General features: G+C 41.5%; 47 protein-coding genes, 2 tRNA genes and 1 other annotated feature. Of the genes, 37 read left to right on the plus strand and 12 right to left on the minus strand.

Going from position 1 to position 53,926, the window contains the following annotated elements:
- Positions 1-19 precede the first annotated feature (19 nt).
- Positions 20-95 (plus strand) — tRNA-Asn (locus B5F08_RS09605).
- A gap of 420 nt (positions 96-515) precedes the next feature.
- On the opposite strand, the gene B5F08_RS09610 is transcribed toward B5F08_RS09605, so the two are convergent.
- Positions 516-1,442, minus strand: a complete 927-nt coding sequence (locus B5F08_RS09610) for a radical SAM mobile pair protein B (protein WP_087378700.1) — start codon at positions 1,440-1,442, stop codon at positions 516-518.
- A 63-nt stretch (positions 1,443-1,505) separates the two neighbouring features.
- The gene (locus B5F08_RS09615; RefSeq protein ID WP_087378702.1) at positions 1,506-2,009 is read right to left on the minus strand and encodes a flavin reductase family protein; all 504 of its coding nucleotides are present in this window, start codon (positions 2,007-2,009) and stop codon (positions 1,506-1,508) included.
- Between the two features lie 146 nt (positions 2,010-2,155).
- Between B5F08_RS09615 and B5F08_RS09620 the strand changes: the two genes are divergently transcribed.
- The 21 genes from B5F08_RS09620 (at position 2,156) to leuA (ending at position 29,720) form a co-directional block, all read left to right on the plus strand.
- On the plus strand, positions 2,156-2,512 hold the full coding sequence (locus B5F08_RS09620) for a winged helix-turn-helix transcriptional regulator (RefSeq protein ID WP_242968407.1): 357 nt from the start codon (positions 2,156-2,158) through the stop codon (positions 2,510-2,512).
- A 324-nt stretch (positions 2,513-2,836) separates the two neighbouring features.
- Positions 2,837-7,165 (plus strand): alpha-N-acetylglucosaminidase TIM-barrel domain-containing protein, encoded by a 4,329-nt coding sequence (locus tag B5F08_RS09625; protein ID WP_087378706.1) that lies wholly within the window; start codon positions 2,837-2,839, stop codon positions 7,163-7,165.
- Between the two features lie 90 nt (positions 7,166-7,255).
- Positions 7,256-8,404, plus strand: coding sequence for a beta-N-acetylglucosaminidase domain-containing protein (locus B5F08_RS09630; protein WP_087378708.1), 1,149 nt, complete (start codon positions 7,256-7,258; stop codon positions 8,402-8,404).
- A 317-nt stretch (positions 8,405-8,721) separates the two neighbouring features.
- Positions 8,722-9,141: a division/cell wall cluster transcriptional repressor MraZ gene (mraZ, locus tag B5F08_RS09635; protein WP_158096276.1), complete on the plus strand. Its 420-nt coding sequence runs from the start codon at positions 8,722-8,724 to the stop codon at positions 9,139-9,141.
- Positions 9,142-9,155: 14 nt separating this feature from the next.
- Positions 9,156-10,082 (plus strand): 16S rRNA (cytosine(1402)-N(4))-methyltransferase RsmH, encoded by a 927-nt coding sequence (gene rsmH, locus B5F08_RS09640; protein WP_087378711.1) that lies wholly within the window; start codon positions 9,156-9,158, stop codon positions 10,080-10,082.
- 233 nt (positions 10,083-10,315) lie between these two features.
- Entirely contained in the window at positions 10,316-10,858 is a 543-nt protein-coding gene (locus B5F08_RS09645; protein WP_087378713.1) for a septum formation initiator family protein, read from the plus strand.
- Positions 10,859-10,950: 92 nt separating this feature from the next.
- Complete coding sequence (locus B5F08_RS09650) at positions 10,951-13,269, plus strand: penicillin-binding transpeptidase domain-containing protein (protein ID WP_242968412.1); 2,319 nt, start codon at positions 10,951-10,953, stop codon at positions 13,267-13,269.
- A 58-nt stretch (positions 13,270-13,327) separates the two neighbouring features.
- The gene (locus B5F08_RS09655; RefSeq protein ID WP_087378717.1) at positions 13,328-13,765 is read left to right on the plus strand and encodes a hypothetical protein; all 438 of its coding nucleotides are present in this window, start codon (positions 13,328-13,330) and stop codon (positions 13,763-13,765) included.
- Between the two features lie 172 nt (positions 13,766-13,937).
- Complete coding sequence (mraY, locus tag B5F08_RS09660; RefSeq protein WP_087378719.1) at positions 13,938-14,963, plus strand: phospho-N-acetylmuramoyl-pentapeptide-transferase; 1,026 nt, start codon at positions 13,938-13,940, stop codon at positions 14,961-14,963.
- 36 nt (positions 14,964-14,999) lie between these two features.
- Positions 15,000-16,349 (plus strand): FtsW/RodA/SpoVE family cell cycle protein, encoded by a 1,350-nt coding sequence (locus B5F08_RS09665; RefSeq protein ID WP_087378721.1) that lies wholly within the window; start codon positions 15,000-15,002, stop codon positions 16,347-16,349.
- Between the two features lie 10 nt (positions 16,350-16,359).
- Positions 16,360-17,481 carry an undecaprenyldiphospho-muramoylpentapeptide beta-N-acetylglucosaminyltransferase gene (gene murG / locus B5F08_RS09670; protein ID WP_087378723.1) on the plus strand — a complete coding sequence of 374 codons (1,122 nt, stop codon included), beginning with the start codon at positions 16,360-16,362 and terminating at the stop codon, positions 17,479-17,481.
- Positions 17,482-17,557: 76 nt separating this feature from the next.
- Complete coding sequence (murA, locus tag B5F08_RS09675) at positions 17,558-18,820, plus strand: UDP-N-acetylglucosamine 1-carboxyvinyltransferase (RefSeq protein ID WP_087378725.1); 1,263 nt, start codon at positions 17,558-17,560, stop codon at positions 18,818-18,820.
- Between the two features lie 37 nt (positions 18,821-18,857).
- Positions 18,858-20,297, plus strand: a complete 1,440-nt coding sequence (locus tag B5F08_RS09680; RefSeq protein WP_087378727.1) for a cell division protein FtsQ/DivIB — start codon at positions 18,858-18,860, stop codon at positions 20,295-20,297.
- A 291-nt stretch (positions 20,298-20,588) separates the two neighbouring features.
- Positions 20,589-21,701 carry a cell division protein FtsZ gene (gene ftsZ, locus B5F08_RS09685; protein ID WP_087378729.1) on the plus strand — a complete coding sequence of 371 codons (1,113 nt, stop codon included), beginning with the start codon at positions 20,589-20,591 and terminating at the stop codon, positions 21,699-21,701.
- Positions 21,702-22,426: 725 nt separating this feature from the next.
- The gene (rpsL, locus tag B5F08_RS09695) at positions 22,427-22,849 is read left to right on the plus strand and encodes a 30S ribosomal protein S12 (RefSeq protein WP_087378733.1); all 423 of its coding nucleotides are present in this window, start codon (positions 22,427-22,429) and stop codon (positions 22,847-22,849) included.
- Positions 22,850-22,996: 147 nt separating this feature from the next.
- Positions 22,997-23,467: a 30S ribosomal protein S7 gene (gene rpsG, locus B5F08_RS09700; RefSeq protein WP_087378735.1), complete on the plus strand. Its 471-nt coding sequence runs from the start codon at positions 22,997-22,999 to the stop codon at positions 23,465-23,467.
- Positions 23,468-23,505: 38 nt separating this feature from the next.
- A complete protein-coding gene (fusA, locus tag B5F08_RS09705) occupies positions 23,506-25,584 on the plus strand; it encodes an elongation factor G (protein ID WP_087378737.1) in 2,079 nt (692 codons plus the stop codon).
- A 167-nt stretch (positions 25,585-25,751) separates the two neighbouring features.
- Positions 25,752-26,954 (plus strand): elongation factor Tu, encoded by a 1,203-nt coding sequence (tuf, locus tag B5F08_RS09710; protein WP_087378739.1) that lies wholly within the window; start codon positions 25,752-25,754, stop codon positions 26,952-26,954.
- 83 nt (positions 26,955-27,037) lie between these two features.
- On the plus strand, positions 27,038-27,307 hold the full coding sequence (locus B5F08_RS09715) for a DUF1292 domain-containing protein (RefSeq protein ID WP_158096277.1): 270 nt from the start codon (positions 27,038-27,040) through the stop codon (positions 27,305-27,307).
- Positions 27,308-27,387: 80 nt separating this feature from the next.
- Positions 27,388-27,687 carry a DUF1292 domain-containing protein gene (locus B5F08_RS09720; RefSeq protein ID WP_087378743.1) on the plus strand — a complete coding sequence of 100 codons (300 nt, stop codon included), beginning with the start codon at positions 27,388-27,390 and terminating at the stop codon, positions 27,685-27,687.
- A gap of 71 nt (positions 27,688-27,758) precedes the next feature.
- Positions 27,759-28,000: a binding site (T-box leader), on the plus strand.
- Positions 28,001-28,046: 46 nt separating this feature from the next.
- Positions 28,047-29,720: a 2-isopropylmalate synthase gene (gene leuA / locus B5F08_RS09725; protein ID WP_087378745.1), complete on the plus strand. Its 1,674-nt coding sequence runs from the start codon at positions 28,047-28,049 to the stop codon at positions 29,718-29,720.
- Positions 29,721-30,047: 327 nt separating this feature from the next.
- Here the strand turns inward: leuA and B5F08_RS09730 are convergent, their stop codons facing one another.
- From B5F08_RS09730 to B5F08_RS09740, 3 genes are read right to left on the minus strand one after another with little or no spacing between them, the layout of a single operon-like run.
- Positions 30,048-31,898, minus strand: a complete 1,851-nt coding sequence (locus B5F08_RS09730) for a hypothetical protein (RefSeq protein ID WP_087378747.1) — start codon at positions 31,896-31,898, stop codon at positions 30,048-30,050.
- Positions 31,876-32,775, minus strand: coding sequence for an ABC transporter ATP-binding protein (locus B5F08_RS09735; protein WP_087378749.1), 900 nt, complete (start codon positions 32,773-32,775; stop codon positions 31,876-31,878). Before B5F08_RS09735 ends, B5F08_RS09730 begins: the two co-directional genes overlap by 23 nt.
- Positions 32,772-33,146 carry a GntR family transcriptional regulator gene (locus B5F08_RS09740; RefSeq protein WP_087378751.1) on the minus strand — a complete coding sequence of 125 codons (375 nt, stop codon included), beginning with the start codon at positions 33,144-33,146 and terminating at the stop codon, positions 32,772-32,774. Before B5F08_RS09740 ends, B5F08_RS09735 begins: the two co-directional genes overlap by 4 nt.
- Positions 33,147-33,314: 168 nt before the next feature.
- Here B5F08_RS09740 and B5F08_RS09745 point away from each other — a divergent pair, with 168 nt between their 5' ends.
- Positions 33,315-34,130, plus strand: coding sequence for a tetratricopeptide repeat protein (locus B5F08_RS09745; protein WP_087378753.1), 816 nt, complete (start codon positions 33,315-33,317; stop codon positions 34,128-34,130).
- Between the two features lie 120 nt (positions 34,131-34,250).
- Here the strand turns inward: B5F08_RS09745 and B5F08_RS09750 are convergent, their stop codons facing one another.
- Positions 34,251-34,553, minus strand: coding sequence for a hypothetical protein (locus tag B5F08_RS09750; protein WP_087378755.1), 303 nt, complete (start codon positions 34,551-34,553; stop codon positions 34,251-34,253).
- A 509-nt stretch (positions 34,554-35,062) separates the two neighbouring features.
- Between B5F08_RS09750 and B5F08_RS09755 the strand changes: the two genes are divergently transcribed.
- Positions 35,063-36,553 (plus strand): phosphomannomutase/phosphoglucomutase, encoded by a 1,491-nt coding sequence (locus tag B5F08_RS09755; RefSeq protein WP_087378757.1) that lies wholly within the window; start codon positions 35,063-35,065, stop codon positions 36,551-36,553.
- Positions 36,554-36,904: 351 nt separating this feature from the next.
- Here B5F08_RS09755 and B5F08_RS09760 read toward each other — a convergent pair whose 3' ends face one another.
- On the minus strand, positions 36,905-37,387 hold the full coding sequence (locus B5F08_RS09760) for a pyridoxamine 5'-phosphate oxidase family protein (RefSeq protein WP_087378759.1): 483 nt from the start codon (positions 37,385-37,387) through the stop codon (positions 36,905-36,907).
- 12 nt (positions 37,388-37,399) lie between these two features.
- Positions 37,400-38,506 (minus strand): Mbeg1-like protein, encoded by a 1,107-nt coding sequence (locus B5F08_RS09765; protein WP_087378761.1) that lies wholly within the window; start codon positions 38,504-38,506, stop codon positions 37,400-37,402.
- Positions 38,507-38,675: 169 nt separating this feature from the next.
- Between B5F08_RS09765 and B5F08_RS09770 the strand changes: the two genes are divergently transcribed.
- From B5F08_RS09770 to B5F08_RS09780, 3 genes are read left to right on the plus strand one after another with little or no spacing between them, the layout of a single operon-like run.
- On the plus strand, positions 38,676-39,224 hold the full coding sequence (locus B5F08_RS09770) for an RNA polymerase sigma factor (RefSeq protein WP_087378763.1): 549 nt from the start codon (positions 38,676-38,678) through the stop codon (positions 39,222-39,224).
- On the plus strand, positions 39,224-39,817 hold the full coding sequence (locus B5F08_RS09775) for a hypothetical protein (RefSeq protein WP_087378765.1): 594 nt from the start codon (positions 39,224-39,226) through the stop codon (positions 39,815-39,817). Before B5F08_RS09770 ends, B5F08_RS09775 begins: the two co-directional genes overlap by 1 nt.
- Positions 39,818-39,829: 12 nt before the next feature.
- Positions 39,830-41,062, plus strand: a complete 1,233-nt coding sequence (locus tag B5F08_RS09780) for a serpin family protein (RefSeq protein ID WP_087378767.1) — start codon at positions 39,830-39,832, stop codon at positions 41,060-41,062.
- Positions 41,063-41,108: 46 nt separating this feature from the next.
- Here the strand turns inward: B5F08_RS09780 and B5F08_RS09785 are convergent, their stop codons facing one another.
- Together B5F08_RS09785 and trxA are read right to left on the minus strand one after the other, a co-directional pair.
- Positions 41,109-41,975 carry an NAD(P)/FAD-dependent oxidoreductase gene (locus tag B5F08_RS09785; protein WP_087378769.1) on the minus strand — a complete coding sequence of 289 codons (867 nt, stop codon included), beginning with the start codon at positions 41,973-41,975 and terminating at the stop codon, positions 41,109-41,111.
- Between the two features lie 30 nt (positions 41,976-42,005).
- Positions 42,006-42,311 (minus strand): thioredoxin, encoded by a 306-nt coding sequence (gene trxA / locus B5F08_RS09790; protein WP_087378771.1) that lies wholly within the window; start codon positions 42,309-42,311, stop codon positions 42,006-42,008.
- Between the two features lie 456 nt (positions 42,312-42,767).
- Between trxA and B5F08_RS09795 the strand changes: the two genes are divergently transcribed.
- Positions 42,768-44,174 (plus strand): LPXTG cell wall anchor domain-containing protein, encoded by a 1,407-nt coding sequence (locus B5F08_RS09795; RefSeq protein WP_087378773.1) that lies wholly within the window; start codon positions 42,768-42,770, stop codon positions 44,172-44,174.
- A 214-nt stretch (positions 44,175-44,388) separates the two neighbouring features.
- Here B5F08_RS09795 and B5F08_RS09800 read toward each other — a convergent pair.
- Both B5F08_RS09800 and B5F08_RS09805 read right to left on the minus strand, forming a co-directional pair.
- Positions 44,389-44,465, minus strand: a tRNA-Ile gene (locus B5F08_RS09800).
- Between the two features lie 78 nt (positions 44,466-44,543).
- Entirely contained in the window at positions 44,544-45,323 is a 780-nt protein-coding gene (locus B5F08_RS09805) for an amidohydrolase family protein (RefSeq protein WP_087378775.1), read from the minus strand.
- A 139-nt stretch (positions 45,324-45,462) separates the two neighbouring features.
- Here B5F08_RS09805 and B5F08_RS09810 point away from each other — a divergent pair, with 139 nt between their 5' ends.
- The 9 genes from B5F08_RS09810 to scfB all read left to right on the plus strand — a co-directional run bounded on the left by B5F08_RS09810 (position 45,463) and on the right by scfB (position 53,792).
- Positions 45,463-46,740, plus strand: coding sequence for a DUF1015 domain-containing protein (locus tag B5F08_RS09810; protein ID WP_087378777.1), 1,278 nt, complete (start codon positions 45,463-45,465; stop codon positions 46,738-46,740).
- A 145-nt stretch (positions 46,741-46,885) separates the two neighbouring features.
- Entirely contained in the window at positions 46,886-47,080 is a 195-nt protein-coding gene (gene thiS, locus B5F08_RS09815; protein ID WP_087378779.1) for a sulfur carrier protein ThiS, read from the plus strand.
- Position 47,081: 1 nt separating this feature from the next.
- Complete coding sequence (gene thiF / locus B5F08_RS09820) at positions 47,082-47,711, plus strand: sulfur carrier protein ThiS adenylyltransferase ThiF (RefSeq protein WP_087378781.1); 630 nt, start codon at positions 47,082-47,084, stop codon at positions 47,709-47,711.
- A 180-nt stretch (positions 47,712-47,891) separates the two neighbouring features.
- Positions 47,892-48,659: a thiazole synthase gene (locus tag B5F08_RS09825; RefSeq protein WP_087378783.1), complete on the plus strand. Its 768-nt coding sequence runs from the start codon at positions 47,892-47,894 to the stop codon at positions 48,657-48,659.
- A gap of 22 nt (positions 48,660-48,681) precedes the next feature.
- Entirely contained in the window at positions 48,682-49,842 is a 1,161-nt protein-coding gene (gene thiH, locus B5F08_RS09830; protein WP_087378785.1) for a 2-iminoacetate synthase ThiH, read from the plus strand.
- Positions 49,832-50,455 (plus strand): thiamine phosphate synthase, encoded by a 624-nt coding sequence (locus tag B5F08_RS09835; protein WP_087378787.1) that lies wholly within the window; start codon positions 49,832-49,834, stop codon positions 50,453-50,455. The genes thiH and B5F08_RS09835 overlap by 11 nt, the downstream gene beginning before the upstream one ends.
- The gene (locus B5F08_RS09840; RefSeq protein ID WP_087378789.1) at positions 50,452-51,897 is read left to right on the plus strand and encodes an aminotransferase class I/II-fold pyridoxal phosphate-dependent enzyme; all 1,446 of its coding nucleotides are present in this window, start codon (positions 50,452-50,454) and stop codon (positions 51,895-51,897) included. The genes B5F08_RS09835 and B5F08_RS09840 overlap by 4 nt, the downstream gene beginning before the upstream one ends.
- A gap of 109 nt (positions 51,898-52,006) precedes the next feature.
- Positions 52,007-52,159 carry a six-cysteine ranthipeptide SCIFF gene (gene scfA / locus B5F08_RS09845; protein WP_087378791.1) on the plus strand — a complete coding sequence of 51 codons (153 nt, stop codon included), beginning with the start codon at positions 52,007-52,009 and terminating at the stop codon, positions 52,157-52,159.
- Between the two features lie 247 nt (positions 52,160-52,406).
- Positions 52,407-53,792 carry a thioether cross-link-forming SCIFF peptide maturase gene (scfB, locus tag B5F08_RS09850; RefSeq protein ID WP_087378793.1) on the plus strand — a complete coding sequence of 462 codons (1,386 nt, stop codon included), beginning with the start codon at positions 52,407-52,409 and terminating at the stop codon, positions 53,790-53,792.
- Positions 53,793-53,926 lie beyond the last annotated feature (134 nt).

Raw genomic sequence — 53,926 nt, forward strand, 5'->3', positions numbered from 1 at the left:
TCGGGTGTAATTTATATATTCCTCCTTAGCTCAGTCGGTAGAGCATGCGGCTGTTAACCGCAGGGTCGTTGGTTCGAGCCCGACAGGGGGAGCCAAAAGAAGCAGTTTCGAAAGAGACTGCTTTTTTTATTTCCGCCTTGCAAAGGTTTGACTGAGAAATCAACGTCGTTTCAAGGCGGGCGAAACCTTCTGTTTAGTCTTTAGAATGGCTTGCTCACGATAGGCTTTGCTTTATTTTTATATCTTAAAAAGGTTTAGCTGAGAAATAAAGGTTCTTTTAAGGTAGGCTATTTTATGAAATACACGTCAGCACAGGACGGGCGAGACATTTTGTTTAGTTTTAGGAATGATTGCTTACAGTCGATTTTATGTCTTAAAAAATTTTGATTAGAAATTATTTTTTATAAGATAGGTCGTTTTTGTTATGGAAAGCTTTATACAAACTTTAACCCCCTGAGTTTCTTTGGAAATTCAGGGGGTTTTTACATAATTGAAATAGGTGATATACTCTCTTATTAAGGGAAATTTATTTTATGATTTCGCTTTCCTGTATTTTCAGAGCCTCTTACTTCTTCGTGATAAAAATAGTTTACAATTATCGGATGGCCAGGCTTTGCTCTGCCGTAGGGCAGCTCATTATCTGTATAAGGACAGTTATTATCTTTTGCCAATTGTTCAGCCTGCATTTCCAGGGATTTAAAGTAGCTGCGATCTCCTTTATTATAGATAGAATTATACAAGTCGGTCAAATGAGGATATTTTTCTTTTATATAGGTCATAATTTCCTGTTTAAAGCTGCCACGCAGATTAAGATTTTCCAGCCATACTAAATCACATTGTTTTTTTACACGCTGAAAAATTTCATTAAAATCTGTAATTCCGGGGAATATTGGTGAAATAAAGCAAACTGTGCGTATTCCTGAATCATAAATTTTTTTCATAGCTGAAAGTCTGCGTTCAATACTTACAGCATTGTCCATATCAGAGCGAAAGTCTTCATTTAAGGTGTTTACAGACCAGGATACTGTTACTTTTTCAAATTCTTTTAGCAGTTCAATATCTCTGATTACCAGGTCGGATTTGGTGCATATAAGCAGTTCTGCACCGCTGTTTTTTAGCTGTTTTAATATTCTGCGTGTATTTTGAAACTGCTCTTCCTGAGGTATGTAACCGTCAGTGACTGATCCTATGACTACTCGTTGTCCTCTATATTTTTGTGGGTTTTTTATTTCCTGCCAATGCTTTACATCCAAAAAGGTGCCCCAGGGTTCTTTGTGACCTGTAAATCGCTTCATAAATGATGCATAGCAGTATTTACATCCATGTGTACATCCTACATAAGGGTTGACTGAATAACCTCCTACAGGCAAGGTTGATTTTGTCATAATATTTTTAGTGTGAATATCACGAATCAGGATGTTGTCTTTGCTGGTTTCTGCCATATTTTTTATGCCTCCGATACCTGATATAATAATTGTAAATACCTGTAGTTAGAAAGATGTATTTTATCCTTCTTCAGCAGGTGCAGCTTTGCCGAATCCTTTCCAAGCGTATAAACCTTTTGTGTTTTCGTTGCCCAGAAATTTTTCTACCTGACAAACATGCAGAATATGGTCACCAACCTCTGTTGCTTGCTGTAATGTGGCTATCATGGCAAGACGAGTATCTGCCGGTATTTGAATATCCCTGCCATCAATTGATATCATTTCAATGTTATTTTCAGAGACTTTATTTTTAGATGCTCCGGTTGAGCTTCCGCATGCCATAACAGCATCAGCCATGCTTTCTCCGGGAACCGTTATTATAACTTTTCCGGTTTCACGAACTCTTTTTCCTGTATGGGATTGTTTTCCGGCTGCAAATCCCACCATGGGAGGATTGAAAGACAAGTACGAAAAGAAACATATAGGTGCCAGATTGGTTGTACCGTCTTTATTTTGAGAGCAAATCAAAGTAAGTGGATTTGGAGATGTATAGACTGTTGCTTCCATGATGTTGAGTTCTTTCATAAAATTCAGACCTTTCTAATATTTTTCACTTGTTGACCCGGGTTATTAGTGATATATTTATTATACCTGATAGAAATATTAGTTCAAGTACGCAAATAATTTATACAAGGTATAAAAAATAATACTTAGAAATGAGGAAATATCCTATGATGTCATATGAAGAGTTCAAAGAAAAAGTCGGCAGTGTAATTTTAACAAAAGAGGGGAACTGCCCGGTTATGCCGGTTATTAAGATGCTGCAGGGAAAGTGGAAGCTCCAGATTCTTTATGAGTTGTGTATTAAGTCGCCTATGAGATTTGGTGAACTGAGAAAAATCCTTAATCCAATTACTAATGCTGCGCTTACAAATGCTCTTAAGGAATTGGAGAAAGATGAGTTGGTACTGCGCACACAATTTAATGAAATGCCGCTGCGTGTGGAATATTCCCTTACTGAGAAAGGAAAGGAGCTTCTCCCTGTTTTTTACGCCATTTCCCAGTGGGGACTCAAGTATATTCCGTAAAACAGTACATTGAAAAATATTTATGACGCAAACATTGCTTTAAAATATAATCTGAATAAACATCAGATGCATTTTTTATGTATCTGATGTTTTGTTTTTTGTTAACAATAAAGTAAACAAAATGTTAATAAAATTTATTGTTTTTACTTTTTTATGGATGTATAATTTTGTTGAAAAGGATTTATGAGAAAAAATACAGCAATAAAGGGGCGTGAGAGAATAATTTAAAAAAATTGCTTAAAAGAGAGGAGAAGATAATAAAAATATTAACTTTTAAAGGATTAAAAAACAAATTTTATTACGAGAAGCAAAAAGGAGAATAAGATGAACATTCATAATAAAGTACTATCGTTGATTTTGGCAATTTCAATGATTACATCACTTTTTATTGCTCAGACGGCGGAGTTTTCGGCAAAGGAACAGCTTGTCAATGTTGCTCTTGAGGCTACTGCAAATGCGGACGGAGAGGACACTACTTACGGCGGACTTAAGATAAATATGAACGACGGCGATGATTCAACCATGTGGGCGTATCCTGAAGTAAAGTTTCCGGCAAGAGCATGGCTTGAATACGAAGGCAGTAAGAACATTCAGAAGGTAGTTGTAAAGCTTGCAAAAGCACAAGACCCTTCAACTGTTGATGTAACCGTTAAGGTGGCTAAAAATGGAATCACCACTGAGCTTGTGCCTTTCGGTGAAACAAAAACAAATCAACCGTTGGGTTCTGAGGTTGTATTTGAAGTTTCAGAACCTATACAGGCATCACATGTTTTCGTTGAACTTTCTAACCCAACACAAAATGGTTCAACAGAAAATATCACATTTTGGCCTAACATAGCAGAGCTTGAAACCTACGAAATGCAGGATGTAAAGCTTTCTAACTACAACGATATTGCACCTCAGGCGGATATCACAACAAACGGTGCAAATCCGGCAACATCACCTTCAACTTTGGTTGACGGAGATTATTCCACACTTTACAAATTCCACAATGCTCAGCTTTATGATCAGAGATATATTGATTTGACATTTGAGGACGAAAGAAGCATTGACGCTTTTGAAATAGCTTTTGAGCATTTGACAACTGAAACAGATCAGTACGACTATCACTTTACCTACAGCATTTTGGGTAAGAAAGCAGGAAGTGATGAGTTTGTAACTCTGGTACAGAGCGCAAAGGCAGACAGACTTGACAATTATTATCAGAGCTATAAAATTGACGAGGCTCAGTACTCTGTAATCAGAATACTTATGGAGGACTGCACATCCACAGCAGGAAAGGGTTGGCCGGCTGTTGCTGACTTTAAGATTTACGGCAGCGAAGTTGTAATCGACGACAGCGAGAGTATAGCATGGAAAAAGCCTGTACATTCCAACTTTGGAAACAGCGCACAGAACATCAACGACGGAAGCAAAAACACACGCTGGACAGGCAGCTACTATCCGGGATATGTGGATATAGATTTGGAGAAAAATTACTATCTTGATACGGTTGAGGTTTTCACACCTTCAAACGGATACAGTCAGTACACAATATACACAAGCCTTGACGGAAGAGATTTCTCAAAGCTTGCAGAAAAACAGGATACAGAGCCTTGCCCGGAAGAGGGAAATATTTTCAATGTTACCGACCAGAATGTTGAGGCAAGGTATATAAGAATTTATTTTGAATACAACTCAGCTTCCACACAGTCTATTGTAAACGAAGTAAGAGCAACCGGACGTGAAAGCGGAACTCCTTTACAGGAGAAACCGGAAATCAATGTTGTTGATTACGATGAAAGCGTTTACAACGTAGAGATAACCGAACAGGATACATACGAAGAGGTTCAGGGAATTATTACAAGAAGACTCGGCGAAGAGTATGTTGACTGGTTTACCCTTGAGCTTTCTGAAAATCCAAAGGGTCACAGCTACGACTATTTTGAGCTTTCAGATTTGGACGGAAAAATTCATATCAAGGGCAACGACGGTGTTTCCCTTGCAACAGGTCTTAACCATTATTTAAAATATTACTGCAAGGTAAATATTTCTCAGGTTGGCGATCAGGCGGATATGCCTGAGGCTATAGTTCCGCTGGGCGAAACAGTTTTCAAGGAAACAAAGGCGGAAGTAAGATATTCCTACAACTACTGCACACTTTCCTACTCAATGGCATTCTGGGGTGAGGAAGAGTGGCGAAACGAGCTTGACTGGCTGGCTTTAAACGGAGTAAATGTTGTGCTTGACGCAACAGCTCAGGAAGAAGTATGGCGTCAGTTCCTTATGACACTTGGCTACACAGAGCAGGAGGCTAAGGATTATATCGCAGGTCCTGCCTACTATGCATGGGCATATATGGCTAACCTTTCCGGATTTGGCGGCCCTGTTCACGATACATGGTTTGAAGAGAGAACAGAGCTTGCAAGAAAGAACCAGCTTTCAATGGCTAAGCTGGGTATGCAGCCTGCATTGCAGGGCTACAGCGGCATGGTTCCTACAGACATAGTTTCAAAGGCCGCAGGCGAATATGCACTTACAGACAGCGACGTTATCGCACAGGGCTCATGGTGCTCATTCACAAGACCTACAATGCTCAAAACCACATCAGAAGCTTTTGACAAGTATGCAGAGCTTTTCTATCAGTGTCAGAAAAATGTTTTGGGCGACAGAGCTCATTACTATGCTACAGACCCATTCCACGAGGGCGGTATAACAACAGGCTTGCAGCCTGCTGAAATTTCAGAAGAGGTTCTCAATTCAATGCTTGCAAGTGACTCCGAGGCTGTTTGGATTATACAGTCATGGCAGGGCAACCCGACAAGTGAGCTTTTGAGAGGCCTTGGCGACAGAAAAGACCACGCTTTGATACTTGACCTTTATGCAGAGAAAACCCCTCACTGGAACGAGGGACACGAGGGTGCAGGAAGCTACGGCTATGCCCCAGAGTTTGACTCAACTCCTTGGGTATTCTGTATGCTCAACAACTTCGGCGGACGTCTGGGACTTCACGGACATCTTGATAATCTTGTAAACAATATTCCGGAAGCATTTAACACCGCTGATTATATTGCAGGTATAGGAATTACACCTGAGGCAAGCGTAAACAATCCGCTTCTTTACGACTTCCTGTTTGAGTGCATTTGGCAGGACGACGCAACCCAGGATATGGAGGTTGTGGATATTGACGCATGGCTCAAAGATTATGCAGAGAGAAGATACGGAGCTGAAAGCGAAAGCGCATTACAGGCTCTTGAAATTCTTACAGAAACAGTTTATAAGTCCTCTTTGAATATGAAGGGACAGGGCGCACCGGAGTCCGTTGTAAACGCAAAACCGGCTTTGAATATCGGCGCAGCTTCAACTTGGGGCAATGCTATTGTTGACTATGACAAGGTTGAGCTTGAAAAAGCAGCAGCTCTCCTTTTGGAGGATTACGACACACTGAACTCAAGTGTTGGCTACAGATATGATCTTGCAAACATCTTGCAGCAGGTACTTTCAAATACAGCTCAGGAATATCAGAAGAAGATGACATCAGCTATCAACGCAGGAGACGCTGAGAAGTTCGACGAGATATCAGCTAAGTTCCTTGAGATAATCGACCTTATGGACAGAGTTACCGGCACAAGCAAATACTTTATGCTTGGTAACTGGGTAAATCCGGCTAAGAAGCTTGCAGAAAATGCCGACGACTTTACAAAGGATCTTTACGAGTTTAACGCTAAAGCCCTTATCACAACTTGGGGTTCTTATAATCAGAGCGTTACAGGCGGTTTGAGCGATTATTCCAACCGTCAGTGGAACGGACTTATCGGCGACTACTACAAGGGACGCTGGGAGCTTTGGATAAACGAGTACAGCAAGAAGCTTCACGGTGAAGAAGCTAACGTTTCTCAGTTCAACAATAACTACTGGTTCAATTACGGCTGGGAGTGGGCAAGAGATAACACAGAATACAGCGATGTTCCTACAGATGAAAATCTGAAGGTATTGGGAGAAGAAATCCTTGCAAATTATTCCGCAGCAGATCCAAATGCTGACAAGTCAAAGGATATCGACCCTAATGTAAATATTACAGTGACAGCGGGTAACTTCCAGACAAGCGATAAGCCTGAAAACGTACTTGACTACAGCGCTTCAACAATATGGCATACATTGTGGGCAGGTTCTCCGAGAGAGGAACACTACCTTGAATTTACTTTCGATGAAGCTGTTGAGGTTGACGGTTTCCGTTATCTGCCGAGAGCCTCAGGCATCAACGGTGTTGCAACCTCCTATGAGCTTTACGCAATGGCAGAGGGAAGCGACGAGTATGTTCTGGTAAGCTCCGGAGAATTGGATTCTTCAAACAGAGATTGGCAGGTATTCAGCTTTGAGAGAATGAATGCTGTTAAGATGAAGTTTGTTGTTAAGGACGCATTGAGCGACAGCGAACCTACAATTTTTGCATCAGTTGCAGAGCTTCACTTTACCGATTCTAAGCTTGGCGGAAGAACAAAGGGCGACGTCAATAACGACGGAAGAGTTACTGTTGATGACGCAACCTTAGTTCAGCAGTATTTGAGCCATATCAAGGAACTTGATGAGGAATCAAAAACAATGGCTGATATGAATGGTGACGGCAAGGTAACTGTATATGATGTAACTTTAATTCAAATTTTATTGCTATAAGAAATTGTTGACCTATTTACTTTTGTGTAATTCAATGTTAGAATAATAGTAGATATAATTTTAAACGCAATCTATTTTATTATGTTATAATTGCTCAAATATTTAGTAGTTGCATCTGTTTATGACCCAGAGAACGACAATTCAGGAATCACACTTACAAGTGAAGATTTCTTCAACAATTACGACGCTTATATCCTCAAGATTGAGGCTAACAAAATCACAATTCTCGGTAAGGATACAGACGCTGTTTACTACGGTATCACAACCCTTGAGAGAATTCTCGATCAGGTAAAAGCAGGCGAAGTTGAAACAATGAGAATCAACGATTATGCAACTGCAAAATGGAGAGGTATAATCGAGGGTTACTACGGAATTCCATATTCCAACGAGGACATCATGTCCCTTATGGAGTTCGGTTCAGACTTCAAGATGAACACATTTATCTATGCTCCAAAGGATGACCCATACCACAACTCAAAGTGGAGAGAGCCTTATCCGCAGGAAACCTTGGACGGACTTAAAGAGGTTATCGAAAAGGGCGTTGAAACAAAGGTTGGCTTTGTTTACGCTATCCATCCGTTTATGAACAACGGTATTAACAAGAATAATTTTGAAGAGGAAATTCAGTACATCATAGATAAGTTTGAAATTTTCTATGACATGGGCGTAAGACAGTTTGCATTGCTTGCAGACGACGCTTGGTCAGAAACTCCTCTCCAGGTTATGACAGTAAATGCTTTGCAGGATTGGCTTGATACTAAGGAAGGCACATATCCGTTGGTATTCTGTCCGCAGGCTTACTCAGGCTATCCAAGCCAGAGCTATTTCAACCAGTTCAGAGACGGTACAAGCATTGTTATCAACGGCGGAATGAGCTTCTCAACAGTAAACGAAAGAACAATCAAGACAGACGCTGTTCAGAAGGAAGGCTATGAAGCTTACAATATGGTAGACGGCAAGCTGGACACATATTTTGCTTCCGGCACAGAGGGCGGCTACATCGAATACACAATCAATAAGGAAGTTGGACTTAATCCGTTTACATTTACAGTAATTCAGAACTCCGAGACAATCTCAAATGCAAAGGTTGAGGTTAAGGTTTACGGAACTGACGAGTATGTAGAGCTTGGAACTTTGGATAAGTCAATCTGCGACTTCACTCTTGATCCACAGACACAGGTTGTAAGAATTTCCTGGGATGCAGGAGAAGAGTTCTTCATCCACGAGATGTTCTATTGATTGCAAAAAAAATAAACTTATAAAGAAAAGTTGAATTTCGACATAGTTTGACAAATAATTTCTTTATATGACAAGGGTCGGCAGATTTCTGCCGGCCCTGATTTTTTGCCGTTTTTTTCAGCAATATTCCTTTATCGATATCTTATGTGTTTAAAGAATGAAAATATTTTCAGAAATAAAAAAACCACGGTAATTAACTTGCAATTTGAGATTACATGGTTTATAATAAATCTACTAAGTGGCGTATTGTGTCATCAGGTGACACAGGCTGCTTAATCTGCAAAGAACTTTTATCAAAGTGGCAGGAGGTGAACAATTTGTTTTCTGGAATGACTAATCATTCACTGGACGCCAAAGGAAGAATTATTTTGCCTTTGAATTTCAGAGAACAGCTGGGAGAAAAGTTTTTTCTCACCTGCGGTTTTGAGGATTGTCTTCAGATAATGTCTACAGAGCATTTCCACAAGCTCAGAGAACAGATTGCTCAGCTTCCCGGTGATAAAGCTTTGGCTTTGCAGTACATTTTGATTGCTCCGGCGGTGGAGGTTTCACCTAATTCCCAGGGTAGAATACAGATACCCCAAAGCCTTAGAGAAAAGGCGGGACTTGAAAAGGATGTAACTGTAGTAGGTATGGACAGCCGTATCGAAATTTGGGACACCGTAAAGCTTGACGCTTTTATCAAAAAGCAAAAGGAGCAGTCTATAAAAGAGGCGTTGGAACTTTTGAAACTGTAAGGCGGTGAAATGATTTGGAGTTTTCTCATATACCTGTGTTGTTTGACGAGACAATGGAAGGACTTAACATAAAGCCCGGCGGCATTTATGTAGACGGCACGGCAGGCGGCGGCGGACATTCCTCCGGAATACTCCAAAGGATTTCCGAAAGCGGGAAGATTTACTGTATCGACCAAGATCCCAGCGCAATTGCAACTGTTACAAAAAAATTTGAAAACAACAAAAACGTCACCATAATTCAAGGCAATTTCGGTGACATGGAGATGCTTTTAAAAGAGAGAGACGTGGAAGGTGTAGACGGAATTCTGCTTGATATCGGAGTGTCGTCACATCAGCTGGATACTCCCGAAAGAGGTTTTTCCTTTCATGAAGATGCACCTTTGGATATGAGAATGAGTATGCAGGGCGCAACGGCTGCTGATTTGGTAAATAATTTACCGGTCAATGAAATAGCGAAAATACTTTCACGCTACGGCGAAGAAAAGTACGCCATGAGCATTGCAAAAGGCATCGAAAAAGCAAGGAACATAAGCCCAATTGAAACCACTCTTCAGCTGGCGGAGATTATAAAAAATTCCGTTCCTCAAAAGGTTAGAAGAGAGGGTCATCCGGCGAGAAAAAGTTTTCAGGCTTTGCGAATTGCCGTAAACGGCGAGCTTATAAGGCTTGAGCAGGGGCTTGAAGGAGCTTTTAACATGCTTAAAAGCGGCGGCAGACTTGCCGTTATAACATTTCATTCCCTGGAGGACAGAATTGTTAAACAGACCTTTGCGGGCTGGGCGCAGGGATGCACCTGTCCAAAGGATTTTCCTGTTTGCGTTTGCCACAACAAGCCTAAGGTAAAAATTGTGAACAGAAAGCCCATAGAGGCATCACAGGAGGAGCTTGCAGTTAATCAGAGAAGCAGAAGCGCAAAACTCAGAATATGCGAAAAAATTTAGGAAAATCTCGATATTTGCTGGACAAATAGCGGTGTATGTAGTAAGATAGTAACAGAATTGTAATCAATAAGGTACTTGTAGTTAAAATTGTTACAAAAGGTTAACAAAAGCGGTTTGTATTGGTTGATATTTTGCATATTTATGCGGGATGGTATATGGCGATTGAAAATCGGTTTTGTAAGCGATGTGAGAATTTTTTCCGATAAAACAAGAAGGTTGAAGGTGCATATAAAATGGCATTTGAAGAAAGAAATTTAGCATACGACTTGTCTTTGTTTGAGGACGACGACAAACAGTATACTACAGTGCCCCAAAGCACAAGGGAAAAAACAAAATCCGGTGCAAATGCAGCTAAGAAAAAGCCCTCTGCTGAGACAGCTGAAGACAAAAATGCAGAGAAAGGACAGAGAAAAAAATACAGTCCTTTAAAGGTTTTAAGCTCGGTGATTGCGGGATTATTTGTAGTCGGCGCTTTAGCGACTATTATTATGGGGCAGGCACAGCTCACGGAGCTGAACAGATCTATTGAGAAAAAAACGGAGGAACTAAAGCAGAAACAAAGTCAGTACACACAATTGGATATGAATGTACGTTCAAGATACTCAACTGCTATTGTGGAAGAATACGCCAAGGATGAGCTGGGAATGAGCAAGGCTACAAACTATCAAAAGGAGTTTGTAAACCTTTCCGATGGCGACAAGGCAGAGGTTCTGACAGAAGAAAGTCAGAATATTTTCAGCACTATTGTTGACGCTGTTACAGGTATTTGGTCATAACAGTGCTTGTGTCTTAATAAGTATGTAATGACAAAAATAAGAGTTGAGATTGATATCTTAACTCTTATTTCGCTATGACGGACGTACATAATTTGTCCGATATTGGAAATGATGAAAGGAGCAGCAGAGTTTTGGGAAAATTCAACAAACAAAAACTTAATAAAAGAGCTTTTATAATGTTGATGATATTTCTCGTTTTGGGATTTGGAACAGCTGTGCTCAGACTCGGTTATCTCCAGATTATAATGGGTGACGAACTGCGGCAAAAGGCAGTTGACCAGCAGCTGGGAGATATAACCGTAAGCGCCAAAAGAGGCGATATTTACGACAGAAACGGTAAGGTTTTGGCACAGAGCGCCTCGGTTTGGAAACTTATAATGGCGCCTATCTATATTAAAACTGACGAGCAAAGACAGTATGTCACAAACGGATTGGCCGAAATATTCGGATATGATGAGGAAGAGAAAAACGACCTCTTTGAAAAAACTGACAGGGATACATATTATGTAACCATTGAATCAAAAATAGAATCGGACGTCAGGGAAGAAATTCTTACTTTCCTTGATGAAATGGAAGAAAAAACCTTTAAGGTTTACGACGGTGAAACACAAAAATACAACGATGAAAAATTAAATTCAAATGTTCTGTATCTTCAGGACGACTATAAGAGATATTACCCTTACGGTGATTTGGCTTCCGCAGTTATAGGATTTACCGGAAGCGATGACCAGGGCTTGAGCGGTCTTGAAATTCAGTACGATGAGGAATTAAGAGGCAAGCCGGGAAGAACGGTTTCCGCAATCAATGCAATAGGTATCAACATGCCTTTCCAGTATGAACAGAATGTTGAGCCTGAGGACGGATACAGTATTGTTACAACAATAGACGAAACAATACAGTCTATCTGCGAAAAATATCTTAAAGAAGCGATTGAAACCTACCAGGTTGCAAACAGAGCGGCGGCAATAGCCATGAACCCGTCAACCGGTGAGATTTACGCTATAGCAGTTGAGGGAGGATATGACCTTAACGACCCTTACACCATAGCAAACGAGGAAACTGCTGCGGAAATTGAAGCTTTGCCGGAGGAAGAACAGGATCAGGCATACAGCGACGCATTGCAGCAGCAATGGAGAAATAAAGCCGTAAGTGATGTTTACTATCCAGGTTCCGTATTTAAGCCAATCGTGGCTTCCATGGTTTTGGAAGAGGGATTGGTTGATGAAAACACAAAATTTTATTGTGACAACGCCACAATTACAGTAAGCGGTATAGATATTCATTGTCATATTTATTGGCCTGGTTCAGGCAATCAGCACGGCGAGCAGAATATTGTTCAGGCTCTTTGGAATTCATGTAACCCGGCTCTTGTTCAGATGGGTCAGATTGCGGGAGTTGACACGTTCTGGGAATATTATCAGGCGTTCGGCTTCAGCGAAAAGACAGGAGTAGACCTGCCGGGCGAAAGCGAAGATATTTTCTTTGACCATGAAATGACAGAACTTGACCTTGCGGTTTCCTCTTTTGGTCAGGGCTTTGCCGTAACTCCTATGCAGATGATAACAGCGATTTCTGCTATTGCTAACGGCGGATATCTTATGCAGCCTTATATTGTAAAGGAAATTGTTGACAGCGACGGAAATATTGTAGAAACAACAACACCGACGGTTAAACGTCAGGTTATTTCAAAGGAAGTCAGCGAACAGCTCAACGAAATCCTCTACGGAAACGTAAACGAGGGTGGTGCGACCAACGGATATGTTGCAGGATATGAAGTTGCCGGTAAGACAGGTACTTCTGAAAAGCTTAATGATAATAAAGACCATATAGCTTCCTTCTGCGGCTATGCGCCTTATGATGACCCGCAGATTGTAATGCTCCTGTATTTTGACTCACCTAGAGGAGTTCTTTACCACGGTAGTACAGTTGCGGCTCCTGTGTTTGCAAGTATCATGGAAGAGGTTCTTCCGTATCTTGAGGTTGAAAGACATTACACAGAGGAAGAGCTGGAAAACATTGATACAACAGCTAATACATATATAGGACTTTCAATTGATGAAGCAACCTCCAAGGTAGAGGAGGACGGATTTGAAGCTGTGGTAAAGGGAAGCGGAAGCACCGTTATCGCTCAGGTCCCTGAGTCCGGCACAAAGATACCTAACAGCGGAAAGGTTGTTCTGTACACCGACGACGCCAGCAAGGAAGAAACGGTAACCGTTCCGGATTTCTCTGGACTTACGGTTACGGAAGCAAGCCGGAAGGCTGCCGAATATAATTTGAATATCAGTATTACCGGAGCCACAAATGTTTACAACAGTGTGGTTCAAACCCAGAGCATTGACTCAGGAAAAGAAGTTTCACCGGGAACGGTTGTAACGCTTACCTTTGTGGGTGCGGGAATAGGAGATTGATTTTCACATAAACTGTTTATAGGCTGAGAAATAATAGAGAAAAGAGGCGGAGGGAATTATGACTGCCGAAATTATGGTTTTTCATGGTGAAGATGTTAACAGAGAAGAAGCCGAAAAGCTGCTGGGGCTTTGTCTAAAAAAGCTTCAGCCGGAGAATGCTGCCTGTGAAATCTTTGATGCCTCGGAAAACAATAAAGAGGTGACAGGACATATGGTGGTGTGTCCCGTAGGACTTAAACTTTCGGGTACTCCTGCCGGCTGCGTGACATATTCGGCAAAGGATAACAGCGCCGATATAGTGGCTATAAATGTCCAGAAGCATACAGGCTACATAAGCTTTGAGCTTATGTCCGCAGAGCATATGGGAAGAGTCTTTATAGATGATTCAAAGCATATAGAGGTGGATTCCGTGCTTATGGCGGCGGCTGTTATGTATGCTGCCGGAGTTCCTCTTAAGAATGTTATTTCTGCTATCAATTCTATTTTAAAAAATTAAATCAGGTTGCGGCAATGTCAAATTGGCTTGCCGCAATTTGGTGATTATTTGAAAAGTTAAATAAATATAAGTATCTTTAAAATATACTTATATCAATGTTGAGAAACTTCATATTATAAGGTTTACAACCGGGAACGGTTAAAATACGGATAAAAACAAATGAGGTGTAATTATGGAGAATACTACTGTGTGGGCGTTTGCCGCCGTTGTACTGTCTTTTTTGATATCTTCTCTTATGGGAAGAAAACTCATACCATTTCTTCACAAGCTGAAGTATGGTCAGACAATACTTGATATAGGCCCGAAATGGCACAAAAATAAACAGGGTACGCCAACAATGGGCGGTATAATGTTTATTGTGTCAACCGTTTTTTCTACAGCCCCGGTTGTACTTATGTACCGATTTGTGGGAGGCGGAAATTTTTCAACCGATAATATCAACGCCATGAAAGTGTTCGTACCTGTTGGTCTTGTAATGGCAATACTTTACGGACTTATAGGATTTATCGACGACTATATAAAGGTTGTTAAAAAGAGAAATCTGGGACTTACCGCAAAGCAGAAGCTGGTTTTGCAGTTTGCCGTTGCTATAGCTTATCTTGCAACACTTACCCTTTGCGGATACGGCACAGAAACCTATATACCTTTTGTTGGTATGATTGATATTGGATTTTTCTACTACATAATAGCTGCAATCGTTATTGTGGGAATTGTAAATGCGGTAAATCTCACAGACGGTATAGACGGACTTGACGGTTCAATAACATTCTTTGCAGCTCTGTTCTTTATGATGATTTCAGGTTATATGGGACTGGGCGGAGTTTCCATAGAGTCAGCGGCTTTGGCAGGCGGATGCCTTGGATTCCTTGTTTGGAACTTCCATCCTGCAAAGGTATTTATGGGCGACACAGGCTCATTGTTCCTGGGAGGAATGGTTTGCGCTTTGGCATTCTCCTTGAAGATGCCGATACTTTTAATTCCTGTGGGAATTATGTACCTTGTGGAGATGTTCTCCGTTATGCTTCAGGTTACATACTTCAAGCTTACTCACGGAAAGAGACTTTTCAAAATGAGTCCTATTCATCACCACTTTGAAATGTGCGGCTGGAGTGAAACAAAGATTGTAATTGTGTTCAGCGCAGTGACTGTGATTTTCGGTATTATCGCTTTTCTCTGCGTTATTTTCGGCGCAGCATAAGGCGTAATTTGGTTTAGAGTTATTTGGAGGAAATATATGGAAAATAATAAGTCAGGGGTAAGCGGGGGAAGAAACACCCGAAACCTGTACGACTTTGACAGCGTGATGAGTACCAGTTACAGGGGAACACCGTCATCCGGAAGAAGCAGAACAAATTCCGGCAATGTTTCCGGCGGTACTGTAAAACGCAGAAAGACCAATGTGTCAAAAACAAAACCAAAAGGAACAAGGCTCAGCCAGCCTAAGGTTAAGCATAAACCTTTTGCCAAGGGAAAGGGAATTGATATTCCTTTCCTGATAATAGTTTTGATTTTGCTGACGGTGGGAATAGTAATGATGTTTTCCGCCAGCTATCCCGTTGGTTTTTACGAAGAGGGCGACAGCTACTATTATCTGAAAAAACAGGTTGCGTTTGCGGCTATCGGACTTGTGGCAATGTTTGCGGTTTCCTATTTAAACGTAAACTTTTTTAATAAAAAGCCAATAGCTTTTATATTGCTGGCTGCTTCTTATGTGGGCTTGACGGTGGTTTTGTTTATGCCCTCTCAAACAGGAGTTCACAGATGGATATCCATCGGAAGCTTTACCATTCAGGCTTCGGAAATAACAAAGCTTGTTATGATTTTCTTCTTTGCCTATTTTTGTACAAAGCTGGGCGATGATATAAACTCTCTGAAAAAAGGAATACTCCCAACAGTAATAATTTTGGGAAGCACCTGTTTTCTGCTGTACAAAGAGCCTCACTATTCAGGTATCGTTATCACTGTTCTGCTGGTTGCTGTTATGCTTTTCTTAGGCGGACTCAATATAAAGTGGTTTGCAATTTCCGGAGGCGCAGTAGTTGCGGTTGTTGCAGGATTGCTTGTTACAGGAAATCTGTCATATGCTATGGACAGACTTCACGGATGGGGTAAAGCCCTTGACCCTAATGTAAGCGGCGACCTTTTGTGGGACGTTTGGCAGACAAGAAATTCCCTTTATGCAATAGGCTCAGGCGGTTTCGGCGGTCTGGGACTTACACAGTCAAGACAAAAATATCTTTATTTGCCGGAACCTCAGAACGACTTTGTGTTTGCTATTGTCTGCGAGGAGCTGGGATTTATCGGCGCAGTTATAATCCTTGCAGTGTTTGCACTGCTGGTTTGGAGAGGAATTAAAATTTCCATGAGCGCACCGGGAGTTTTTGCAAAGCTTCTGGGCATGGGTATTTCTGCTCAGGTTGGTTTACAGGTTGTTTTGAATATATTTGTTATTACAGACTGGCTTCCAAATACAGGTATCAGCCTGCCTTTCTTCAGCTCAGGAGGAAGCTCCCTTATTATGATGCTTGTACAGATGGGCTTGGTTCTTTCTATTTCACGAACGTCAAATCTTGAAAAAAGTTAGGTGACATGATATGAAAATACTTTTCGCCGGAGGCGGAACTGCCGGACATATAAATCCGGCTCTTGCTGTGGCTTCTTACATCAGAAACAGAGATCCGGAAACTGAAATCCTCTTTGTGGGAAACAAAGGAGGAATGGAGGAAACCCTCGTTCCAAAAGCCGGATTTGATATGGAAACAATCCATATAAGCGGTTTTAAGAGAAGCTTTTCACCTTCTGCTATTGCGGCAAATGTTAAAACCGCCGTTCGTGCGGTGACTGCTTCTTCAGAGTCAAAAAAGATTATAAAAAAATTCAAGCCGGATATCTGCATGGGAACCGGCGGATATGTAAGCGGCCCGGTTCTTAGAACAGCCGCAAAAATGGGAATACCAATAGTTATTCACGAGCAGAACGCTTTCCCGGGAATGACCACAAAGATGCTGTCAAAGCACGCTAAAAAGGTTATGCTGGCGATAGAGGACGCAAAAAAGCACCTTGACCCCCAGTGTAAAACAGTGGTTACGGGAAATCCTATAAGAGAGGAAATCCTTACAGCTGATAAGGAAACCTCAAGAAAGAAGCTTCACCTTGATTTGCGCCCGGTAATACTCAGCTTCGGCGGAAGCCTTGGCGCAAGAAAAATCAACGAGGGCGTTGCGTCCCTTATTGCCCAAAGCGGAAAAACCGGCGAATACCAGCATATTCACGCCTACGGCAAATACGGAAAATGGTTTCCTGACCTTCTCCGTGAAAAGGGCATAGAGCCTGACAACTGCTCAAACCTTGATATAAGGGAGTACATCGACAATATGCCAGACTGTCTTGCCGCCTGTGACTTGGTAATTTGCAGAGCCGGTGCTATAACCCTCAGCGAAATTCAGGCTATGGGCAAGCCGGCAATCCTTATCCCTTCTCCCAATGTTGCTGAGAACCACCAGTACTACAACGCTTTAGCCCTTGTAAACGCAGGAGCGGCGGAAATGGTAGAGGAAAAGGACTTGGACGACACAGTAATAGAAAAAATTGCAAAGCGTATGCTTGCAGATAAGGATATTTTGAAAAAGTACGGCGATAACGCCAAAAGCATGGCGATAACCGACGCAAACAGCAGAATTTACGCCGTAATAAAAAATATAGTAAAAGAACATTAAGTTTTAATATACAAGGCACAAACGCCGCTTTGAAATCATAATATATCAGGTAGTCATATATTATAAATCGGAGAGGGTGTTTGCTTTGTCAAAGCTGCTTATCAGAGGAAAACGAAGGCTTTCGGGAGAAACTGAGGTTCAGGGGGCAAAAAACAGCGTTTTGCCGCTGCTTGCCGCCTCGATTTTAGCTAAAGGAGAAAGCGTGTTTTTAGGATGTCCTCATCTTTCCGATGTGGAGGCGTCCACAAAAATTCTTCGCTATCTTGGATGTAAGGTGTCCCATAAGGGCGACACAATCTGCGTCAACGCCGACGGCGTAAACAGATACGATATCCCTAACGAGCTTATGAGGGAAATGAGAAGCTCCATTGTGTTTTTGGGAGCTATAATTTCCCACGGAGGAAAAGCAAGGCTTTCCTTTCCTGGAGGCTGTGAGCTGGGACCACGCCCTATAGATTTGCATTTAAAGGCGCTGCGCCAAATGGGAGTTTCCATAGAGGAAAAATACGGCGTTTTGGAATGCAGCTGTGAAAACGGCATAAAGGGCGGAAGAATAGCTCTTTCTTTCCCCAGTGTGGGAGCCACCGAAAACATAATGATAGCGGCAGTTTTGGCAAAGGGAACAACCACTATCACCAACGCCGCAAGAGAACCGGAAATCTGTGACCTGGCGGAATACCTTAACCGCTGCGGCGCAAGGATATACGGCGCCGGTGAAGGTACAATAGTGATAGACGGCGTTAAATCCCTTACAGGATGCTGTCACACTGTCATACCTGACAGAATAGTGGCGGCGACACTTATGAGCGCAGCGGCAGTTACCTCGGGAGATGTTTTGCTTCACGGGGTTATGCAGAGTCACTTGGGAGCGGTTATACCGGTTTTTGAAGAGGCGGGATGCAAAGTGACTTTCTCACAAGGCGATATGAGAATAACCGCTCCGAAAGTTTTAAATTCAGTTAAACATATAAGAACCATGCCCTATCCCGGTTTTCCCACCGACTGTCAGGCGCCGATTATGGCGATGACCGCAGTTTCAAAAGGAACTTCCGTTATTGTGGAAAATATTTTTGAAAACAGATTCCGTCACGTGGGAGAGCTTGAGCGAATGGGCGCTAACATAAAGGTAGAAGGAAAGGTCGCTGTTGTTGAAGGTGTTTCACAGCTTTTCGGAACAACGGTTGTGGCTCCTGATTTAAGGGGAGCGGCTTCACTTGTTACGGCGGGACTTTGTGCCCAGGGAACAACCCAGATGAGCGGCGTAAATTTCCTTGAAAGAGGTTACGAAAGCTTGGAAACCGTATTGAGCGGTTTGGGGGCAGAGATAAAGAAAATATAAATATCAGAGGAAGTGAAAAGAAAGGCAGGTGCAGAATATGGCTGAAAAAAGAAAAGTAAATAAAACCGTATCTAAACAACAGCCTAAAAGGAAAAAAGCGCCTGTTAAAAGCGGTTCTCAAGTGTCGGGAAGTCCAAAGAAAAAAAGACCGCAGGGTACGGGAAGGGATTATCCCCGCTCCCGTTACCCCGCAGAAAGAAGCCCATACAGAGAGCCTGCAGGTGATTATAATCCGTCGATGTCCTATGCGGGAAGAGGACAGATGAGTTACGATGATTTTGTGAGAAACAGAGAGTTTTTTGGCGGAGATGAGAGGGAATACAAAGTCCACCAGCACCGCCGGACAGGAGGAACGGTGAAAAACAAACCACAGCAGGGAAGAAACAAACCAACAGGTGAAAAGAGTGTTCAAAAATCGGCACCGTCTCAGGCGAAAAAGTCATCTTCTTCGGCAAAGAAAAAAACTGTCAGCAGAGAAACAAAACCTGAGGAAAGAAACAGAAATCAAAAGCGTTCCAAGGAAATAATGAACGAAAGAGCAAGGCGCAGAAAGATAAAACGCCACGCCGGACGAGCTCCGAAAACCATGACGCCGAGAAAGAGAAAAATCAAGAGATTTTTAACCGCTTTTTCTATCTTCTTCGTTATTGCGGTTATAAGCGTAATGCTTTCCCTTACGGTGTTCTTTAAGACAGAAAGAATAATTGTAACCGGTGAAACAAGATACGCCCAGGATGAAATAGTAGAGCTCAGCGGAATTGAAACAGGAGAAAATATTTTTCTGTGTGACAAGGCGGCGGCTTCAAAGAAAATTGTTGACGCTCTGCCATTTGTAGCTCAGGCCAACGTGGGATTTGTAATTCCAAACGCCATAACAATCGAGATAGTAGAGGAAGTCCCCTCCTATGTAATAGGATATTCGGACGGTTATTACATCCTTGGCGAAAATGGCAGAATACTGGAAAAAACAGCAGATAATTACTATAATTTGCCGGTAGTTCATGGAACAGAAATGACCACAAATGTCATAGGCGAGTATGCGGACTTTACAGACGAGGATATCACAAATATTCTAAACCGGCTTGTAAATGTTCTGGAGGCTTACGAGTTTGATAAGGTTACTGTAATTGATATTTCAGACACAGCCAATATTAAGTTTGTATACGATAACAGAATTACTGTGATAATAGGATATCCTGAGGATATTTCCTACAAGGTGAAAACCGCACAGACAATCATAAATGAAAAGCTTGACCCAAACAATACTGGTCTTATAAAGGGAACCCTTGATGTTTCCATGTGCAAAGAAACCAGTAAGTCTTACTTCAATGAAAACGAAGTATATGTGCCGCCTCAGACACAGCAGGCGACAACCACTCCGACAGAGGAAACCACAGCGGAGGAAACGCAGGAAGCTACAGAAGCGGCTGAGGAGACTTCCGAAGAAACCACAGAAAGCGCAGCAGATGCCGCATAAGGGAACAATAAATCTGTGTTTTATGAAATTTATTAAGGTTAAATTTTATAAAAATACGATAATTTTCACAAACAGCAACATATTCTATAGATAACTTAAAGAGAAATGTCTGTTTTTGTTGGAAACTATGGTTTTGAAGAATATTTAAAAAAAAATTTAAAAAAGCGTTGAAATTTAGAGCGATATATGTTAATTTATTATGTATGGATTGTGTCATTATTATTTGGATAAATATGTCATTTACATATCGCTTTATGAAAAAAGGTAAGTGTAAACAAGGAGGACTTTAAAATGGCTTTCGCAGTTGAACAAGAAATGATGGAGTATTTGCCTGTAATTAAAGTTATAGGCGTTGGCGGCGGCGGCGGTAACGCTATCAACCGCATGGTAAAGATGGAAGTTCAGAATGTTGAGTTTATTGCAATAAATACAGACGAGCATGTTCTTCGTTTTTCCAAAGCCAACCAGAAAATCCAGATTGGTGAGAAGCTCACCAGAGGTAAGGGTGCAGGCTCTAAGCCTGAAATTGGTAAAAAAGCAGCAGAAGAGAGCAGAGAAGATATTGCAGCTCTTCTGAAAGATACAGATATGGTATTTGTTACTGCCGGTATGGGCGGCGGTACAGGTACAGGCGCTGCTCCTGTAATCGCTCAGATTGCTAAGGATATGGGCATCCTTACAGTTGCAGTTGTTACAAAGCCTTTCGGCTTCGAGGGTAAAAAGCGTATGGCTCAGGCTGAGCAGGGTATTGCAGAGCTTGCAGCTGCTGTTGACTCACTCATCATCGTTCCTAACGACAGACTCAGACTGGTTTCTGACCAGAGCATCACTCTCCAGAATGCTTTCTCTATCGCTGACGATGTTCTCAGACAGGGTGTTCAGAGTATCTCTGACCTTATCCTTATTCCTGGTCTTGTTAACCTTGACTTTGCAGACGTTACTTCAATCATGAAGGACGCAGGCAAGGCTCACATGGGTATCGGCAGAGCTACAGGCAAGGACAAGGCAAAGGTTGCAGCAGAAATGGCTGTTTCCAGCCCATTGCTTGAAAGCACAATCGACGGCGCTTCAGGTCTTCTTGTTAACATCACAGCAGGACCTACAGCAACTCTCGACGAAATCTATGAGGCTTCACAGAGCATCACAGAAAAGGCTAACGAGGATGCAAGCATCATTTGGGGTGCTGTTATCAACGACAACATGGACGATGAAATCAGCGTAACAGTTATCGCTACAGGCTTCGACAGCAACAACCTCGGCGCACAGTCTGCAAAGACTGAGGAGCCGGAAACACAGGCTGCTACTGCTGAAGAGAAAAAGCCGGAGAAGAAGGCTGAGAGAACTTCAAGAGTTATCGACGAAGACGACGACTTCTACAACATCATGTCCATCTTCAACAAATAATTTCTTTTATTTCCGCCGTGCCAAGGTTTACGCTGGATGTTAACGACAGCACACGGCGGGCGAGACTTTTGTTTCCGACCTGCAAAGGTTAGATAATGTATCTGACATCTGCACAGGCCGGGCGAGACCTTCCTTTTAATCTTTGGGAGGCTGCTCACATAGAGGTTTATTTTAAAATATGTAACAATTACCGTGGTTCCTTGAATTTTGAGCCACGGTTTGTTTTTTATCGTTTTGTATTTTATCTCGTAGGGGCGGATTAACATTCTATCGGTTAAAGTAAGCTCTATGATAAAAATAAGGCGGTTTAATCCAATGAAATTTACTGTTTGATGAACCCATTCCATATTTAAAATTTACCGTTGTGTTGCTGGGTAAATATTTAGTTTTACCCTAAGAGATAGCTTTTTGAAATAGTGATTTGTTACATCTAAAAGGCTGTATTTTAAATAACAATTTTTAATAAAATAATGGGCTTATCTTGTCATGTAAAATAAAAAAATACTTGACAGAATGTATGGTTATATGGTATCATTTGAAATTGACGGGGTGTGTTTATTTACGTAAAAAGTTGTTCGTAAATATGCTTAAAAAGATGTAAACATTCCGTTTTATTGTGTGAAAAACAGGAAACACATGAATAATTTGCTGTTGACCCGCCAAAATTATTTTGGTGGTTAACATAAATCAATTTCTTATTCATTAGTGAGGAAAGGAGGAAAATCATGCCAACCTTTAACCAATTGGTTCGCAAGGGAAGAGAAGTTTCCGAGAAGAAAGCAAAGGCTCCTGCACTTTTGAAGGGCTGGAACTCAAAGAAGCGCTGCGCTATCAACCAGAGCTCACCACAAAAGAGAGGCGTATGCACAGCTGTTAAAACTGCTACACCTAAGAAGCCAAACTCAGCTTTGAGAAAAATTGCCAGAGTTAAGCTTTCAAACGGTATTGAAGTCAGTTCCTATATCCCAGGTGTGGGACACAACCTTCAGGAGCACAGCGTTGTTCTTATTCGTGGAGGACGTGTAAAGGATCTCCCTGGTGTGCGTTACCATATCATCAGAGGCACACTTGATGCACAGGGCGTTGCAAAGCGTATGCAGGCTCGCTCTAAGTACGGCGCAAAGCGTCCAAAGGCAGGTAAGAAATAAGGAATTGACAAAACTACCCATTAAGTTATTTACGTAACTGTGATGCAATACACAGGTGCTTTATATATAAGCCTCTGTGTGGCATACGGGAGTTTGTCGCTTTCGAGTACCTATGATATCTCAAATATTGTGAAGGAGGGAAGTAAAGTGCCAAGAAGAGGCCAAATCGCAAAACGTGATGTTTTGCCAGATCCGCTTTATAATTCAAAGCTCGTAACACGTCTTATCAACAACATTATGTACGATGGTAAGAAGGGTGTTTCTCAGAAAATCGTTTATGGTGCATTCGACATCATAGCAGAAAAGACAGGCAAGGATCCATTGGAGGTATTCGAGCAGGCAATGGAGAATGTAATGCCTGTATTGGAAGTTAAGGCTCGTCGTGTAGGCGGTGCAACATACCAGGTTCCGATGGAAGTACGTCCTGAGAGAAGACAGACACTGGGTCTTCGCTGGCTCTCCAAGTATTCAAGACTTCGTGGAGAGAGAACAATGAAGGAGAAACTTGCAGGCGAAATCCTCGATGCTGTTAACGGTGCAGGCGGCGCAGCTAAGAAGCGTGACGATACACACAAGATGGCAGAAGCAAACAGAGCATTTGCACATTACAGATGGTAATTATATACCGGCAGCATAATTTTTAACAGGAGGATTTCATGGCTAGACAGGTTTCACTTGAAATGACAAGAAATATCGGTATCATGGCTCACATCGATGCCGGTAAAACAACAACCACAGAGCGTATCCTGTTCTACACAGGTATCAACCACAAAATGGGCGAAACCCACGACGGTGGCGCAACCATGGACTGGATGGTACAGGAGCAGGAAAGAGGTATTACAATTACCTCCGCTGCAACAACCTGTTTCTGGAAAAAACACAGAATTAACATCATCGACACTCCAGGACACGTTGACTTCACAGTTGAAGTTGAGCGTTCATTGAGAGTTTTGGACGGTTCTGTTACAGTTCTCTGTGCTAAGGGCGGCGTTGAGCCACAGTCAGAAACAGTTTGGCGTCAGGCTGACAACTACGGCGTTCCAAGAATGGTATACGTTAACAAGATGGATATCATGGGCGCTAACTTCTACAGAGTTGTTCAGATGATGAAAGACAGACTTAAATGTAATGCTGTTCCGATTCAGCTCCCAATCGGTGCTGAGGACACATTCAAGGGAATTATCGACCTCGTAGAGATGAAGGCTGAGGTTTACTATGATGACCTCGGTAAGGATATGAGAGACGAGCCAATTCCTGAGGATATGATGGAACTTGCTCAGAAATATCATGATGAGCTTATCGAAGCTGTTGCAGAACAGGACGAGGAGCTCATGGAGAAATACTTCAACGGTGAGGAACTCACCATTGATGAAATCAAGAGCACAATCCGTAAAGCAACTATCAACAACACCATGGTTCCTGTAACCTGCGGTACTTCTTACCGTAACAAGGGTGTTCAGAAGCTTTTGGACGCTATCGTTGATTACATGCCTGCTCCAACAGACATTCCTGCTATCAAGGGTATCAACCCTGAGACAGAGGAGGAAACATGCAGACATGCTTCCGACGAAGAGCCATTCTCAGCTCTTGCATTTAAGATTGCTACTGACCCATACGTTGGTAAGCTCTGCTTCTTCAGAGTTTACTCAGGTATGATTAAGGCCGGTACAACAGTTTATAACTCATCTAAGGATAACAACGAGAGAATCGGACGTATCCTTCAGATGCACGCTAACGACAGAAAGGATATCGACACTTGCTATGCAGGTGATATCGCTGCTGCTGTTGGTCTTAAAAATACAACAACCGGTGACACACTCTGTGACGAGAAGAACCCGGTAATTTTGGAATCAATGGAATTCCCGGATCCAGTTATCCGTGTTGCTATTGAGCCAAAGACAAAAGCCGGTCAGGAGAAGATGGGTATTGCTCTTGCAAAGCTTGCAGAAGAAGACCCAACCTTCAAGGCTTACACAGACGAAGAGACCGGACAAACAATCATCGCCGGTATGGGTGAGCTTCACCTCGAAATCATCGTAGACAGACTTCTCCGTGAATTTAAGGTTGAAGCTAATATCGGTAAGCCACAGGTTGCATACAAGGAAACAATCCGCAAGAATGCAGATGTTGACCAGAAGTATGCAAGACAGTCAGGCGGTAAGGGACAGTACGGTCACGTTAAGATCAGAGTTTCTCCAAACCCAGAAAAGGGCTACGAGTTCGTAAACTCTGTTGTCGGCGGTGCTATCCCGAAGGAATACATCCCTGCTGTTGACGCAGGTATCCAGGGCGCAATGCAGTCCGGTGTACTTGCAGGCTACAATGTAGTTGACGTTAAGGTAGAGCTCTATGACGGTTCTTACCACGAGGTTGACTCATCTGAAATGGCATTTAAGATTGCCGGTTCTATGGCTTTCAAGGAGGCTATGAAGAAGGCAGATCCTGTTCTTTTGGAGCCTATCATGAAGGTTACTGTTATCGTACCTGAGGAGTATATGGGCGACGTTATCGGCGATCTCAACTCCCGTCGTGGTATGATTCAGGGCATGGAAGCTGAAAACGGCGCACAGAGAATCAATTCTATGGTTCCGCTTTCAGAGATGTTTGGTTATGCAACAGACATGCGTTCCAAGACCCAGGGTCGTGGACAGTATGTTATGGAGCCAAGCCACTATGCAGAAGTTCCAAAGAACATTGCAGAAAAGGTTATGAGCGACCGTACAAAGAAGGACTAATCCTTTTTTGAAACTATAAAACACAAATTTTTCAGGAACTTACAACGGTATTTTCGTTGTAAGTTCTGAAAATATTCTAAAAAGCTATTGCAATTTCTAATTAAAATTGGTACAATAGCTACAATAAAGTAAATTTATCATTTACTAATAAAAGGAGGAAATTTCCAATGGCAAGAGAAAAGTTTGAAAGAAACAAACCCCATGTAAACATTGGTACAATTGGTCACGTTGACCACGGTAAGACAACTCTTACAGCTGCTATCACAAAGGTTCTCAACCTCAACGGTGAGGCAGATTTCGTTGATTATGCAAACATCGATAAGGCTCCGGAAGAGAGAGAGCGTGGTATCACAATTAACACAGCTCACGTTGAGTATCAGACAGAGAAGCGTCACTATGCTCACGTTGACTGCCCAGGACATGCTGACTATGTTAAGAACATGATCACTGGTGCTGCTCAGATGGACGGCGCTATCCTCGTTGTTTCTGCTGCTGATGGTCCTATGCCACAGACAAGAGAGCACATCCTTCTTTCCCGTCAGGTTGGCGTTCCTTACATCGTTGTATTCATGAACAAAACTGACCAAGTTGACGACCCAGAGCTCCTCGAGCTCGTAGAGATGGAGATCCGTGACCTCCTCAACGAGTATGAGTTCCCAGGCGACGACACACCAATCATCAAGGGTTCTGCTTACCTCGCACTCACAAGCGATTCTAAGGATCCTAACGCTCCTGAGTATCAGTGCATCCACGAGCTTATGGACGCTGTTGACAGCTTCATCCCAACTCCAGAAAGAAAGTCTGACCTTCCTTTCCTTATGCCTGTTGAAGACGTATTCACAATCACAGGCCGTGGTACAGTTGCTACTGGTAGAGTTGAGAGAGGTACAGTTAAGGTTTCTGAGGAAGTTGAAATCGTTGGTCTCACAGAGGATAAGAGAAAAGTTGTTGTTACAGGTCTTGAAATGTTCAGAAAGTCACTCGACTATGCTGAGGCTGGTGACAACGTAGGTGTTCTTCTCCGTGGTGTTCAGAGATCTGAAATCGAAAGAGGACAGGTTCTTGCAAAGCCAGGTTCAATTCACCCACACACAAAGTTCCGTGGCCAGGTTTACGTTCTTACTAAGGACGAAGGTGGCCGTCATACACCATTCTTCAACAACTATCGTCCACAGTTCTACTTCAGAACAACAGACGTTACAGGTACAATCTCTCTTCCAGAGGGCACAGAGATGTGCATGCCTGGCGATAACGTTGAGATGGATGTTGAGCTTATCACACCAATCGCTATCGAAGTAGGTCTTCGTTTCGCTATCCGTGAGGGTGGTAGAACAGTTGGTTCAGGCGCAGTTATCGCTATCAACGACTAATTAAAAGCCTAAGCTAATGCTTTAAATAAAAAAAGGAGCGGTCTATGATCGCTCCTTTTTGATATATAAAGATGAGGTGTAAAATGGCTGACAATTCAAAAGATATTATCACCTTGATAGATCCGTCAGGAAATCCCGTAGAATATAAATGGCTCGGCATGATAAAGCTGAGAGGTCAGAAGTATGTTTATCTTATGGAAAATCATGAAAATTGTCATGAGCTGACGATTTTAAAATATGAATACGATGAAGACCATGAAGCAGAAGCTTACCTGCCATTGACAAAAAAGGAATTGATAGACGAGTTAATGGAAATATTCAAAGAAGAATATAAGGACGAGTTTATTTTTTGATGTAATAATTGAAAAAACGGAAAAGTTATCAACGTTCCGGCTTTTTAATGTGGAAAACTTTTTAAAACGGAGATGAAAATATGGCTGAAAATAAAAAGAATATGACAAACGAAAACGGCGAGGACGGAATAATAGTTCTCACAAACGACTTGGGCGAAGATGTAGAATTTTTCTTCTTGGACTGCATCGAGCTTAGAGGCGAGGAATATATTGTTCTTATAGAGAATAATGACGAAGCAAACCAGGTTGTTATCCTCAAAATCGAAAGCGTTGACGATGAGCACGAAAACTATGTAGGAATCGATGACGAAGACCTTCTCATGGAAGTTTTCGACCTTTTCAAAGAGAGAAATAAGGACACTTTTGGCTTTGAAGAATAAAAAATCAGACGAAAGTCTTGACAAATTATAAAAATTCAATATAATAGTGATTAACAAACAAAATATCCCGTTTAAAGACTGTGAAGGGAACAAGACATGGTGTCACAATTCAGAGAGTCGGTGGTTGCTGCGAACCGATATTGTAATCTGTGTGTATAGCTCATCCCGGAGTTTTCTGTCCAAAAGCATTTTATGTAATTAAAACAGAACGGCAGACACCGTTATATGTCGGACTTTGTTGGAAGTCGCAGAGGAACGCACCGTGAGGTGTGTTTGAATCAGGGTGGTATCACGGATTTTTTTCGTCCCTTTTTACGGGACGATTTTTTTGTTTAGAAAAAAATTCGGAGGTTTTCAAAATGAAAAATTCATTTCACAAGTACATTCCATTTCAGCAGATAAATTTGCCGGACAGACAGTGGCCAAACAAGGTTATCGAAAAAGCTCCAATCTGGTGCAGCGTTGACCTGCGTGACGGCAATCAGGCTCTTATCGACCCTATGAACCTTCAGGAAAAGCTGGAGTTCTTCCACGCTCTCTGCGATATGGGATTTAAAGAAATTGAAATCGGCTTCCCATCAGCCTCAGAAACCGAGTACGAAATTTGCCGTGAGCTTATAGAGGGAAATCATATTCCAGACGACGTTACAATTCAGGTTCTTGTTCAGGCAAGAGAGCACTTGATTAGAAAGACATTTGAAGCCATTGAGGGCGCAAAAAATGTAATTGTTCATTTCTATAATTCCACCTCAACATTACAGCGCAAGGTTGTTTTCAAAACCGATATGGACGGCGTAATCGACATAGCCGTAAAGGGCGCAAAGCTTGTAAAAGAGCTTACAGAACAGTATCAGGGCGATACAAATATCCGCTTTGAGTATTCACCGGAAAGCTTCAGCGGCACAGAAATGGACAACGCTGTTGAAATCTGCGCAAGAGTTATGGAGGAGCTTGGCGCAACCAAAGAAAATCCTGTTATCCTCAATCTGCCAAACACTGTTGAAATGTGCACAGCCAACACATACGCAGACCAGATTGAATATTTTATAAAGCACCTGCCAAACAGAGAGGCAGCAATTATCAGTATTCACCCACATAACGACAGAGGCTGCGGCGTAGCAGCTTCCGAGCTTGCTCTTCTCGCAGGAGCAGAGAGAGTGGAGGGAACACTCTTCGGCAACGGCGAAAGAACAGGTAACCTGGATATCGTTACAATGGGACTTAACATGTACACCCAGGGCGTTGACCCTGAGCTTGATTTCAGCAATCTTCCTAAGTACAAGGAGATTTACGAAAGATGCACAGGCATGAAGATAAACGAACGCCAGCCATACATCGGCGAGCTTGTTTTCACAGCTTTCTCCGGTTCTCACCAGGACGCAATCAACAAGGGTATGAAGTACATGAAGGATACCGACTCCGACTACTGGGAGGTTCCTTATCTGCCTATCGATCCTGCGGATGTTGGCAGACAGTACGAGCCTATCATCAGAATCAATTCTCAGTCCGGCAAGGGCGGCGCCGCATTTGTTATGAACCACAACTTCGGCTTTGACCTTCCAAAGAAAATGCATCCTGAATTCGGCGCATTGGTTCAGGCAGAATGTGAGCGTGTTGAAAGAGAGCTTACCTCAAAAGAGCTGTACAAAGTATTTGAGGACAACTACATCAACCACAAGAAGAAATACGATCTCCTTGAGCATAAGCTCTACGACGAAAACGGCGACAAGGTTACATTCACAGGAACAATCAGAATGGACAACATTGAGGGCCACGACATCGCCATTACCGGAACAGGAAACGGTCCTATCGACGCATTCTTTAATGCACTCAAGGGCGTTGGCATTAACAATTACGAGTTCATGTCCTACAGCCAGCACGCTATTTCCTCCGGTTCAGACTCAAAGGCTGTGTCCTACATTCAGCTTAAAACACCAAGAGGCAACGACATTTTCGGTGTCGGCATAGACCACAACGTAAACTTCGCCTCAATCCTCGGTGTCCTCAACGCCATAAACCGCTCAGAAGTATAATTTATAACCGACGGGGAAAGGTTAAGCTTGAAATTAACTCCTGTTTTCCGTCGGGCGAGACGTTTTCCTAAGTCTTTGGAATGTCTCGCTCTCGGTTAGGTTTGATTATTTTATTTCCGCCTTGCAAAGGTTTGATTTAGAAATAAGCATCGTTTCAAGGCGTGCGAGACCTTTTGCTTAGTCTTTAGAATGGCTCGCTTTAATGTAACTTTTTATTTGATTTATTCTTTTAAAGAACTATATAATATGTAAAACACCCCCATGACTACAAATCATGGGGGTGTTTTTAGTGTATAGAAGGATAAAGTATAAAAGGATTATTTAAAATTAAGCGGTTTCCGTATTTAAATCTGCGTAACCTTTAGAATATGCATTTTCATTTACTGAGCTTAACAGAGCCATAACATTTTCAAAGTTATCATTTATAACTATATCCAAGCGGATAAGCTTATGATATTTGTCAAAGGCAGTGATATAGATTTTACCTTTTGCGTCGGAGTTGCTTTCTTCCATATCCTTATTGTTATATATATCTGTTTTCAAAGCCTCAAGGATTTTATCCATATCAGAAAAGTTTTCCTGATTAACAAGTATTCCGGTATCGGTTTCATAATCCAAATACTCAAGGGAAATAATTTCCGTAAAACGGTCAACATAATTTGAAATAATCTTGTAATCGTAAAGTCTGGAGGTTACAAAATCAGCAAGCATATTCTGAACTTCTCCGGAAAGTTCTCCGTATTCGTATTCCCTTGTAATATGGCGTCCATTGTTGAGAGTATAGTTTAATTTTAATTTCAAAAATCTGTTGTCCTCATCCATGCTTATAATAGCCCTGTTGGAGCTGTCAAAATTATATGGGAAATCATATATATTACTCAAGTTATCAACAATTTCCTGATGGATTTCGATTACATCCTCGATTGTTTCCTTGTCGTCAAAGGTTGTATACCTGTCAATATTGTTGTAACCGGTGTTGGTATCTTCGTCTATAGTGTAAAGACTGTAGCCGCCCTCTGAATCATAGAGATATATGCCCACGCTTTTAACGTCTTCTGCTTTCGGAACATTGGAAACATATCCGAACCAACCTGTAATAAGCGGAATATAGAACACAGAAATCAGCACGATTGCACATGCAAACTGCAAAAGACTTCTTGAATATCCCTTTGTTCCTCTTGCGTAGATGATGTGCAGAAGGAATGTGACACAGAATGCGCCGATAACTGCTCCTGCCAAAAACCAAAGATAGAACATATCAGAAGAGTAGGAGAGAACGCTGAAAAGCAATCCCAGAGCAACTCCGCCCACAAAGCCGGCTACTATCTTGATTATTATTGCAGGCATATTAAAGGCAAAGGCGTTTTGTGCTGATTCGGTGCGTCTGCGCTTTATAAGGAATATGCTTCCGGCTGTGCAGAGAACCGTAAACAGCAGCCACCAGCCTGTGTGTATGAATTGATAGGAGGTGAACTGGTCTAAGTCACCGAGAAAAGTTCCCATATAGTGGGATACAAAAGGCACAAGAGCGGTCAGCAATGTCATGCTGATATCCAAAGGAACATATCCGGGGAGAACAAGTGTCGGCAAATAATAAACCAGCGCCCATGCTATAGGATAAATCATGGAAATTACACAATAAGAGATAATGCCGTCAATTGTTGTTCCGCAGCAAACTGAAAGTAAAGCCACGAAAGATATGTTACTGAGTATTGCAAGAATAAGCATCATAAGACTTGCGAAAAATGAACTCAAGTCTATTGTTGTAACCTGTATCAAAAGTCCTATAAAAGAGATTAAAATAACAGGAACAATGCTCATAACCGCAGAAGCTAAATACTTTGAAACAAACATGTTTCGCCTTGTCATGGGGAAAGAAAAATACCAGTCAACACTTGTTTTCTTTTGCATATAGGCGAAATTTATAAAAGAGATAATCACGGAAAATGATACAGCCACAGTGGAGAAAAATGCGTTGTACATTATAAAGCCCGTGTCGTTGCCCTCAAATGTCATGGGGACTTTGCTTGTTATACAGAATACCGCCATCATGGGGAAAGAAAGAAACAGAAGTATAGTGTATATAAGCAAAGTGTATTTGTATTTCTTTATAGTCCAGCCCATAAGAGAAATACAGCGGTTAAAAGCTGTGTACTTATTTGATGTTTTCGATGTCATAACCTGCCACCTCCATTTCGCACATAAATATTTCCTCAAGAGTGAGGGGCAGGGATTCCATAAATATAGGTTCCTGCGCTTTGATTATTTTTTCAATATCTTCCTTGTTTCCCTTGGCGGTGAAGCTTATGAGGTTTCCGCTTCTCTTGATATTCAGAATTTCAAGACCGCCGATAATTTCATTCTGGTCAAAGTCCCTGTCAAAAGCTGCATGGAACTTGTGAACCTGTGTTTTTATCTCGTCCACGTCGTCCTCAACAACAAGGTTGCCCCTGTGGAGAAAAGCAATGTGGTCGCAGATATCCTCAAGCTCTCTCATGTTGTGAGAGGCGATGATAACAGACATACCCCTGTCGCTTACGTCGTTTATTATAAGCTGTTTTACAAGCCTGCGTATTACAGGGTCAAGACCGTCGAAAATCTCGTCAAGTAAAAGATACTTGGGCTTTGCGGAAAGGGCTAAAATCAAAGAAGCCTGCCTTTGCATACCCTTGGACATATTTATGAGCTTTCCTCTTCTGTCGATAGGGAATATGGAGCAAAGTCTTAAATAGGTTTCCTCACTCCATCCGCTGTAGATTTTGCTGAGAAGATTTGAAGCGTTGTCAAGGGTAGTTCCGTTGTAGAAAAAGGGAACGTCAGCCACGAAATAAACTTGGTCTTTAAGCTGAGGATTTTCAAAAATCGGTTTGCCGTCAATCAAAACATCTCCCGCTGTCGGCTGGTAAACACCGGAAATTGTCCTCAAAAGGGTGGATTTTCCGCTTCCGTTAGAGCCTACCAAAGCAAAAACAGAGCCGTCGCCCACCTGAAAATTAAGTTTTTTCAGGGCAAAATTTTTCTCAAAAGCTTTAGAAAGATTTTTTATCTCAATCATAATAACCCTCCGTTCATCAAAGCCTTGTCAAGTATCTCGGTGATTTCTTTCCTGCCTGCACCGCATTCTATTGCAGTGCCGATAGATTTTTCAACTTCACGCAAAGCGTTTTTCTTTCGCTCTTCAAATTTGTCCACATTGGGAGAAACAAAGCTTCCCCTGCCAACGGTGGAATATATGTAGCCGTCCTTTTCAAGCATCTGATAAGCCTTTGTCACGGTGTTTGGATTTATTCCCAGCTCCGACGCCACCGAGCGTATAGGCGGCAGCTTTTCATTGGGAGCCAAAACCCCGTGGGATATTAAGTTAACAGCGCTTAAATAAATCTGTTCATAAAGAGGCTGTCTTGCCATAAAGTCCACAGAAAACATAACATCACCATCCTTTCCCGATTTTTGATGACTAATTGTACTGTATCATCTAATACAATTATACACGGCGAGCAGTACAATGTCAATAGATTTTATTATATAAAATTTCTTGCTTGAATTGAGATTATATGATATTATTTTTATATATTTAACAGAGGTGATTAAACTATGCTGGATATCAAAAAGGTTTTTTTCTATGACCAAAATACAGAGGACCAAAGCACCGGAGAAATAACACAGCCTCAGGTGGACTTTTCTCTTCCGCCGGAAGAACTTTTATCCTTTGCCGATTCCTTACAGGAAAAGGCGGACAGAATGCTTGAAAGCTATCGCCTTTCCGACAGCGAACAGCTTTACAAAACTATTTTGAAGATTAGAGAAAAACTTCTGGGTGAACAGCATAATGTAACAGCATCAACATACCTTTATATGAGCATTATCTATTTGAGAAAAGGTGATTTGGAAAAAGCCGGTTTTTATTCCGGCAAATATGAGAATATGAAGTTCAGTACCGACGACAACCATGCTTTTTCAGACCCCTACATGTACGACAACAGCACGGGAGAGGTTGAAAACATTGAAATTGACTACACACTTCCTAAGGAGCAGCTTTTATCACTTGCGGATTCATTGCAGGAAAAAGCTGATTCCCTTTTGGAAGAATTTTGTCTTTCCGACAGTGAAAAGCTTTTTGACCCTATTTTGAAAATCAGGGAAAAATATCTTGGAGAAAACCATCCCGACACAGCCGTCACTTACTTTTCACTGGGACGTCTTTCAAACAGAAAGGGAATGTTTAAAGACTCCATAGATTACTACAAAAAAGCCATAAAAATAAATGAGGAAGCTTTCGGACAAATAAGTATAGAAAACTGGGAAATTTACAACTACCTGGAAACCGCCTATTCAAATATAGGGGACGAAGAAAATTTAAGAAAAGTAAATCAAATACTCGACACTTTAAAAAATGAACTTGACCTATAAAAAATCCCCCGGCAAGAAATCTGTTTCTCACCGGGGGATTCCCATAGAAAGGGGAAAAACCGGCCACTATGTGACCGGTTTTGATTTATAATGTTATCGAGTTAATCGTATAAGGCTTTATTATTCTTCTGTCTCTTCTGCTTTCTCAGCGTCTGCCTTAGCAACCTTAGCGTCGCCCATATCATCGAACAAGTTAAATCTGAAGAGCTTTGACTCGTCTTCTTTGTTCTCGCAGATGATGTAAGCTTCTGAAATCTTACCGCCTTCGATGAGCTGTGTCAAGCCAACAAGCTGGCAAAGTTTGCTCTTAAGATTGAGATGATCTCCCTCACGTGTGATCAAGTACACATTACCTTTGCAAGTGTCAAGCACGGCGAGGAACTCAGCAACATTAACGTCATGTAAACTAATTGTAGGTGTCATAATAATTTTCCTCCTTAAATGTTTCGTGCTGCCATTTACCATTTGGCAATTTAATCTATACCGAAGATAGATTTTTATATTCATCGGTAGTCAAGCGGACTCTTTACTTGACACCTACATTATATCCATACGAACCGTAAATGTCAACAACTTTTTTCTTACAACTTTGTAAATTTTGCGAATTGAACATCCTATTTAAGCGGTTAAAATTTGAATTTTTTGTATAATTTGCACATAATATTTGATGATGAAATCGTTTCCAGAACTTGGGCTCTCTTGAATTTTGGTAAAAATATACTTTTATAAAAACTTAGGAACAATACAAATATTATAATTGCCGAATTTGAATTTTTACTTGTTTGTAATCATTTTTTTTGAGGATAAAAAAATCCCATATTCCCGTAAAAATATGTTTTTATATTCTATTTTCTTAAAAACATTGTTAAATTCACAGACCTCATGTATAATAAGGGTAAATGATATTTCAGAATCTGAAAAGGAGAGTTACTATGCTTAACGAGCAATTCAAAATTTTTAAAAGCGGAACAGATATCCGAGGTGTTGCCAGCGAAGGCGTTGAGGGTCAGAGCGTAAACCTTACCGATGAGATGGTTTACAAAATGGCTGACGGATTTGTGCTTTGGCTTTCAAAGAAGCTTTCAAAAAAAGCCGAAGACCTTACAATTTCCGTTGGACGTGACAGCCGTATTTCAGGCCCTCGTATTGTGGCTTCCGTTACAAAGGCATTTACCGACGACGGCGTAAAGGTTCTTGACTGCGGACTTGCTTCAACACCTTCTATGTTTATGACAACTGTTGACCTGAAGTGCGACGGTGCTTTGCAGATTACCGCAAGCCACCACCCATTTAACAGAAACGGCTTGAAGTTCTTTACCCGTGACGGCGGACTTGAGGCAAGCGACATCGAGGAAATCCTCACCTATGCTCAGGAAAATGAAACACCTGAGAAAATCGGCGGCGGTACAGTTACCCCTACAAACTACATGGAGCAGTATTCAAAAAATCTCCGTGATATGATTTGCAGAGAGGTAAACGCAGAGGATTACGAGCATCCTTTAAAAGGATACAAAATTGTTGTGGACGCAGGAAACGGCGCAGGCGGTTTCTATGCTTCAAAGGTTTTGGAGCCTTTGGGCGCAGACACAACAGGAAGCCGTTATCTTGACCCGGACGGAATGTTCCCAAACCACGTTCCAAACCCTGAAAACGAAGAAGCTATGCAGTCAATCTGCGAAGCCGTTAAGGAAAGCAAAGCAGACCTTGGCGTTATTTTTGATACAGACGTTGACCGTGGCGGAGCCGTTGACAGTTCAGGCAACGAGATAAACAGAAACCGTCTTGTAGCAGTGGCTTCCGCTATTGCTCTCGAGGGCAACGACGGCGGCACAGTTGTTACCGACTCTATTACATCATCAGGACTTAAAACATTTATAGAGGAAGATTTAAAGGGAAAGCATTACCGTTACAGAAGAGGCTATAAAAATGTAATCAACAAGGCATTGGAGCTTAACGCTCAGGGAATAAACTGTCCTCTTGCCATTGAAACCTCAGGACATGCCGCAATGCGTGAGAATTATTTCCTGGACGACGGCGCATATCTCTGCACAAAGATAATCATCAAAATGGCTCAGCTTAAACAGCAGGGCAAAGAGCTTGAGGATTTGACAGCGTCCCTCAAAGAGCCTGTTGAGTCAAAGGAAATCCGTTTCAAAATCAAAGAAAAGGATTTCAGAGAGTACGGCGAAAAGGTAATTGCAGACCTTGAAAAGTACGCAGAAGCTCAGGAGGGCTGGAAAATTGCCGACGACAACCGTGAGGGAATCCGTGTTTACTTTGACAAGGACAACGGCGACGGCTGGTTCTTACTCCGTCTTTCTGTTCACGATCCGATAATGCCTCTCAACATTGAAAGCGACACAAAAGGCGGCGTTGACATAATCTTCAACCAACTCAACACCTTTCTTTCCCGTTATTTTTGATTCCGACCTGCATAGGTTAATCTAATCTTTAGGTTCAGCACAGGTCGGGCGAAACCTTTATTTTTATCTCCGCCTTGCAGGACTTCGTTTAAAAAATAAACATCATTACAAGGCGGGCGAGTTTTTTATCTCCGCCTTGCAGAACTTCAGCTTGGAAATAAACGTCGTTTAAAGGCGGACGAGACCTTTTCCGTAGTCTTTGGAATGGTTCGCTCTCGGTTGGGTTTTATTTATATTTGAATTGTTACAGCCATGGTTATTTATTAAACCATGGCTGTTTTTTATTTTTCTTATATAGAAATATAATTCGTGAGTGCGGATGTTTTAATCCGATCCTACGAGGTATTTTGTTTAAACCAATCCTTTTTTCACCTTACAGGTGAAGTTGTTGGTTTCTATTTTAAATACAAGTGTTTTATCAACCACCGCTTTTTCGCCGCTCATATCGAAATATCTTCCGGTTTGGGCGTACATAAGCTTATTGAGAGCGTCGATTTTTTCGTCCGTATCGGAAATAACCTGGGGATTTCCCCAGCCGATTATACTTTTATAGGCGTAAGTGTAGCCGCTGGCTTTTTCTGCGGCTATGAGCTTATGGCCGCAGTCCATTTCAAAGCAAACAGTTTCGCCTTTTTTAATTCCGTCGGTTTTTCTGCCCTCGAGGGCGCTGTGAAAATAAAGTGTTAAATTATTTTCCTTAATTTCATAGCCGAAGTTCATGGGAACAATATAGGGAACACCGTCACAGCACAGAGAAATTCTGCAAACCTTACATTCCTTTAAAATATCTTCAATTACATTTATGTCTTTTTCTTCAAGATTTTTTCTTCTCATATTATCTCTCTTTCAATATCCCTGCATTTTTGAAATAGCCACCACAATATGTGTTTTTACAACCTTAACCAAGGTAAACAGAGAAGCCAGAATAACGCTTCTTGTTTTATAGTCCAGATTTTTAAAGGATTTTAAAATTGTCTTTGAATTTTCAAACCAGTTTTCCGTCAGCTGGCCTATGGTTTTGGCGTCGGTTCTGTCAAAAATTTCAAAAATAGCGTCAATAGCCTTTTGTCTTTCTTCAAAGGACATCTTATCCATCCAGCTTTTTATTGTACTGTCAAAAAACATACTGCTTTTTGTGGCTGATTTAATATGCTTAAAGCTTTTGCCGACGATTTCCCAGGAATATATATCGTGCTGCATAAAGCCCATTTGATTGCTTTTGATAATTTCGTATTTTGCATCGTTGTAGAAAAGCATACCAACTATAGAGGACTGGGGAACATAACGGTAAACCAGCTTCATAACATTCTTTTCTTCGATTTCCTTAAATACCTTTTCGGTAAATCCCGGAGAATCGTGGCAGTAAATGGCTTTTACTCTGTCTGCGTTTTGCTTTTCACAGTTTGCCACGGCATAAATGGCGATTGTGCCGCCCTTTGAGTGACCGCCGGTTATTATATCACCTTTTGTGTTTTCGCATACATAGTTGAAATATCTTACACCCTCCTGCTGTGAGGGGATAACAGGAAGAAAACTCATGTTCAAGTCCTCTTTCCAGCCAAGAAAAGTGTCGTCTGTTCCACGAAAAGAAATAAAAATCTGACCGTTTCCCATGAATATGGTTATTGCGGCGAACTGCATTTCTCTGTGTGGGTCAAGGATATTTTTATAGGCGCAAAGCTCCATTTTTTTAAATCTCTGGCTTTCCGCCATAGCAGCCATAAGGGGAACATCATCGTGCCATAAAACCTTCTTGTATGGGTCACGGTATCTGTTTAAAAATTCTTTAAAAGCTCCCAAAACTGTTATTTTGTGGGTAACATGGCTGGATACGATGTTGTGAAAAGGTATATAAGATACCCTGGACAACACAAGGCTGTCAATTTCATTAAAAGGCATTTCCTCCAGCGTCTTGTCGCCGTATTGGTAGATGTAATCTATTATATCTGCCATAACGCCACTTCCAATCTGATAATTTTTATATACCTACACTTACTCCATAATACTTTTATATTAATACACAGATTTACAAAAATCAAGGTTTTATTTCTTAAAAATAAATTAAAATTATAAAGGAATTAGGTGATGAAAAACGTATAATTATTGTAAGGAGGCGATAGATATGGATAACGGTGAAAGCAGCTGCCGCCGTTTTCTTCAGGGAGATAAATCAGCTTTCGACGATATATTAAAGGAGTACCGCCAAAGTCTTACCTTTTTCATTTACAGGTATGTTAAAGACTATGACGAGGCGGAGGACATTGCTATAGATGTTTTTGTGGAATTTCTTTCCCACCCGAAAAAATACAACTTTAAAACCTCACTTAAAACATATCTTTTTATGATTGGGAGAAGCCGGGCTTTGGATTTTTTAAGACGAAGCAAAAAGCACAGAAAAGCCGACATTGAGGAGCTTGACAAAACAGCAGACAACAGCGGTTCTCTATGGGAGGAATTTATAAGGGGAGAGAGAAGCAGGGCTTTAAACGAAGCCATAAGCGGACTTCCTGAGGATATGAAAATAGCTGTGCATCTTGTGTATTTTGAGGGGCTTTCCTATGAGGAAACGGGAAAGGTAATGAAAAAATCGAGAAAGCAGATAGATAATCTCCTTTACAGGGCGAAAGGAAAGTTGAAAATTGCTTTGTCAGAAAAAGGAGTTGAGCTGTGATGAGAAATGACGAAGACTTTAAAAGGGAAGTTTTTAAACGATGGGAAGTGAAAGCAAGTCTTGAAAAAATGAGAAAAAGAAGAGCGCTGGGTTCTCTCTGTATTTTTTTGGTTGTCTGTGCTTTTGCTGTTCCCACGTTGCTGAATATGAACACTGTGCCGGAAAGCAACAATTCCATTGATAACGGAGTTGACGTGAGCGTAACCGTTCCGGAAAATGGTGAGGAATTTGCAACTGAGGAATCAGGTGACTGGCAGATTGAAGTGGATACAGGGGAGGCTGTAGAAGAACAGGACGGAAATGACGGAATAGTTTTAGAACCTACAGCGGAAATCAGCGACAAAACAAGCGGTGAAATAAGGACTATTTCCTCAGAAAATATTATGGAGTTTTACAGCCTAATTGAAAGCGTATATGACGTAGGTGACTATGAAGAAACGGAACATCAGGAAAGATATGTGATAACAATTTCAAGTTCCACAGGAGATGAAATTTATTCCATATCTGAGGACGGATATATAATGAAAAACAACGACGGACGCTGGAAAAAAATTCCAGATGATAAATTGCAGGAGATAATAAACTTTGTATAGGGGGGATGTTTTATGAAAAGAATAGCTTGTTTGTTTATGGCGGTTACTCTTTTGCTGGGACTGACAGCCTGTGAAAGCGGGGAAAAGAAAGACCTTACGTCGGATATAAATCCTCAGCAGGTTAAGGGAAAAGAAACAGATGAAAGCTTTGAAAAGATATACGCAGACTTTGCTGTAAAAAGCTTTAAAAATTTTACCGATAAAGAGAAAAACTCTATGATTTCCCCTGTATCAATAATGCTTGCCCTTTCAATGACCGCAAATGGGGCAGAGGGGGAAACCCTTGAGGAAATGAAAAATCTTCTTGCCGAGGGTTTGGAAACAGAAGAGCTTAATCAATACCTTTACACCCTTTCCGAAAAGCTCACTCAAGGGGAAAGCGCAATGAAAATTGCCAACTCTGTGTGGTTTAGGGATGATGAAAACCGCCTTCAGGTAAATGAGGATTTTTTGCAGACAGCGGCTGATTATTACAATGCTCAGATTTTTAAAGAGCCTTTCAATGAGCAGACATTAAATGACATAAACGACTGGGTAAAGAAAAACACAGACGGAATGATTGAAAAAATTCTTGATGAAATAGATATTGATACGGTGATGTACCTTATAAACGCCATAACCTTTGAAGCCCAGTGGGAGAGAATTTATTACGATACAGAGATATTTGAAGGAACCTTTTACAACAGCGACGGAAGCGAAGCTCAAAGGGAGTTTATGTATTCCGAAGAAAACAAGTACATAAGCTTAAATGGCGCCGAGGGATTTATAAAGGATTACAAGGGAGGAAATTTCAGCTTTGCCGCCTTGATTCATCCTGAGAATATGGAAATTGATGAATTTATAGAGGGCTTAGAGGGTGAAACTTTGCTCAATGCATTTAAAAATTATGAAAATGAACCTGTGGTTGTAAATATGCCCAAGTTCTCCAGTGAATACGAAATAGAGCTTAAAGAACCTCTTATAGATATGGGAATGGAGAGAGCTTTCGACAGCGGAAAAGCAGAGTTTGAAAAGATGTGCACCTCAACCAGAGGGAATGTGTATATAAACCGTGTGGTTCACAAAACCTTTATAAATGTGGACGAAAAAGGAACAACCGCCGGAGCAGTCACAATGGTGGAAGCTAACGACGAAGGAGCAATACTTGGAAAAGAGGTAAAGCTCGACCGACCGTTTCTATATTTCATTATAGATAATGAAACAGGTATTCCTTTGTTTATGGGAAAAATATTAAATCTAACTTAAAAAACAGCATCAACGGTCATCCCGTTGATGCTGTTTTGCTGTGTCATTATTTAGATGTGGAAGTCTTTAAATATTTAATTGCTGATAAGGCAGCTTCTGCGCCCTCGCCTACAGCGGTGGCTATCTGCAATACTCCGCCAATGCAGTCGCCTGCGGCAAAAATTCCCGGAATCATTGTTGACTTGTCTTCGTTTACGGAAATTCTGTTGTTTTCTATCGGAAGTCCCAGCTTTCTTGCAAGCTCTCCGGCTCCCGCAGTTCCCAAAGCCACAAACACACCGTCAAGGGGATATATATTTCCGTCCTTTGTCTTTACGCCGGAAACCTTTTCCTCTCCCTGTATTTCCTCAACTGGTGAGGTTACAATGCTTATATCCTCGGGGAAATCAGCGGTTATCTCTTTGCCGTCTGTGAAAACTGTTATGGAATTTACAACACCTTTCAGCGCCATAGCTTCGTGAAGTGCATATTCGCCGCTTCCGAGTATGCCGACATTTTTTCCTCTGTAGAAAAATGCGTCGCAGACTGCACAGTAGCTGACGCCCTTTCCTTCAAGTGTATCAATACCCTTGATTTTTGCTGTGCTGCGCTTGTTGCCGGTGGCTATAATCACGGCTTTTGCTTCATAGCGGTTTGACTGAGTTGTAACGGTGAAATTTTCCATCCACTCTATCGATACTACCTCTTCCTTTGCGAAAACGGCTCCCAAAGCTTCAGCCTGGATTCTGCCCTTTTCCAAAAGCTCTTTTCCGGAAATCACTCCGCCTGTGCCGAAATAGTTTTCTATTTTGTCTGTCTGCTGGAGAGCGCCTCCGTCCTTTCCTATTATAAGGGTGTTGAGATTTGCTCTCAGTGTGTAAAGAGCCGCCGAAATTCCGGCAGGTCCGGCTCCTATAATTATTATGTCATACACGGCGCTCACTCCTATTTAATTAGTATATGATTAAAGCATTCCGAGGATTTTCTGTTTCGGAACAACGCCTACGGACTGGTTTACTACCTGACCGTTTTTAATTACTACAAGTGTTGGAATACTCATAACTCCGAAGGATGCGGCAAGGTCGCCCTCTTCGTCAACATTTATTTTTCCAACCTTAATCTGAGGGTTTTCCTCTGCGATTTCATCAACAACCGGTGAAAGCATTCTGCATGGGCCGCACCATGATGCCCAGAAGTCAAGAAGAACCGGCTTGTCGGAATTTAAAACTTCTCTTTCAAAATTGTTCTGTGTGATTGTTAATACTGACATATTTATCGCTCCTTATATTGGTTTTGTTTTATTACTGTTATGATTATATTTTTTAAATTGTTTATTCAGTTTTTTACTGTAATTATATAATACACGCATAAGGCAAAAAAATCCAGTGATTTAATCACAAAAGGAATTATTTTAAAGACACTATCCGAATAAGTATTTACAGAAAAAAGAAATTGCAATAATTTGTATACAAAATAATGGCATCAAGTTGTTTATAAATATTGCTGGTAAATCTCCTTTTGTTTGTAATCTTTTTGTAATATTTCATGTGCTAAAAAGGTATTTTGTGCATGTAGTAGAGTTTTTTCAGCGGAAATAGGCCGATATTCTACGTTTAATACAGAGAAAAACAGACTTAAGTGTTGACAAAATTGTTACCAGTGTTGTATAATACAAGTGCTTAGGATGACGTGCTTAGAATAGCAAAAATTAAGGAGGATAAAAATCATGTCTAAGAAAATTATGAGCGTAATGCTCGCAATCTTCATGCTGGCATCTCTCTGTGTTGTTGGTCTTACATCAGCAAGCGCAGCAGATATGTATAATCCTGGTTACAGAATGTCAGGTGAGACAGGCGGCAACAATTACGCAAAAGCTGGTGACACAATCACCGTTACACTCTCAGTAGATACAAACGATCGCTATTCAATCAATGCTCAGATGGAGCTTTTCTATGATAGCACAAAGTTGCAGTTTGTTGAGGATACTGAAGATGTATTGTGGCCAAATCTTTATGTTCCAGGTAACTCTTTTGTTTACAACTTTAACTACTCAGCAGCAGATGCACCTTTTGCAAAGGGTATCCACTTCAACTATTCTATACTCAAGGGTCTTGACTTGTCTAACGGCAAGGAAATGATGTATCAGTATACATTTAAGGTTCTTGAAGATGTTAACAACCTTGACGAGTTGTTCTGCCAGGAATTCCACGTATTCAGCTTGTATGATGCAGCCGGCAAGCCAACACAGGGCGATCCTTACACAGATGTTGTTGCAAAGGATAATTCCGGTTTGACAGACGGCGTTACAGCTTCTTTGGTAATCTCTGGCGGATATGCTCCAGTAGTAATCGATACAGCAGCTCTTGAGGCTCTTATTGCTGAGGCTAATACATATGTAGAAAATGGTGGATATACAGCTGATTCTATTGAAGCACTTAAAGATGCAATCGCAGCAGCTGAGGCAGTTGTAGCAGCTCCAGAGTCACAGGATCAGGTTGATGCTCAGGTAGTAGCTCTTCAGGCAGCTATTGATGCACTTGAGAAAGAGCAGGGTCCGGTAGAGATTGACACAACAGCTCTTGAGGCTCTTATAGCAGATGCTAAAGAATATGCAGAAAAAGATATCTATACAGAAGAGTCTGTAGCAGCTCTTAAGGATGCGATTGCAGCAGCTGAGGCAGTTGTAGCAGCTCCAGAGTCACAGGATCAGGTTGATGATCAGGTAGTAGCTCTTCAGGCAGCTATCGATAATCTTGTTCTTGTTCCAGGTGCAGTTGATACAAGAGAGCTTGAGAAACTTGTAGCAGAGGCTAAAGAACTGGTAGAAAAAGATGGATATACAGAAGAGTCTGTAGCAGCTCTTAAGGATGCAATCGCAGCAGCTGAAGCAGTTTTGGCAGCTCCGGAGTCACAGGAGAAAGTTGATGAGCAGCTTAAGGCTCTCCAGGCAGCTATTGACGGTCTGAAAGAGGTAGACGATACACCAGTTGAGAGTACAACAACAGAGCAGGCAACAACTGAGAAGCCAGAAGCTCCTCAGACAGGTGAAGCTTCAACAGCAGTTGCTCTCATGGTAGTTGCTATCATGGCTGCAGGCGTTGTAATCTTCGCTAGAAAGAAAGCTACAAAATAATTGATTTCTAAGTAAGTACATATATTAAGTTAAAACTTAATTGCTTTTTGATGATTTGCCCCTCGGATTTTTCTGAGGGGTTTTCTTTTATAAAAAATAACAGGGCGCATTTATTATATGACGCCCTGTTGCTTTTTATTATTCGTTTGTAATGGAAACTATATATAACTTCGACAGATAAAAAAATAAACGGCAGTTTTTAACTGCCGTTTATTGGTGGGCCATCAGGGACTCGAACCCCGGACCGACCGGTTATGAGCCGGTTGCTCTAACCAACTGAGCTAATGGCCCTTAAACTCACTGGTTAAGTTACCTTTAGTATTATATCAGCAATGATGTTGTTTGTCAAGAGATTTTTTAAACTTATAGTTATTCGCCTAAAATTCTCGAGGCGTTTCCGTTCATTATAAGCTCTGTTTCCTCGGCTGATAAATTAAGGTCTTTTATTCTTCCTATTTCACCGAAAGCATTCCACATTGGAAAATCTGTTCCGAAAAGAATACGCTCTGCGCCGTATTCGTGAATAAGCTCACGGCTTCTTTTTCTGCCTAAATACATGGTAGAGCTTGAGCAATCCAAATAGCAATCCCTGTCCACAAGGTATTCGGCAGCCAAATCCCACAGGCTCCAGCCTCCGAAGTGAGCGGCAATAACAGTAAGACCCGGGAAGTTGTCCAAAACTCTGGCAAGGCGTTCCGGTCTTGAATATCCGTAACGATAGTCGCCGCAGTGGAAAAGAATGGGAAGCTTTCCACGTATCATATCGTAAACCTTGAACATTTTTTCCTCGTCAATATTTATATGCTGTGTATCCGGATGAATTTTAATGCCTTTTAAACCAAGGGAAATCATTCTTTCAATTTCGGCTTCCGGATTTTCCATTTCGGAATGAATTGTGCCGAAACCCACAAGCTCTTTGTGTTCATTGCACAGTGAGGAAACATAATTGTTTATGCTTTGAACCTGAGAGGGAACAGTGGCAACCCCCAGAACCACCGCACGGTCAATGCCTGCCTTTTGACAGTCTGTTAGCAGTGACTGGATAGAACCGTCCATTTCCATTTTAATGCCGTAATATCCGCTTACGGATTCTATGGCTTTTTTTGCTATGTTGTCCGGATAAACATGGGTATGGAAATTTGTAATCATAAAATCTGACCTCCTTTTCAGTAAAGTAAATCTTTTATAATTATAAACCTCAAATTATTCGTTGTCAAATTATCACAGCCATGATATAATAACGGAAAAGCCTCAATTTTTAGAATATATTGAAAAGGGGAAATGACTTATCGCACAGGTAAAACCATTCAGAGGATTACGTTTTGATGTGGAAAAAGCAGGAGATATAGGAAAGCTTTGCTGTCCTCCTTATGACATTATAAGCGACAGCGAAAGAGAGGGATTTATAAAAGAAAATCCTTACAACATTATTAGACTTGAGCTTCCAAAGGGCGAAAACCCCTATGAAGAGGCAAAAGAAACTTTAAACAGCTGGCTTGAAAAGGGAATTTTAAAGAGAGATGAAAAACCGGCTATTTATGTTTATGAGGAAGAGTTTGACCATAAAGGAAAGAGAGTATGCATCAAAGGTCTTATTCTCTGCCTGAAGCTGGAAGAGTTTTCAAAGGGTATAGTTTTGCCTCACGAGTTTACACTTTCAAAGGCTAAAGAGGACAGATTGAACCTTATGAAAGCCACAAACTGCAACTTTAGCCAGATATACGGACTTTATATAGACGACACCCACACAACAATGAATACAATAGAAAAGAAAACCAAGGAGATGGAGTGTCAGGAGTTTACAGACGGTCAGGGAATTACCCACAGACTTTGGACTGTAACAAGCCCTTCTGTTATCGAGAAGATAGTATCTGATTTTAAGGACAGAAAAATCTATATTGCCGACGGTCATCACCGTTATGAAACAGCTCTCAACTATAGAAATTACTGCCGTGAAAATGGTCTTGCAAAAGAGGGCGACGGCGTTGATTATCAGATGATTTTCCTTGCCGATATGGATCATCCGGGACTTAAAGTTTTCCCAACACACAGACTTGTAAGAGATCTTGAAAACTTTGACGAGGAAGCATTCCTCAAAAAATGTGAGGAAAACTTCAAGGTTATGGACTGCGAGGATATTTCCACAATGGAAAATACGCTTCACGACCTTTTCCGTGACAACAGAAAGGCTTTCGGATATGTGGGAAAGACAAACAAAATTCTCATGCTGAAAAATGCTTTTAACCTTGATAAAATGCTGCCTGATATGAGCAAGCCCACAAGAGAGCTTGACGTTACAGTTCTTCACAGTCTTATCCTTGAAAACATTCTCGGTATAGATAAAGAGAATATGGCAAATCAGATAAACCTCACCTATACAAAGATTTTTCAGGAGGCTGTTGATGGTGTTAGTGATGGCAAATTCCAGTGCGCATTTATTTTGAACCCAACAAAGGTTACACAGATTCGTGACGTTGCCCTTGCAGGAGAAAAAATGCCCCAGAAATCAACCTATTTCTATCCAAAGATGATAACAGGTATGGTTATGAACATGCTTGAGGACTGATAAAGATAGTTTTATCTTGACAATATTACATTAAACTGATATAATAACAAACAGATTAACGGTATTATGAAGGGGCACACCACCTCGGGTGTGATTTCTTTGTGATACCGTTTTTTTGCAAGTGACAACAAAAGGAGGCGTTTTTGTGGTAAAAATTAACGGTCAGCCGGCAGAGGCTGCGGGAAAAACAGTTGCTCAGATTGTTGAGGAACAGGGCTTGAATGTTCAGCGAGTGGCTGTTGAATTAAACGGAGATATAGTAAAACGCAGTGACTTTGACAAGGTTGTAGTCAAAGAGGATGACTCCATGGAAATAGTAAATTTTGTGGGCGGCGGCTGATATGACAAGGGAAGAATATTTTAACGCTTTGATAGAACGCCACGGAAAAGAAGCCCAGGAAAAATTTTCAAATGCCGCAGTTGGAATTGCGGGACTGGGGGGACTTGGTTCAAATATCGCCTTTTTTCTTGCAAGGCTGGGAATAGGAAAGCTTGTCCTTGCGGATTTTGACAGGGTGGATGTGACAAACCTCAACCGCCAGCAGTACCGTGTTGCGGATTTGGGAAGATATAAGGCGGAAGCCTTGAAAGAACAGCTTTTGGGAATAAACCCGTACTGTGTGTACGAAACACATTCCGTAAAGCTGACAGAGGAAAATATTCCGGAGATTTTTTCGGAATGTGACATAATCTGCGAAGCCTTTGACAAAGCCGACCAGAAAGCTATGATAACCGAAACTGTGCTTTCCGATATGAAAAATGTGATTTTGGTTTCAGGTTCCGGAATGGCGGGAACCGACAGCGCCAATAAAATCACCACAAGAAAGGTTATGAGCCGTTTTTATCTCTGCGGAGATGAGAAAAGCGATATAGCAGACGGCTGCGGACTGATGGCACCAAGAGTTGCAGTATGCGCCGCACACCAGGCAACAGCGGTTATGAAATTGATTTTGGGACAATCGCCGGTGTAATACGTTATGTCATTCAATGAAAAATAAAGTCCAACCGTATGGACGGATTAACAACAAACACTATTGAAGGCGAGCAATTCCAAAAAAACTAAAGAAAAGGTCTCGCCCGACCTGTGCAGACGTTTATTTATAAAAAGAACCTTTGCAGGTTGGAAATAAAAAATAAGGAGAATGAGAAAAATGAATAATGATAAATTGATACTCGGAGGACATGAATTTAATTCACGTTTTATTTTGGGCTCAGGAAAATATTCCCTTGACCTTATAAAGGCGGCTGTTGAGAATGCCGGAGCAGAGATTATAACACTTGCATTAAGACGTGCAACTGCCGGAACAGATAACATCCTTGACTTTATACCAAAGGGCGTAACACTTTTGCCTAATACAAGCGGCGCAAGAAACGCTGAGGAAGCAATTAGAATTGCAAGACTTGCAAGAGAGTGCGGCTGCGGAGATTTTGTTAAGATTGAGATTATGAGAGATTCAAAATACCTGCTTCCTGACAACTACGAAACAATAAAGGCAACTGAGGTTTTGGCTAAGGAAGGCTTCATCGTTATGCCTTATATGTATCCGGATTTGAACGTGGCAAGAGATTTGCAGAACGCCGGCGCCGCTTCAATCATGCCTTTGGGCGCTCCTATCGGTTCAAATAAGGGTATCTGCACAAAGGAATTTATTAAAATCCTTATAGATGAAATTGACTTGCCGATTATCGTTGACGCAGGTATAGGCAGACCTTCTCAGGCTTGTGAGGCTATGGAGATGGGCGCCGCCGCAGTTATGGCAAATACCGCAATCGCTACAGCAGGAGATATCGCCGCAATGGCAGAGGCTTTCAAAAAGGCAATAGAAGCAGGTAGAACAGCTTACCTTGCAGGCCTCGGCAGAGTAATCGAAAAGGGTGCGGTTGCTTCCTCACCTCTTACAGGATTTTTGGGCGAATAATTTTCAAGGGAGATAGAAACTAATGATAGATAAGAATACCAACTGGATGGAATATCAGGAGAATATGGAAGTTATTCCCCACGATATTATGGATCAGGTTATAGAAGCAAAGAATAATTTTGACCCGGATAAATATACAGCACTGGACGTAAAAAGAGCTTTGGACAAGGACAGCCTTTCACCTGAGGACTTTGCGGCTCTCCTTTCACCTGCGGCATTTCCTTTCCTTGAGCAGATGGCTCAGCGTGCCCAGATGGAAACAAGAAAGCATTTCGGAAACTCCGTTTACCTTTTCACACCTCTTTATATTGCCAACTACTGTGAAAACTACTGTGTTTACTGCGGATTTAACTGCCATAATAAAATACACAGAGCAAAGCTTAACTATGAAGAGATAGAAAGAGAAATGCAGGCAATCGCAAAGTCAGGACTTGAAGAAATACTTATCCTCACAGGCGAAAGTCCAAAGATGTCAAATGTTGAGTACATAGGCGAAGCCTGTAAAATAGCAAAGAAATACTTTAAGGTTATCGGCCTTGAGGTTTACCCAATGGACAGTAAGGATTATAAGTATCTCCACGAGTGCGGAGCAGACTTTGTAACTGTTTTCCAGGAAACATATAACAGCGATAAATATTCAACACTCCATTTGGGCGGAAGAAAGAGAATTTTCCCATACCGCTTTAACGCTCAGGAAAGAGCCTTGATGGGCGGTATCAGAGGCGTTGGCTTTGCGGCTTTGCTTGGTCTTGACGATTTCAGAAAGGACGCATTTGCAACAGGTATGCACGCTTACCTTATTCAGAGAAAATATCCACATGCTGAGATAGCTTTTTCCTGCCCAAGACTTCGTCCTATTATCAACAACGACAAGATAAATCCAAAGGACGTTCACGAGCCTCAGCTTTTGCAGATTATCTGCGCTTACAGAATTTTCATGCCTTTTGCAAGCATTACAATCTCCAGCCGTGAAAATGCAAACTTCAGAAACAACATTATCAACATCGCCGCAACAAAGATTTCCGCAGGTGTTGATGTTGGTATAGGCGGTCACGGAGATGAAAAGCAAAAGGGCGACGAGCAGTTCGAGATAGACGATGGCAGAACAGTTGACGAGATTTACAAAGCCATTAAAGACAAGGGCTTGCAGCCTGTTATGAGTGATTATATCTATGTTGGATAATTTTAAACTTGTATGCGTCACCGCAAGAAAGCTTTGCGGTGACGATTTTATCAAAAGACTTGAAAAGATTTCAAAAAACTGCGACCTTATAATTTTGCGTGAAAAGGATTTGACAGAGGAAGAGTATTTTTCTTTAGGGGAAAAATTTCTTAATGTGTGCAGTAATGGCAGGGCAACTCCTGTACTTCATTGCTTTTGGAAAAAAGCCTTGGAACTTCACCATGATAAAATCCACCTGTCACTAAAGGACTTTAGGGAAAATCCTCAGATAAGGGAAAAATTTTCCCTTGTGGGAGTTTCCATTCACAGCCCTGAAGAAGCAAAAGAGGCGGAAGCTTTGGGCGCAGATTACGTCACCGCCGGACATATCTTTGAAACCGACTGCAAAAAGGGACTAAAGGGCAGAGGTCTTGAGTTCCTGCGTCAGGTGTCACAAGGAGTTTCAATTCCCGTTTACGCCATAGGGGGAATAAGCACAGAAAATATGGAACAGGTAAGGGAAGCCGGAGCAAATGGCGCTTGCATAATGAGCGGATTTATGAAAGCCGATGATTTCGGCGAAAGCTTTTATAAAAGAAAAACACAGATACTTGAAAAGGAGAATAGAGCTTGAACCTTTATCAGTATTTAAAAGAATATTCAAAAGAAATTTACCCAATGCATATGCCGGGACACAAGAGAAATTTTTCCATTGTGGGTGAAACACCCCTGAAAGAAATCGACGTGACAGAGGTTGAGGGAACAGACGACCTCCACGACCCGGAGGGAATAATTCTCAAGTCCATGGAGAAAACCGCAGAGCTTTACGGAAGCTATTTCTGCCGCTATGTGGTAAACGGAAGCACCTGCGGAATTTTGTCCGCAATTTATGCCTTTACTGAAAGGGGCGACAGGGTGCTTGTGGCGAGAAACTGCCACAAATCCGTTTACAACGCCATAAACATCTGCGGACTTTTGCCGGTTTATGTCACCCCGGAGTATGACGATGAGTTTTCAATAAACGGAAGCATTTCCCCAGCTCTTGTGGAAAAAGCCTTAAACGAATATCCGGACATAAAGCTTTGTGTTTTAACATCGCCCACCTATGAGGGCGTTGTTTCCAATATTTCCGCAATCTCAAAAATTCTTCATGAGAAAAATATTCCCCTTGCGGTGGACGAGGCCCACGGAGCACATCTGGGATTTTCCGAATATTTCCCAAAGAGCGCAATAAAAAGCGGAGCGGACTGTGTCATACACAGCACCCACAAAACTCTGCCCTGTCTTACCCAAACTGCGGCGGTTCATATCTGTAAAAGCTTGTGGGAGGGCGAAAAACTTCAAGAAGCCTGCCAAAAGCTTACGGAAGCTCTCGGAATTTTTGAGACCAGCAGTCCCTCCTATGTGCTTATGTCCTCAATAGACCAGTGCATGAATTATCTTTCTGAAAACAGTGTAAAAGCTTTTGAAAGCTATAAAAACATGCTTGCGGATTTTTCGGAAAAGGCGAAAGACTTAAAGTATATTAAAATCCTGTGCAAGGGAAATGACAGAAAAGAAAACCATAAAAGCTTTTACGATTTTGACAGCGGAAAGCTGGTTATCTCATTAAAAAACACAAATCTCAATGGTGCAGAATTTGAAAAAATTCTCAGAGAGAAATATAAAATCCAGACAGAGATGACCTCCTTAAACTACTGCGTGGCAATGACCTCGTTCTGTGACAGTGAAAAGGGCTTTGAAATGCTTTTTAACGCTCTTTCTCATATTGACCAAGAATACGGAGCGGAAAATATTTTTATAAATGAAAATACAATGGGCGGAAAAATTATCGAACCGCCTGTAAGCATTTATGAAGCACAGAAATGTCAAAAGGAATATGTAAGCCTTGAAGAAGCTGAGGGAAAAATCTGCGGAGAATACGTTTTTGCCTATCCGCCGGGAATACCCATATTTGCGCCGGGAGAACTTATAACGAAAGAGCTTACAGAAGAAATAAAATCTCTTTACAAAGCAAAAATAAACTTAAAAAGCTCGGGAGGAAACATTCCCGAAAAAATACTTGTGTTGAAATGACATATTAAGGTCTGTTTATGCGTATTGACATATAGACGAAAATAATATAAAATATACAGTGAGCAAAGCGTGGAGAACGCTTAAATTTTACCGAAAGAGGTGGCCACTAATGAAAAGAATTCAGACTTTGAACACAAGAAATCTTGCTGAGTCCGCAAAGAAGGGCGGCTGCGGCGAGTGCCAGACTTCCTGCCAGTCAGCTTGCAAGACATCCTGCGGTATCGCTAACCAGCAGTGCGAGCAGAAAAAAGCAAGCAAATAATTTTTTATTTGCCTAACCGTTCGCTGTACAGAACAGTTTCCTGTATTCTGTACAGCGTATTTTTTAGTTCCGACCTGTTTTTTATCTCCGACCTGCAAAGGTATTTTTTGAAAATTAACGTCATTTCAGGTCGGGCGAGACCTTTTTCGCAATTCTTAGAATGGTTCGCCTACATATAACTTTTTTATGATTACCGAAATTTTAATAAATAAAAAATAAAATGAAAAAAGATGAAAGGAATTGGGATATGATTCATCAGTATAAAAGCAACGGCTACAACATCATAATCGACGCCAACAGCGGAAGCGTTCATGTGGTTGATGATGTGGCTTACGACGTAATCGCCCTTTACGATAAGGGAGAGTCAAAAGAGAATATCACAAATAAAATCCTTGAAAAATATCAGGGCAAAGAGGAGATAACCGCTTCTGATATCGACGATGTTCTTTCCGACATTGAAGAGCTTAAAAAAGACGGAAAGCTTTTCAGCGAAAGCAACTATCAGAATTTGGCAATAGATTTCAAGGGTAGAGACACAGTTATAAAGGCTCTCTGTCTGCACATTGCCCACGACTGCAACCTTGCATGTAAGTACTGCTTTGCAGGAAAGGGCGAATATCAGGGCTGCAAGTCCCTTATGAGCTTTGAGGTTGGCAAGCGTGCTCTTGATTTCCTCATTGAAAATTCAGGCACAAGAAGAAATCTCGAGGTTGACTTCTTCGGCGGCGAGCCTCTTATGAACTTTGAGGTTGTAAAACAGCTTGTGGCTTATGCCCGTGAGCAGGAAAAAATCCACAACAAGAATTTCCGCTTCACCCTTACCACCAACGGTGTTTTGCTTGACGACGAGGTAATGGAGTTTGCAAACAAGGAAATGCACAACGTGGTTTTGAGCCTTGACGGAAGAAAGGAAACAAACGACCGTCTGAGAGTGTCAAGAAACGGCAAGGGAAGCTATGATATGATAGTTCCTAAGTTCCTTAAAATGGCTGAAAGCCGTGGACAGAAGGACTACTATGTTCGTGGTACATACACCCACTACAACACAGATTTTGCCGCCGACATTCTCCACATTGCAGACCTTGGCTTTAAGAGCCTTGCAATGGAGCCGGTTGTAGCTCCTCCAGAGGCGGACTACGCACTTAAATACGAGGATTTGCCAGTATTGTTTGAGCAGTACGACATCCTTGCAAAGGAAATGCTTAAAAGAGAAAAAGAGGGCAGAGGCTTCACTTTCTTCCACTACATGGTTGACCTTGAGGCAGGCCCATGCATTTACAAGAGAATTGCCGGCTGCGGCGTTGGAACAGAGTATATGGCGGTTACACCTACAGGCGAGCTGTACCCATGTCATCAGTTTGTTGGCAATGAAGATTTTATTCTGGGAAATGTATTTGACGGTATAAAAAATACAGAGCTTCGTGACGAGTTTAAGCTCTGCAATGTTTATGCACGTGAAAAGTGTCAGGACTGCTTTGCAAAAATGTATTGCAGCGGCGGCTGTACCGCAAACGCTTACCACTCAACAGGTTCACTTACAGGAACTTATGATTTGGGCTGTGAGCTTCACAAAAAGCGTATAGAATGTGCTATCATGATGAATGTGGCAAGACAGTTTAATGAGTTAAATTAAAAATAAAAAGCCGTGTTTTTAAACACGGCTTCAGCTTGTCCAAAAACCCTGAATTTCTATCTGAAATTCAGGGTTTTTGCGTTTATCAAGCAACCAACACTTTGATAAAAAAGAAGGAGGAATTGGGGTTTAGC

This window comes from Anaeromassilibacillus sp. An172 (assembly GCF_002160515.1).
In the GTDB taxonomy this organism is placed as follows: Bacteria; Bacillota; Clostridia; order Oscillospirales; family Acutalibacteraceae; genus Limousia; species Limousia pullorum.

Coding starts and splice junctions, on each gene's coding strand:
- B5F08_RS09610 (WP_087378700.1), bottom strand. CDS start 1,442: ATGGCAGAAACCAGCAAAGACAACATCCTGATTCGTGATATTCACACT.
- B5F08_RS09615 (WP_087378702.1), bottom strand. CDS start 2,009: ATGAAAGAACTCAACATCATGGAAGCAACAGTCTATACATCTCCAAAT.
- B5F08_RS09620 (WP_242968407.1), top strand. CDS start 2,156: ATGATGTCATATGAAGAGTTCAAAGAAAAAGTCGGCAGTGTAATTTTA.
- B5F08_RS09625 (WP_087378706.1), top strand. CDS start 2,837: ATGAACATTCATAATAAAGTACTATCGTTGATTTTGGCAATTTCAATG.
- B5F08_RS09645 (WP_087378713.1), top strand. CDS start 10,316: ATGGCATTTGAAGAAAGAAATTTAGCATACGACTTGTCTTTGTTTGAG.
- B5F08_RS09655 (WP_087378717.1), top strand. CDS start 13,328: ATGACTGCCGAAATTATGGTTTTTCATGGTGAAGATGTTAACAGAGAA.
- mraY (WP_087378719.1), top strand. CDS start 13,938: ATGGAGAATACTACTGTGTGGGCGTTTGCCGCCGTTGTACTGTCTTTT.
- B5F08_RS09665 (WP_087378721.1), top strand. CDS start 15,000: ATGGAAAATAATAAGTCAGGGGTAAGCGGGGGAAGAAACACCCGAAAC.
- murG (WP_087378723.1), top strand. CDS start 16,360: ATGAAAATACTTTTCGCCGGAGGCGGAACTGCCGGACATATAAATCCG.
- B5F08_RS09680 (WP_087378727.1), top strand. CDS start 18,858: ATGGCTGAAAAAAGAAAAGTAAATAAAACCGTATCTAAACAACAGCCT.
- ftsZ (WP_087378729.1), top strand. CDS start 20,589: ATGGCTTTCGCAGTTGAACAAGAAATGATGGAGTATTTGCCTGTAATT.
- rpsL (WP_087378733.1), top strand. CDS start 22,427: ATGCCAACCTTTAACCAATTGGTTCGCAAGGGAAGAGAAGTTTCCGAG.
- fusA (WP_087378737.1), top strand. CDS start 23,506: ATGGCTAGACAGGTTTCACTTGAAATGACAAGAAATATCGGTATCATG.
- tuf (WP_087378739.1), top strand. CDS start 25,752: ATGGCAAGAGAAAAGTTTGAAAGAAACAAACCCCATGTAAACATTGGT.
- B5F08_RS09715 (WP_158096277.1), top strand. CDS start 27,038: ATGGCTGACAATTCAAAAGATATTATCACCTTGATAGATCCGTCAGGA.
- B5F08_RS09720 (WP_087378743.1), top strand. CDS start 27,388: ATGGCTGAAAATAAAAAGAATATGACAAACGAAAACGGCGAGGACGGA.
- leuA (WP_087378745.1), top strand. CDS start 28,047: ATGAAAAATTCATTTCACAAGTACATTCCATTTCAGCAGATAAATTTG.
- B5F08_RS09730 (WP_087378747.1), bottom strand. CDS start 31,898: ATGACATCGAAAACATCAAATAAGTACACAGCTTTTAACCGCTGTATT.
- B5F08_RS09735 (WP_087378749.1), bottom strand. CDS start 32,775: ATGATTGAGATAAAAAATCTTTCTAAAGCTTTTGAGAAAAATTTTGCC.
- B5F08_RS09740 (WP_087378751.1), bottom strand. CDS start 33,146: ATGTTTTCTGTGGACTTTATGGCAAGACAGCCTCTTTATGAACAGATT.
- B5F08_RS09745 (WP_087378753.1), top strand. CDS start 33,315: ATGCTGGATATCAAAAAGGTTTTTTTCTATGACCAAAATACAGAGGAC.
- B5F08_RS09750 (WP_087378755.1), bottom strand. CDS start 34,553: ATGACACCTACAATTAGTTTACATGACGTTAATGTTGCTGAGTTCCTC.
- B5F08_RS09755 (WP_087378757.1), top strand. CDS start 35,063: ATGCTTAACGAGCAATTCAAAATTTTTAAAAGCGGAACAGATATCCGA.
- B5F08_RS09760 (WP_087378759.1), bottom strand. CDS start 37,387: ATGAGAAGAAAAAATCTTGAAGAAAAAGACATAAATGTAATTGAAGAT.
- B5F08_RS09765 (WP_087378761.1), bottom strand. CDS start 38,506: ATGGCAGATATAATAGATTACATCTACCAATACGGCGACAAGACGCTG.
- B5F08_RS09770 (WP_087378763.1), top strand. CDS start 38,676: ATGGATAACGGTGAAAGCAGCTGCCGCCGTTTTCTTCAGGGAGATAAA.
- B5F08_RS09775 (WP_087378765.1), top strand. CDS start 39,224: ATGAGAAATGACGAAGACTTTAAAAGGGAAGTTTTTAAACGATGGGAA.
- B5F08_RS09780 (WP_087378767.1), top strand. CDS start 39,830: ATGAAAAGAATAGCTTGTTTGTTTATGGCGGTTACTCTTTTGCTGGGA.
- trxA (WP_087378771.1), bottom strand. CDS start 42,311: ATGTCAGTATTAACAATCACACAGAACAATTTTGAAAGAGAAGTTTTA.
- B5F08_RS09795 (WP_087378773.1), top strand. CDS start 42,768: ATGTCTAAGAAAATTATGAGCGTAATGCTCGCAATCTTCATGCTGGCA.
- B5F08_RS09805 (WP_087378775.1), bottom strand. CDS start 45,323: ATGATTACAAATTTCCATACCCATGTTTATCCGGACAACATAGCAAAA.
- thiF (WP_087378781.1), top strand. CDS start 47,082: ATGACAAGGGAAGAATATTTTAACGCTTTGATAGAACGCCACGGAAAA.
- B5F08_RS09825 (WP_087378783.1), top strand. CDS start 47,892: ATGAATAATGATAAATTGATACTCGGAGGACATGAATTTAATTCACGT.
- thiH (WP_087378785.1), top strand. CDS start 48,682: ATGATAGATAAGAATACCAACTGGATGGAATATCAGGAGAATATGGAA.
- B5F08_RS09835 (WP_087378787.1), top strand. CDS start 49,832: ATGTTGGATAATTTTAAACTTGTATGCGTCACCGCAAGAAAGCTTTGC.
- scfA (WP_087378791.1), top strand. CDS start 52,007: ATGAAAAGAATTCAGACTTTGAACACAAGAAATCTTGCTGAGTCCGCA.
- scfB (WP_087378793.1), top strand. CDS start 52,407: ATGATTCATCAGTATAAAAGCAACGGCTACAACATCATAATCGACGCC.